The organism is Botrimarina colliarenosi (assembly GCF_007859955.1).
In the GTDB taxonomy this organism is placed as follows: Bacteria; Planctomycetota; Planctomycetia; order Pirellulales; family Lacipirellulaceae; genus Botrimarina; species Botrimarina colliarenosi.
Map to the genome: position 1 here is coordinate 67,670 of NZ_SJPR01000005.1, position 57,671 is coordinate 125,340.

Sequence of the window (57,671 nt, forward strand, 5' to 3'; positions counted from 1 at the left end):
TCTCCCTCGGCAACACGACCGGCCATGACGACGCTCCGCGGTGGGGGGACGGAATCACCCCACTCTACCGACGCCCCCTTCTTCGCGCAAGCTGCTTGGGAACGAATTTCTAACTCAGGACACTAGCCGCGGGTAGCCTCTCAGTACGGTTCCGGTTGGATCCACTCGCCGTACGCCGCCGGCGGTTTGAGGCCCGGCCAGCCGGCGGGCGTTTGGCCCAAGAGCGGAGCGTGCACGAGTCCGTTCATGTCTCCCACCAGCCGGGTGTGAAGGATCTTGTTCTCGGGGTTGGCGTGCACCTCGCTGCGGAAGCGGCCGCCCCAGCCGACGGTCCGTGTGAAAGGTTCTTCGGTCGCCGTGACGAGCGGCTTCGCGGCGGCGAACGCTTGGTGCATCCGCTCGGTGGCGCGGAACGTGCCGCCGGTCGGGCCGACAACCTTCTTGCCTTCGAATGTGATTTCGCGGTCGTCGTAAGCAATGACGATGAGGCGTCGCCCGTCGCCCGGTGCGTCGAGCCACGCCCGTAGTTTGGCGTCGTGCAGCGCCGCGTCGAACGAGTAGTTGGCGTCGAGATAAGCGATCCGGTCGAGCCAGTCGGGCAGAGCGTCGCTGCCTTCGATGACGCCCCACAGAAGACTCCCGCCACCGGAGTGGGCGGCGAGCGTCACCTTCGCGTCGGCGCCGCCAAAACGCTCGCGCCACGCGGCGAGCTTCTCGGCGATGATCGCGTTGGCGCCGTCGTGCGTTGCCCGCCACTGGGGCCAACTCAGGCCGTTCGCTTCCACCACCATGAGCACGATCCGCTCCCCCGGGAGCATCGACCGCAGCATCCGCGTCTGGGCCGCGATGTGCTGGATCTCGTAACGCCAGTGCCGGCCGCCCCCCGGGGCGCAGCCGAGCGTCTGCTCAAGCGTGTTGCCGTTGGGGGTGGCGAAGACGAGCACCCGGGTCGGACGGCCGTCGGCGTTGGTAGGCTCGTTGACGTGGATGCGGATGTCCGGCGCTTCGTCGAAGGTGACCACCCGTTCGGGGAACCACTCCGAGGGGGTCCAAGCGAGCGATTCGTCTTGCGCGGTCGCGCAGTTGGCGAGCGTTAGGCAGACGGCGGCCGCGGCGGCGGATTGGAGAACGGAGCGCATGGCCGCCATCTTAGCAGCGGTCGCGAGGCTTCGGGTGCAGGCGGCCGGGAATCCCTTATCATGGAGCCGCCGGGGCCGAGGACGGCCCGGCTCGCTACCCGCCTTCTGCCCGCTGATTTGCTATGGACGCTGTTGTTAAGCCGTTCGTTCACCTCCACTGCCACAGCCACTACTCGCTGCTCGACGGCGCGAGCCCCGTGAAGAAGCTCGTCGCGCGAGCGAAAGAGCTCGGCATGAACGCCCTGGCGCTCACCGACCACGGCAACCTCTACGGCGCGCTGGAGTTCTACAAGGCGTGCAAGGACGCCGGCATCAACCCGATCGTCGGCTACGAAGCCTACATCGCCCCCGGGAGCCGCTTCGATAAAGAGGGCGCCTCCCGCAGCAAGGAGGCGGCCTATCACCTCACGCTGCTGGCGAAGAACCGCGACGGCTTCCGCAACCTCGTGAAGATGGCGAGCAGCGCCTATCTCGAGGGCTTCTACCACAAGCCGCGGATCGATAAGGAGCTGCTCGAGGCCCATAACGAGGGGATCATCTGCCTGTCGGGCTGCGTCTCGGGCGAGCTCTCGAAGCACCTGCTCAGCGGCGCGAGCGCCGACGAGGCGCTGGCCCGCGGCTCGGAGGTGACCGGGTGGTTCAGCCGCGTGTTCGGCGACCGTTATTTCCTCGAGGTGCAAGACAACGGCGTCGAGATCCAACGCGCCGCCAAGGAGCTGACGGTCGAGCTCGCCAACCGCCAGGGGCTGCCGCTGGTCGCGACGAGCGACGCCCACTACGTCAACCAAGAGGACGCCGAGGCGCAGGACGTCCTGCTCTGTATCAACACGGGGCGTTACCGGACCGACACCAACCGGATGAAGATGGAGGGGGACCAGTTCTACCTCCGCAGCCCCGAGGACATGTACGCGGCGATGCCCGACGTGGCCGACGCCGTCGCCCGCAGCCAGCAGATCGCCGACTCGTGCGAACTCGATCTCGAACTGGGCAAGCGCTACTTCCCGACCTTCACAGCGCCCAATAAGCCGGGGCCCGACATCAAGGCCTCGGAGGCCTACCTCCGCGAGCTCGTGATCGGCGGCCTCAAGGAACGCTACGCCAAAGTCCCCGAGCGCTGGCGGGACGGAGACGTCGCGACCGGCGAGCTGTCCGACGAGGTGATGGCCCGCATCGATCGCGAACTAGGCGTCATCAACAAGCTCGGCTTCCCCGATTACTTCTTGATCGTCTGGGACTTCGTCCGCTTCGCGGTTGAGAAGGGCATCCCCTCCACGGCGCGTGGTTCGGGAGTCGGCTCGATCGTCTGCTACGCGCTGCGGATGAGCCACGTCTGTCCGCTGAAGTACGACCTCCTGTTCGAGCGGTTCCTCGACGAGAGCCGCCTCGAAGCGCCCGATATCGATATCGATTTCTGCAAAGAACGCCGCGGCGAGGTCATCCAGTACGTCAAGGACAAGTACGGCGAGGCGAACGTCGCCCAGATCGGCACGTTTGGGACCCTCGCGGCGCGGGCCGCGATCAAGGACGTCGGCCGGACGATGTCGATGCCGATCTTCCGCGTCGACCAGATCACGGCGATGATCCCCGAGCAGTTGGGCATCTCGCTCGAGAAGGCGCTAGAGACTTCGGAAGAACTGAAGAAGGCGTACGAGGGCGACCCCGAGATCCGCGAGCTGCTCGACCTCGCCATGAAGGTCGAGGGCCTCGCCCGCAACGTCGGCACCCACGCCGCGGCGGTCGTCATCAGCGAGAAGCCGGTCGACGAGTACGTCCCGCTCCAGCGGGTGAAGGGGAAGACCGAGGTCATCACCCAGTGGGCGATGAACGACGTCGAGGCGGCCGGCCTCTTGAAGATGGACTTCCTCGGCCTGCGGAACCTGACGATCCTCGCCAAGAGCATCGAGCTGATCGAGCAATCGACCGGCGAGCGGGTCGATCCCTACGAGTTTCCGCTCGACGATCGCGAATCTTACGCGCTGCTTCAACGGGGCGAGACCAAGGGCATCTTCCAGCTCGAGTCGGGCGGCATCCGCGACCTCTTGCAGCGGATGAAGCCCGACAAGTTCAACGACATCATCGCGACCGCCGCGCTGTACCGACCCGGGCCGCTCGAAGGGGGCATGGTCGATCAGTACATCGAGGTCAAGCACGGCCGCCAGCCGGCCGAGTACCCGCACCCGGTGATGGAGGAGATCCTCGAAGAGACCAACGGCGTCATGGTCTACCAAGAGCAGGTGATGCGGATCCTCAACCTCCTGGGCGGGATCCCGCTCTCCAGCGCGTACAGCTGTATCAAGGCGATCAGCAAGAAAAAGCTGCCGATGATCGCCAAGTTCTGCGAGGAGTTCCTCAAGGGCGCCCAGGAGCAAGGCCTCGACAAGAAGCGGGCCGAAGAGCTCTTCGAGATGATCAAGAAGTTCGCCGGCTACGGCTTCAACAAGAGCCACTCGACGGCGTACGCCCTGATCGCCTACATGACCGCCTACCTCAAGGCGCACTACCCGGTGCAGTTCATGGCGGCCCTCCTGTCGGGCGACATCCCGGGCCGCAACTTCAAGAGCAAGGACGCCCTCGTCGAGCACCTCGAGGACTGCACGCGGATGGGGATCACCGTCGAGCCGCCGACGGTCAACACCAGCGATGTCGACTTCGCGGTCGTCGCCAACGACTCCACCGAGCAGGCCGAAGGCGAGTCGAAGCACAACTTCAAGATTCATTTCGGCCTCTCCGCCATCAAGGCGTGTGGCGGCGGCGCGGCCGACGCGATCGTCGCGGCCCGCAAGAAGGACGGCCCCTTCAAGGACCTCTACGACTTCTGCGAGCGGGTCGACCCGCAGTCGTGCAACCGCTCGACGATCGAGACGCTCATCAAAGCCGGCGCGATGGACGTCTTCGGCGCCAATCGGGCGTCGCTGATGGCCGGCATCGACAAGGCGATGCAGGCGGGCGCCGCGGTGCTGGCCGACCGCCGCAGCGGCCAGAAGGGGCTGTTTGGCGACGAGGTCGAGGCCGACAACGCCCCCGCGCCGCTGCCCCAAGTCCCCGAGATGGACGAGAAGGAGCTGCTCATCCTCGAAAAGGAGGTGCTCGGCTACTACTTGTCGAGCCACCCGCTCGCCGAGCACGAGAAGACGCTCCGCACGTTCTGCTCGCACAGCAGCACGCAGGTCGGCAATCTCGAGCATCGCACCGAGGTCGTGATGGGGGGCATGCTGGCCGCCATCAAGATGTCGCACACCAAGAACCCCAAGCCCGGCATGCCGTCGAAGTACGCCATGTGGGACCTCGAGGATATGGACGGCATCATGCGCTGCATCCTCTGGCCCGAGCAGTTCGCCCAGTTCGGCCAGCTGGTCGTGGGCGACGCGATCGTCGGCGTCCGCGGCGCCATCGACCGCCGCCCCGGCGCCGAGGAAGTGAACCTCATCGTCAACGAGCTGATGCCGATCGAAGAGCTCTCCGAGCGCTACACCAGCGGCGTGGTGATCAGCGTCCGCGAGGCGGACGGTGTCGAGCGCCTCGAATCGCTCCGCGAAATTCTCCGCGGCTACCCGGGCACGAAGACTCTCAAGCTAGCGCTGTCGCTCGACGACGGCGGCCGGGTGCAGCTCGACTGCCCGAAGGGAGTCGAGCTCGGCCAAGAGCTCCGCACCCGCGTCGACGACCTGCTAGGCCCCGGCGCGTTCCGCCTCACCGGCGGCGCGCCACCGGCGAAGGCGCCGCAGGGCAAGAAGTGGGGCAAACGCGAACCGGCCCGGTCGTAAGTTCTTGAGCCGTACGCGCTAGCGTCGGGCGATTACAGGACAAACTCCGCCCCTTCGATCGCCCGACGCTAGCGCGTACGGCTCAAACGGCTCGTGATTATCATAGGGGCATGTCCGACTATGCCGGATTCCTGATCACCTGGACCACGTACGGGACATGGCTTCCTGGCGACGTTCGGGGGTGGCGTGAGCGCAGCCAAGGCGTCCAACCAGCGCGGCCGCAGCTCGAATCGTGGTGTCGCGATCGGCTGGCTCACGATGCGGTGGTGTTACGAACAGGTGATCGTGACACTGTTGAAGATGCTTGCCGAGAGCACTGTCGGTTCCGAGGCTGGGAGTTGTTGGCGGTAAACGCTCGCTCGAACCACGTTCACGTTGTCATCGCCGCCTCGGTTTCGCCGCAGACGGTACGGGATCAACTGAAGGCCAACTGCACACGGCGTCTCCGTACGCAGACCGAACCGCTAGTCGTTGAAAGAACTTGGAGCCGTGGGGGTGATTGCCAAGTCTTGCCGAACGAGGAGGCGTTGGCGGACGCCGTGGCGTACGTCCTCGAAGGACAGGATCGCCAACATTGAGCCGTACGCGCTAGCGTCGGGCGATCGAAGGAGCGGAGTTGGTCCTGGAATCGCCCGACGCTAGCGCGTACGGCTCAAGCAAAGCTACAGCTTCGCGAGCGCCGCCTTCACCGCCGCTAGTTGTGACTCGGCCTCGGCGAGCTTCGTCCGCTCCGCTTCGACCACCGCGGCGGGGGCGCCGCTGACGAACTTTTCGTTCGCGAGCTTGCCCTTCACGCCGCCGATGTACTTGGCGAGGTTCGCTTGCTCCTTGGCGAGGCGGGCCTTCTCGGCCTCGACATCGATGAACGCGGCGACGTCGACGTGGACCTCGATCGGGCCGAGCGGCTTGCTGGCGGCGATGTTGGGCGTCTTGGCGTCGGGGCCGAGTTCGATCGCAGTCGCCCGCGCCATTTGCGTGAAGTAGGGCTGCATCGGCCGCAGCAGCTCGGCGGTCGTCGCGTCGCACTTCACGGTGAACTCGACCGGCTCCTTCGGCGGGATCTGCTGCCCCTGCCGGACTTCACGCACCGCGCCGAGGACCGCCTGGAACTTGGCGAACTGCTCCTCGATCGTCTTGTCGATCGCCGCGGCGTCGCTCTCGGGCCACGGCGCGACGCAAACCGACTCCCCTGCTTGTAGAGGGCCCGCCCCAGCCGCGGCCGGGAGGCCACGGACGGGGGCCACTTCGCCGAGCAAATGCCAAACCTCTTCGGTCAGGAACGGCGTCATCGGGTGCAGCAGCCGCAACAGCACGTCGAGCGCGTGAGCCAGCACCGCCTGGGCGACCTGCTTGTCGGCGCCCTCCTCGGCCCCGTCATTGGGAGAGTCCAGCCGCGTCTTCGTCATCTCGATATAGAAACTGCAGAACTCGTTCCAGGCGAAGTCGTACAGCGTCCGGGCCGCGTCGGCGAAGCGGTACTCGTCGAGGGCGCTGGAGACCTCGGCGGTGACGGTGGACAGGCGGCTGAGGAGCCAGCGGTCTTCGATGCGGAGGTCGTTCGTGGCGCCACCGGTGTCGGTCGCACCGCGACCCGGTGAGCCGTCGGCGCTAGCCGCGGGTGAATAACCCTCCAGGTTCGTCAGCGCAAAACGGCTGGCGTTCCACAACTTGTTACAAAAATTCCGCCCCAACTCAAAGCGCTCGCTGGTGACCGGCCCGCGCGGCAGCGCCAGGTCCTCGGGCTTCTCGGCCCACTGGGTGCGGAACGCCTCGTTGCACTGCGGGCACTCGACGCGGGGCTGGACGCGGTTCTTCTTGGTCTGCGGGACGTTGGTGTCGCAGTTGGGACAGACGAACTCGACCGGCAGCCGCACGTCTTGTGTTTCAGTGGTGAGGTAGGCGATGCCGAACCGCAGGGCGTCCGCACCAAACTGTTCGATCACGTCGAGCGGATCGACGCCATTCCCCTTCGACTTGCTCATCGTCTCGCCGAAGCCGTCGAGGATCTTGGGGTGGATGTAGACCTCGGGGAACGGCACCTCGTCGAGCAGGTACTTGCCCATTAGCACCATGCGGGCGACCCACAGCGTGATGATGTCGCGCGAGGTGACGAGCGTCGAAGTCGGATAGAACGCTTTCAGTAAGTCGGTCTGCTCCGGCCAGCCCATCGTCGAGAAGGGCCAGAGGGCGGAGCTGAACCAGGTGTCGAGGACTTCTTCGTCTTGAGAAAAGCCACAATGATCGGCTTCGAGCGCTTCCTGCACGGATTTCCCATCGCTGTATTCGTGCTGCAGCGATTCATCGTCGGCTGGACAGATTTTGAAGTTCCAACTTTGGCGTGTGTTGAACTCGAAGTCGTTTATGTCCGAGACAGCTGCACCATCTACTTCGGCATAACCCGCAACTCTCCCATTTCCGAGCTGGAGCGCTCGTTTGAACCGGGTTGGTTGCGTACTAGACCCCATCTCACGTACTGAGCCAGTGATAGCGTCCTTTCTAAATTCCCAAACCGGAATCCGATGACCCCACCACAACTGCCGGCCCACGGGCCAGTCACGTTTCTCACTTAGCCAGTCGAGGTAGGTCTTGCTGTAACGCTCGGGGATGATCTTGGTCTTGCCGTCGGTGACGGCGTCCATTGCTGACTGCGCGAGCTCGTCCATCTTCACGAACCACTGGTCCGCCAGGTACGGCTCGATCGGCGTCTTGCTGCGGTCGCTGTGGGCGAGGTCGATGAGGCGGTCCTCGACGTCCTTTTCGGGGTCGTGGCAGCCGGCCGCTTCGAGGTCGGCCAGCACCGCCTTGCGGGCCTGTGGCATGGTCAGGCCGCGGTACGGCTCGGGGACGCTGTCGGTGAGCGTGCCGTCACGCTCCATGATGTTGATCGCGCCGATCTCGGGGTGACGGCCGTAGACGTCGTAGTCGTTCGGGTCGTGCGCCGGGGTGATTTTGACGCAGCCGGAACCGAGTTCGGGCTTGGCCCACTCGTCGGCGATCAGTGGGATCTTCCGGTCACACAGCGGCAGCGTGAGCATCACGCCGCGCGCCGCCATGTCGCGCAGTTGGATCAGCTTCGGCAAGAGCGTCTTGCGGCGCTCGGTGAGGGCTTCGAGTTGCTTCTCGATCGGCGCCTTTTCCTTGGCGGGAGCGGCGGCGAGTTTTTCTTTGAGTTCGGCTTCGACCTTGTCGAGTTGCGCGGCGGGGTCGGGGTGGACGGCGACGGCGGTGTCGCCGAGCATCGTCTCGGGGCGCGTCGTGGCGATCGTGACGTGCGTCGGCTCGCCGGGCTGCGGGTCGATCACCGGGTAGTGGAACGACCAGAAGTTGCCCTTGGTCTCCTCGTGAAAAACCTCGTCGTCGGAGACGGCGGTCTGGAGGAACGTGTCCCAGTTCACGAGCCGCTTGCCGCGATAGACCTTGCCGTCGCTGAACAGCTTGAAGAAGGTTTCACGCACCGCGCGGGCGCACTGGTCGTCGAGCGTGAACCGCTGCCGCGCCCAGTCGCAGCTGGCGCCGAGCTGCTTGAGCTGGCCGGTGATCCGCTCTTCGTACTGCGCCTTCCATTGCCAGATGCGATCGACGAGGCCTTCGCGACCCAGATCGTGGCGGCTCTTGCCTTCCTCGGCCAGGATGCGCCGTTCGACGACCGCCTGGGTGGCGATCCCGGCGTGGTCGGTGCCCGGCATCCAGAGGACCTCGTAGCCCTGCATCCGCTTGCGTCGGCAGAGGATGTCCTGGAGCGTGTTGTTGAGGGCGTGCCCCAGGTGCAGGGCGCCCGTCACGTTCGGCGGCGGGATGACGACCGAGTAGGGCTTTTTCTTGCCCGCTAGCACCGGCGCGGGGTCGGCGTGGAAGTACTGCTTCTCCTCCCAGAACGCGTACCACTTCGCCTGGGCGGCGTGGTGGTCGTAGGCGGAGGGGAGCGACTGGAGGTCGGTTTTCGTCGGCATCGTACGCGGCGGTGAAATCAGACAGGATCGATAGGATCAACAAGGATCGCTGATGAGGCCGAGCGCGACCAGCGGGGCCGCCAAGCGAGCCGGCAGCGAGCCGGGAGACGTGAGTCCCCGGAGTGAGGCGGGTACACGGGTTCCTCCGGGGACTGACGTCTCCCGGCTCGCTGTTAAGCGTCCGGCTTGCGTAGCGCTTGCTTAGATTTCCTCCGCCAGCCGGCCCAGCTCGGCGACCGTCCGCCAGTTGCGGGCCGTCACCTCGACGCCGAGCAGCTTTTCGGCTCGGGCGGCGAGCCGCGAGCGGCCGACCCCGTCGGGGGCGTGCAGGTAAAAGACCCGGCCGGCCAGGTGGTAGCGCTCGCTGGGCGCCGGCAGCCGGCTGAGGCCATCCATGTCGGGCGCCTTCGGCTTGGCGGCGAGGAAGTAGGCGTGGAGCGACTTGGGGTCGTCGACGGCGTCGGGGAACGGGTTGTCGTCGATGGCGTCCGCCCACTGGTCGGCCGAATAGGCCTGCACGGCGGGGCGGAAGCCGTGCCGCTCTTCGAGCTGCTCGCCAATCGCCGCCTGCAAGCGGCCGGCCGAACGCTGGGACGAACGCAGCACGGCGTTACCGCTCTGGATGTAGGTCCGCACCTCTTCGCAGCCGAGCTCGGCGAGGTCGGCGGCCCACGCCTTCATCGGCAATTTCCCCTTGCCGCCGACGTTGACGCCACGCAGCAGGACGATCCAGGTGGGCATCGGCTCGTTCGGTCTCGTGGTGAAGAGAATGAGAGCAGCGAGCCGGGAGACGTCAGTCCCCGGAGTGAAGCGGGTACACGGGTTCCTCCGGGGACTGACGTCTCCCGGCTCCCTAGAAAGAAAGCTACGCCTCGTCCTTGCAGAGCTTGTACTCGATGGAGTCGCAGAGCGCTTCCCAGCTGGCCTGGATAACGTTCTCGTCGACGCCGACGGTGCCCCACGTTTGGCCATCGGCGTCGCGCGACTCGATGACGACGCGGACGCTCGCGGCGGTGGCCGCCTCGCTGTTGATGACGCGGACCTTGTAGTCGACGAGCGACATCTTGGCGAGGTTCGGGTAGTGGTCCTTGAGCGCTTTGCGGAGGGCGCCGTCGAGGGCGTTGATCGGGCCGTCCCCTTCGGCGACGCGGTGCTCGACCTCGCCGGCGACGAGCAGCTTGACCGTCGCTTCGGTCAGCGGCCCTTCGTGGGCGTGGGCGCCGCCGCGGTTCTCGCTGGTGACGTGGTACTTCTCGAGATCGAAATGCGGCGTAAAGGTGCCCGCCAGTCGCCGCACCAACAGCGCGAACGACGCCTCGGCCGCCTCGTACTGGTAGCCGCGGTTCTCGCGGTTGACGACCTCTTCCAAGACCCGGGCCATCAGGTCCTTGTCCTCGGCGAGGCCCATCTTGGTCGTCGTCGCGATGATGTTCGACCGGCCGGAGAGCTCGCTCACCAAGACCCGGCGTTCGTTGCCGACCGACTCGGGCGGGATGTGCTCGTAGCTGTGGGCGACGCGATTGACGGCCGCCACATGCATGCCCCCCTTGTGGGCGAACGCGCTGGGGCCAACGAACGGCTGGTTGTTGCGCCGCAGCAGGTTGCCGATCTCGTAGACATACCCCGACAGCTCGGCCAACCGGGCGATCCGCTCGGGGTCGAGGACCTGGTAGCCAGTCTTCTTGAGGGCCAGATTGGCCGCCGCGGAGATCAGGTCGGCGTTGCCACAGCGCTCGCCGAGCCCGTTGATGGTCCCCTGCACCTGGATCGCGCCGGCGTCGACGGCGGCGAGCGTGTTGGCGATCGCCAGCTCGCTGTCGTTGTGCGTGTGGATCCCCAGCGGGACCGCGACCGCGGCGGCGGCTTCTTTCGTCAGTTGGGCGATCTCTTCGGGCAGCGAGCCGCCGTTGGTGTCGCACATGACGATCCGCATGGCGCCGGCGTCGGCGGCGGCTTGGATAGTCTTCGCGGCGTAGGCGGGGTTCGATTTCCAGCCGTCGAAGAAGTGCTCGCAGTCGTAGATCACCTCGCGGCCGATCGACACAAAGTAGGCGATCGTCTCGGCGATCATGTCGAGGTTCTCTTGCTCGCTGACGCGGAGCACCTCGGCGACGTGGAAGTCGCTGGTCTTGCCGACGATGGTGATGACGGGCGCCTCGCTCGCGACAAGCGACTGCAGGCCCGGATCGTCGGCCGGCTTGACGCCCTTGCGGCGGGTCATGCCGAAGGCGCACGCTTTGGAGTGCTTGAGGGGCTCTTTGGCGAGACGCTGGAAGAACTCGGCGTCTTTCGGGTTGGAGCCCGGGAAGCCCCCTTCGACGAAGTCGAACCCCATGTCGTCCAGGCGCCGGGCGATGGCGATCTTGTCTTCGAGGGAGAAGTTCACCCCCTCGCCCTGGGCGCCGTCGCGGAGCGTCGTGTCGTAGAGTTCGATCTTGGTCATTGGGCCGTCAGCTATCGGCTGTCAGCTGCAGCCGGTTAAAAAGGTCGCCCTACCTACACGGGAAGGCTTCCTGGGGCAGAAGGTTCGACCCCGAGACTCGTTTGGAGCTAGGGATGGCGAAGCGCCACATGCGTTGGAAAGCCTGGCGCCAACCGGGACAGATCGACGACCCCCGATCGGTCGAAGAAAGTCATGTCGCCGGATAGGCCACAGGTCCAGACCTCGGTCGCCCCGCTCTGGAAGTAGAGGTCCTTCTTCTCGTCGATTTCTTGGCGTGTGTTCGACGCAGAGAGCACCTCGACACAGACTTCCGGCGCCTCGGTCATCGGATCGAAGTCAGCTTGGCGGGCGAGTAGCCCTTCGCTCGCCCAAACGACATCGGCGACCTTGGTCCCTAAGGTGGTGGCGATCGGGCACTCGACAAACGCCTCACCTCCCGTCAGATGCTCTTCCAGCAGTCTCTCAATCCGGCTCTGACGGCGGGAGTGGCGTCGCGAGGCGGGGCTCATCACAATTTGGCCGTACTGGTTGGTTTCGATCTTGTACGGCAAGTCGTGCAGCGACGGGTCGGCGAGGATTTCGGACCATTCCATAGCGACGGGACTGCCAAACTTGAAGGGGAAACGGCGGGTCGGCTCATTCTAGCAACTGGGGGCGACACCGGTGAGCCAAACGGCGTGTGGCCCGTAGCGCCCCGTCAACGAAAAAACCCCGGGGCTCGCGGCCCCGGGGCGGTGATTCTAACCGGCTTGGGGGCGTGGGCTTAGCCCGCGTAAATCACAATCGCCCCGCCGTGGACTCGGAAGACCACCGTCGCCGTGAAACCGCAGTCCCAAACCAGGTCGACTTTACCGCGGCCGAGGAGGCCGGTCGTCGGGTTGCAGACCCGCGGCTCGCCGGTGCAGCAGGCGGGGACGCAGAGCGGGACCTCGTAAAGCGTGCTGGTGCAGTCGGCCGGGTTGTCGACGCAGACCGAGACGTTCACACCGGGGCCGTAGCAGCGGTAGGCCCGCTTGGCCGAGAGCGTCGTGCGGTAATCGACGACCTCGATCGGGCAGCAGACCGGCCCGGCTGGCGTCGGGGCGGGGGCGGGGGCGACCGACATCTCGGCGACTTCGGCCGGCTCGGTCACTTCCGCCACGGGTTGGGGCTCGGGCGAAGGCTGCGCCTCGACGGGCGGTTGGGGTTCGGGCGGAACCTCGGCGAGCTCAGGGGTCTGAGCGACCGCGACCATCGTCAAGGCGACAGCGAGGAACGACGGCAGGGCGAAACGGATCAGGGTGGTCATGGCGGACTCCGCGGTTTGCGGTGACTGGGAGGTTCAACCCCAGTATAGCGGACAGTTGCCACCGCGCCGAAATGCCTGAACGCCTGGTCACGTCCCGCTTCGCCGGCCCGCGTCAGGCCGAGTCGGCGAGGCGGTTGCCTTCCGGTTCTTCGTCCTCATCCTCCTCATCCCACTCCTCGGCTTCTTCGTCCTCCGCTTCGTCTTCTTCGGCGCTGTCCTCCTCCTCGGCGTCCTCTTCTTCCTCATCAACCTCTTCTTCCTCATCAACCTCTTCGTATTCCCATTCGCCCTCTTCGTCGTCGGCCTCCTCCTCGTCGCCTTCGGCCTCTTCTTCGTCCTCGTCGACTTCTTCGTAGACCCACTCCTCGTCGTCGGCCAGCTCTTCCTCCTCAGCGTCCTCTTCTTCGGTGTCCTCCTCTTCAGCTTCGTCTTCCTCCCACGGCGCTGCGTCTTCTGAGGGAATGTCGGCGGGGGCGGCGGCGCTGGGCGGGGCTTTGATCGTCGGCGCGGCGGGCGCCTCGGCGTCGCCGGACGACATCGCCTCCCACTCCTCGGTCGAGATCATCACCTCGCGGGCCTGCGAGCCGTTGTACTCGCCGACGATGCCATCCTCCGCCATGAAGTCGATCAGCCGCGCCGCGCGGCCGTAGCCGATGCCGAGGCAACGCTGAAGCAGCGACACACTGCCGCGGCCTTCGCGGACAACGACATCGACGGCGGCCTCGTAGAGGTCGTCGCGGTTCTTGAGCATCCCCGGCGTCCCCGCCTCGACCGCCTCTTGCTCTTCCTTCGTCTTGAGCGTCATCAGCTCGGTCGCAAACCGCTGGTCGTCGGCGCCGACGCCGACAAAGTCCACCACGCGGGTGATCTCGTCGTCCGAAACATAAGTGCCCTGCCCGCGCAGCAGCATGCTCGTGCCGGGCGAGAGGAACAGCATGTCGCCGTTGCCGAGCAGCTTGTCGGCGCCCATCTCGTCGAGCACCACGCGGCTGTCGGTGCGGCTGGCGACCTGGAACGCGATCCGCGCCGGCAGGTTCGACTTGATCAGGCCGGTGATGACGTCGACCGTCGGCTTCTGCGTCGCCAGGATCAGGTGGATGCCAACCGCCCGACTCTTCTGCGCTAAGCGGATGATATGGGTCTCAACTTCTTTGCCGGCCGTCATCATCAGGTCGGCGATCTCGTCGGCGACGATGACGATGAACGGCAGTTGCTTCGGCACCAGGCTCCAGGTCGCCTCGTCCATCCGCTCGCCGTCTGCCGACTCGAGGCGTTCGCGCAGCTCTTCCTCGGTCAGTTGGTTGTAGGTCGAGACGTGCCGCACGCCGGCGCGCGCGAGCAGCGTGTAACGCTCCTCCATCTTGTCGACAGCCCAGCCGAGGATCGCCTCGGCCTTCTTCATATCGGTGACGACCGGGTGCATCAGGTGCGGCAGCTTCCGGTAGCCGGAGAGCTCGACCATCTTCGGGTCGATCATCAGCATGCGGACCTCGTCGGGTCCGCGCGTCATCAGGATCGACGTGATGATCGAGTTCAGACAGACCGATTTACCCGTGCCCGTGCGGCCGGCGATCAACAAGTGCGGCAACGCCGCCATGTCGACCACCATCGGGTTGCCGGCCACGTCCTTGCCCAAGAAGATCGGGATCTTCATCCGCCGGGCCTGGCCGTCGGTCTCCTCGATCACCTCACGCAGACGGACCACCTGCCGGGTGTCGTTTGGCGCCTCGATGCCGACGGTGTTTTTGCCGGGAATCGGCGCGACGATCCGCACGCTCGGCGCGCGGAGCGCGATCGCCAGGTCGTCCGCCAAGCCGGTGATCTTCGACAGCCGCAGGCCGGGCTCGAGCTCGACCTCGTACTGCGAGATGACCGGGCCGGTCTCGACCTCGACGACTTTGACGTTGAGGTTGAAGCTCTGGAACGTCTTCTCAAGGATCTTCGCCTTGCGCCGGACTTCCTTCTCGTGCTGGTCGTACGAGATCTCGTCGGCAGGCAGCAGCAGGTCGAGCGGCGGCAACTCGTAGTCGCTGGCGAACTCGGTCCGCTGGTCGGCCGCGTCGAGCGACTCGAGGATCTCTTCGCGATCGCTCTTCGGTTTCGGCTTCTTAACCGCCACCGCTTCCTTCGGCGCCGGCTCAGCGGGAGCCGCGTCGCTTCCGACCGCGGCCGCCTCACCAGACACCCCCGCCTCCTCCGCCGCCCCCTTACCACGCAGCGCCCCGGCGATCATGCCGCCGACCGCCGCCGCGGCGCCGGCGAGCTTCCCGGCGGGAGTCGTGACGGCCGGTCCTTCTTCCTCGGCTTCGTCCTCTTCCTCTTCGTACTCCCAATCCTCGTCGTCCTCGGCCTCGTCTTCTTCGTCCTCCTCGTACTCGTCCTCTTCGACTTCCTCGTCCGACGCCTCGGCGTCTTCTTCTTCGGCGTCGTCGTCTTCACCCGCCGCGACCGCGTCGAGGTCCGTCCGGCGGCCGAGCCGCTTCGCCGCGAACTCTTGCAGGCCGAGCCGCTCGGTGGCGGCTTGCGTCAGCTTGCCGGCGGCGACCAGCGTCTTGCCCGACGCGTTGGCCGTGTGGGCCGCGGCGCGGAACACGTAGTAGTCGGTCGCCAGCAGCAGCCCGGCGACGAGCATCACGGCGGCGATCAGCAGCGAGCCGGCTGTGGCGAAGTTCGCCCCCAGCCACGCCTGGGCCATCGCGCCGACATAGCCGCCGGCGCCAACCAGCGGCCCCGGGGACCAGCCGCGGAAGAGCAAGGCCGCCGCTGTCGAGACGCCCACCAGCGACAGCGTCCAGCCGAGGGTGCGGACCACCGGCTGATCGATCCGCCGCCGCCCGACCAGCAGCCCCGCGACAACCGCCAGCGACCCGCCCGCGTAGTAGGCGCCCAGGCCGAGCATTTCAATCAGCGAATGGGCGACCCACGCTCCGGCGGCGCCACAAGCGTTGTGAACCTGTTCGGCGGGGGGCCAAACGCTGCCGCCCGGCGGGTCGGCCGGGTCGTAAGTCACGAGCGCGATCGCCACGAGCATCGCCACAGCGGCGAGCGTGAGAGCGACCACGTCGAACTTCGGACTGCGTTCTTCGAACAAGAGGCTAGAAGCGGGAGGCTAAAGGCAAGAGACGAACGCCGCACAAAGCGAGCCGCGTCGTCCCGACGGCGGCGCAGGGGGTCGGCCCCAGCGCACTTCATCCGCATCGCCTAGCATCGGCCTGACGTAGGTCGCTCCACGACGCAATCCGCCGGCGCCGCTAGCAATGTCCCGAAAAGCCCTGACGGCACGACCAGCGCTACCCGTCTGACACTCGCAACCGGCCTCGGCGGGGAATTCGGGATGCCACAAGTAGCGGCGCCTGCTAGAAGGCGCCGCTCAATCCCCCACTGAGATCGCCCGTACGCATGCCCCGCTCTGCCCCGATCGCCGTTTGCGCTGTGATCGCGTCATTCGCTGGAGTGACGCCATCGGTTGGTCAGGACAATCCGGCGGCGTTCCAGCCGTTCTTCAGGATGGGGGCTTCGCCCGACTACCGGTCATCGAATCGTCAGTCGGCCCGTCTTTCCAGTGTTTCGTCGGGGACGAGCTCGACGCTGTACGTCGGCAACTACGGCACTGCGCCTTCGGATAACGTGGGAGCGGTCGGGTCCTACGCCGACGAACAGCTCCGTCAGGCCGACGACCTTGACGGTAACGGCCAGGCGGGCACCTTCCGGGTTCTCTCCGACGTCGATGGCGATGGCGATATCGAACCGGATGAGGTCATCGGCATCATCAACAACTTCGGCGACCTCCACACCTTCAACGTTTTCTACGATCAGCTTGTCGTCGAGTCGCATCGCGACTTCATGAGCTTCGAACTCATGAAGCAGCACCTTCTCTTCGGCGACCCCGGCGCTGATACGGCCGATACGGGGTGGCGTTTCGAGGCGTATCGGAACGAGTGGTCCGCCGCCGCCGGCGACGAGGTGCGCGGGACGTGGGGTCTGGCGCCAGAGCGCCTCGAGTCGATCGACAGGGGGTGGCTCCGCGACATCGCCGAGCAGAGCCGTTTCTCGCTCTACTCAACGGCCGGTCTACGCAGTCTGTTCGTCGACGACCGATTCTTCTTTCAGGGGACGGGGTCGATTCTCGGCCGTAGCGGGGTCGAGCAGACGATCGACCACGCTGTGGTGGGACCGCAGCTTGGTCTCGGCGCCGTTGCGGAGGCGTCGGTGTTCCGCTTCGAGGCGGTCGCCCTCGGGCTGGTTGGCTATGGCCGCGTCGAGAACCGACAGCGGGGCCTCTTCGGCGAGGAGGCGATCCCCGGCGCGCTCAATCGAGCGGCAACCGCCCGAACGTCCGCGTCGAGATACGCCTCCGACGAGGAGCAAGTCGCATGGCATGGCGAGACACGCCTTACGGGGAGCTGCCAGCTAACGCAGCGGCTGCGATTCGATGCGACATGGCGGTGGTTTGTGACCGGGCCCGTCTACGACGCCGCCAGCTCCATCGCGTGGAACGCCCCCGACTTTGGCTTCCAGCCGACCGCCGGCGACGCGGCCTACGGCAACGACTGGTTCCTCGGCCTGACCTACACGCACTGATAACGGATTTCGCCCCACCACTCTGACTGCATGCCCCGTCGCGTTCTCACCGCCGTGCTCCTTGCCTTCGCGCTAGCGACCGGCGCGCGGACGTCATCGGGGGAAGAAACACCCGATCGGCCGTTTCAAAGTTTCTTCCGCGTTGGTGGCGCAGCGTTTGTGCAGGGCGGGGGCAGTCCGTCGTTGTGGTCGTCGTCCACGACCGGCGCCGAGGTGACTAGCTTCGGCGATCTTCATACTTTTAACGTCTTCTTCGACAACGTCGAAGTAGGGACTTCGAGGGGTCCAAGCGGCGTCGAGCTGATGAAACAGCACGTGCTGTTCGCCGACGACACGAACACCTGGCGGTCGGGTTGGCGGGCCGACGGGGCGATCGAGGGCGTTTACGTTTCTGGCGGTGAAGAAGTCGTTGGCGCATGGCAGGTCTCTCCCGAAACCCGTCACGCCGCCGTCAGCGATGCCTTTCGTCACACACTCGAAGACGCCAGGTTCTCGGGATACACGACGGTTGGCGTTCGCTACGCCAAGCTCGAGGACGACTTCTCCTTCTTGGGACTCGGTTCGATCCTAGGTAAGACCAGTGTCGCCACCGAGATCGATCACAACCTCGTTGGCCCGCAGTTCGGCTTGGGGGCGGTTGCCGAGTCGGGCATGTGGCGGTTCGAAGGCGTGCTGTTGGCGCTGCTCGGTTACCAGCGGGTCGAGTACCAGCAGTACGGCCTATTCGGGGAAGAGGCGATTCCCGGCGCGCTTAATCGGTCGGCGGTTGCTAGGACGACCCGATCGAAGCAAGAGTATGGCGAGGAGAATTTCGCCCGGAATGGCGAAGTCCGCCTCACCGCGAGCTGCCAAGTTACGTCGAACGTACGCGTCGACGCGGGATGGCGCGGCGTTACCGCTAGCGAACTCCACAACGCGGCATCAGCGACGGCCTGGACCGCTCCCAGTTTCGGCATCAATCCGCAGGACGGGAAGTCGGAGACTTTCGACTACTGGACGTTTGGGCTGACGTACGTTTACTGACGTCACAAGTTGAAGGCTGCTCAGAGGGAGCAAAAAGAACCTTGTGGGAGGGGTTTCCCACCCCGATAACGCGCACCATGCCGCTGAGGCAAGGAGGCCGTCATCGGGGTCGGAGACCCCTCCCACAAGAAAGCGAAGACTCCTCCCACAGAAAGTGCAGTCCGGGGGAACCCCTGCCAACTCACTTAAAAACATGCGTCGGTTGCAGGCGGCCGTTCTTGCGGGGCTTGAGCAGGGCGATCAGCCGGCCGCTGACGTCGAACGCCGCCAGCTCGTCGCCGGGGGGCGCCTTGGGGCGGTCGAGGAAGCGGCCGTTGTGCAGTTCGCCGACCTCGTTGTAGCCGACCTCGATCCGCGGCAGGTCCGTGACCGCTAGGCCCGCAGGAAGGAGCAGGTCGACGACGGTCGCCTCGTCGATCGCGTCCATACTGACCGCGTCCTCGACCCGGAAGCCGCCGCTCTCGGTTCGCTCGAGCGCCGACATGACCGCTCCGCTCTCCAGCGACTGGGCCAGGTCCCGGCCGATCGCCCGGACGTAGGTGCCGCTGCCGCAGCGGATGTCGAGCACCAACTCGGGGTAGGTGTAACTCACCACTTCGATGCCGTAGATGCTCACCTCGCGTGCCTTCATCTCGGGCGCCTTGCCGGCACGGGCCAGGTCGTACGCCTTCTCGCCGCCGATCTTGATCGCCGAGTAGGCGGGCGGGACCTGCTCGATGTCGCCGACGAACGCCGGCAGCGCCGCCTCGATCTGCGCGAGCGTCGGCACGGGCGCGTCGGGCAGTTCGGTCGCCGGCAGCTCGGTGTCGTCGCTCGGGCTGGTGCGTCCCAAGAGGAACGCGCCCCGGTAGCGTTTCGGCTGCCGCTGCACGTGCTCCAGCAGCCGCGTCGCGGGGCCGACGCACAGCACCAGCACGCCGGTGGCGATCGGGTCGAGCGTCCCGGCGTGGCCGACCTTGGCCGCCTTCGACCCGTCGGCGCTCGCGATCTGCTTGAGCAGCCACTGCACGCGGTTCACCACGTCGCGCGACGTTTTGCCGGCGGGCTTGTTGACATTGAGCAGACCGAAGGGAGTCACCACAGAGCGAAACAAAGAGTAAATGGTAAGCGGAACGGCGCTAGCCGCCGGTGGAGCGTTCGGTTGACTACCGGCGGCTAGCGCCGTGCCGCTCACGCCGCTAAAGAACCACTGCCAGCGCCATCCCGTCGTGGCCCTTCTCGCCGACGGTTTGCAAGACGGTCGCACAGACACGCGACTCGTTCTCAAGCAGCTCGACGAGGCGGCGACAGCCGAGGACCGCGTCGTCGCGGCTCTCGGAGTCGGCGAGCTTGCCCTTGCGGACGACGTTGTCGACGACGATCAGGCTCCCCGGCCGGGTGAGCTTGAGGGCCCACCTAAAGTAGTCGGGGATCGACGGCTTATCGGCGTCGATGAAAACAAAGTCGAACGGCCCGGCGCCCTCTTGCTCGAGCACCGGCAACGACTCGATCGCCTTGCCGACGCGGAGATCGACCCGGTCGGCGACGCCGGCGTTCTCGAGGTTCTGCTGGGCCACCTGGGCGTGGTGCGGATCGGCCTCGAGCGTCACGACGCGGCCCCCCTCCGCCACCGATCGGGCGAGCCAGATGGTGCTGTACCCGCCGAGGGTGCCGATCTCAAGGACGTGCTTGGCGGCGACCGTCTTGGCCAGCACCTGCAGGAGTTTGCCCTGGACCGGCGTGACGGCGATCTCGGGCAGCCCCGCCGCGACGCTGGCCGCCCGGGCGGCTTCGAGCGCCCCGTCTTGCTTCACCAGGCGGGGGGCGAGGTAGTCGTCAACCGAGGTCCAGACGTCGTTGGCCATGCTTTCAGCGAAGAGTCAGTGGTGGGGGGCGAGTGTACGAGCGGGCGGAGATAAAGGATAACGGAAGCGAGCCGGGATGCGTCAGCTCCCGGGGGGGCCGGGTGCGTGCTTCGCTCCGGGAGCTGACGCTTCCCGGCTCGCTGACATTTATTCTGCACGACGACGTGAGATTCGATTGACGACTCCTGAAGAACCAACCGCCGACACGCCCGCCGACGGGCCGCTTTCCGACGGGCCGCTGGCCGACGCGCCGCTCGCCGAGGTGGCCGCCAGCTGTGGGCTTGAGCTTACGCCGGCGCAGGTGACGCGACTCGACGCCTACCGCAAGCTGCTCTGGTCGTGGAACGAGAAGCTGAATCTCACCCGTCACACAACGATGGAGAAGTTCGTCACCCGCGACCTTTTCGACACGATCCAGCTCTCGGCGCTGATCCCCGAGGGGGAGACGGTGCTCGATGTCGGCTCCGGCGGCGGCGTCCCCGGCATCCCGCTGGCGATCCTGCGGCCCGACCTGACGGTCCGGCTCTGCGAGTCGGTCAACAAGAAGGCGAATGTGCTGTTCGACATTGTCGAGCAACTCGGGCTCAACGTCACGGTCTACGCGGCCCGGGTTGAGGCGGTGGTCGAGCGTGGCTCGCAGGCTCCGCGGTTCGACACGCTAATTGCGCGGGGCGTGGCGCCGCTGTGGAAGTTCATGTTCTGGCTCCGCCCGCACCACGAACGGTGGGGACGGCTGCTCTTGATAAAAGGGCCGAGCTGGGTCGATGAACGCGCCGAGGCGCGGCATCGGGGACTCATGAAAGGTTTCGAACTCCGCCGTCTGGCCGAATACGAAGGCCCGCGCAACGCGGCGATCACCACTTTATTAACTGTCACTCGCGCCGAGGCGCCAGCCGCCGGCAAACGGGGCAAAAAGCGTTAATCGGATTGATTGTGACGGTTGTGTAGGCGCGCTCGAGGCAAGTCAAATCGGTTGCTGGTCAAGGCGTTGCGGCAGGGGTAAGCTTGCTCATGCTTTCTAAGTCGCGGCCGGCGTCGGCCGACCAATCACGACTCCATTCACGACTCGATTAGTAGCGAAGGAGACCCCCATGGCCGACAAGCCTGAGAACCCCGAAGTGAAGCCCGCCGCCGCCCCGCAAGGCGAAGCGCCAGCCCGCCAGCGCGTCGAGGTCGAAGACAAGGACGCGGTTTGCCTGTACGCGAACTTCTGTCGGGTTACCGGAACGCCCGAAGAGCTGATCCTCGACTTCGGCCTGAACTCGCAGCCGTACGGCGTGCCGACCGAGCCGGTGCAGGTCAAGCAGCGGATCGTCACGAACTACTACACCGCCAAGCGGATGCTGCAGGCGTTGCACATGTCGGTGCAGCGGCACGAGCAGGCCTTCGGCGTCCTCGAGACCGACGTGCAGAAGCGCGTCGTCAAGCAGCCCGGCTGATCGCCACGGGCGGCGCCGGCTGGAGCGGTCGTGCGGATAACACCGCCCCGCCGAGGGCCCAGAGTGACCTACGTTTTAAGCGGCCCGGGAGCATCGGTTCCTGGGCCGCTTTTTTCGTTCGTTGGCTGGACCCTCCCCGTGCGCTCGATCTACCTCGACTACAACGCAACGACGCCCCTCGCGCCGGCCGCCCAAGAGGCGATGCTGCCGTACCTGGCGGACCGCTTCGCCGACCCGCTCGGCGAGCATGTCGCTGGCCGCGCGGTCGCCGAAGCGATCGAAGACGCGCGGACGCGACTGGCGACGGCGATCGGCGCCGCGCCGGACGAAATCGTCTGGACCTCTGGCGCCACCGAGGCGTCGAACCTCGCGCTGCGAGGGCTGATCGAGCCGGCCGTCCGCGCGGGCGAGCGGCCGCACCTGGTGGTCTCCGCCGTCGATCACGCTGCGGTCCAAGGACCGGCCCGTTTCTTGGCGCGGCTCGGCGCCGAACTGACCATCGTGCCGGTTGACCGCCAAGGGCTCGTTGACCCCGACGCTGTCACCGCGGCGTTGCGGCCCACGACGCGGCTGGTGAGCGTCGTCCACGCCAACGAAGAGATTGGAGCGGTGCAACCGATCGCCGAGATCGCCGCCGTCTGCCGCCGGGAGGGGGTTCGCTTCCACACCGACGCGGCGCAGTCGCTGACGAAGCTGCCGATCGACGTCCGCCAGCTCGATGTCGATCTGCTCAGCCTCTCCGCCCACAAGGCGTACGGGCCCAAAGGGGTCGGCGCTCTTTATGTGCGGCGTGGCGTGGGGCTCGAGCCCCAACTGCTCGGCGACGCCCACGAAGCGGGCCAACGCGCCGGCATGCCGAACATCGCGGGGCTGGTCGGTTTCGGCGCCGTCGCCGTGGTCGGGCAGCAGTGCCTCGACGATTCCACTCAGCGTGTGGCCGCGCTCCGCGACCGCTTGCAGCAGCAACTGACGTGTGGCGCCGAAGGCGCCGTTACCTACGGCCCGAGCGATCAGCGCCGGCTCGCGAACACCCTCTGTATCGCCCTGCCCGGGGTCGTTGCGACCGAGTTGTTAGCGGCGGTCCCCGAGCTGTGCGCGATGCCTTGTGCGGGGGGCGGCACGGCCGACTCCGGCGACGTCTCGCTGAGCCCGACGCTGCGGGCTATTGGCGCCGATCCCGCTGAGGCGGTCGGCGCGATCCGGCTCTCGCTTGGGTGGTACAGCGACGAAGAAGAAATCGACGCCGTGGCCAATGCGCTGCTAGCGGCATGGGAACAGCTTCGCTGAGACTTTCGGTCTGAGCCGGGGGCGCAAGCCCTCGGAGTAGCGAACCGTTTTCCACTCCGAGGGCTTGCGCCCCCGGCTCAGGATTGCTTGCTCAGTTGGGTTCGCTTGCTCAGTTGGGTTCGCTTGGATGCTGGCTCGGCGTGCGGGCTTCGATTTGCTGCTCAACCGCCCGCTTCTATCGTCCGGCTGGTCGCCATCGCCTCTTCGGCCAGGGCGATGTAGCTCGTGTCGCCCGTGCCGGCGTAGGCCCGCTGGAACGTTACGCTGAGCGCCGTGTAGCTGAAGGCGTCGTTCGGCTCGAGCTCGCAGACCCGCTTGGCGTGCTCTATCGCCTTGTCGTGGGCGCCGAGCTTCTGCTGGACGACCGCCAGCGCCGAGTGGGCGAGGGCGTAGGTCTCGTCGGCGGCGATCGCCTCTTCAAACTTGGCGGCGGCGCCGTCGAGGTCGCCGGCGGCTTTGAGCTTGTCGGCTTCGTCGTAGAGGGCGACGGGGTCGGCCATGGGGGGCTGCGGGGTTGGCGGGGGTGCTAGCGGAGAGAATTCGCGTCCCGGCGGGCGACCGATCTGGACCGGGCCGGGCCATTGATTGTAGGAGAACCCCAACGAGGAGGCAGGGGCCCCGCCGGTCGGTCGCAGAATCATTGCGATCCGCCCGTTCCGGCTCACACGGCGTCACCGCACCGGCCGATACCAACGGCTGGCGACGTCGAGTGGGAGTCGGGTTGGCCCCTCCGCCAAGAGCCGTCGCGGCTCTCTAAGCAAGCACGCCAGCAAGCGGGAAACCCCGTGAATATTCACCCCAGCGCGATTGTTGACCCCGCCGCCCAGCTTGGCTGCGACGTCGAGGTCGGTCCTTTCGCGATCGTCGAGGCAGGCGCCCAGGTGGGCGACCGCTGCAAGATCGGCGCCCGCGCGTCCGTCAAGTCGGGCGTCACGATGGGGAGCGACAACACGCTCTTCGAAGGGGTGGTGATCGGCGGCCTGCCGCAACTAATCGCCCCTCCCGGGCCTCCGGGACGCGTCATCGTCGGCGATCGGAACCTGTTCCGTGAGAACGCCACGATCCACCGCGCCATGACCGAAGCGGGCGTCACCCGCCTGGGGAGCGACTGCCTGTTTATGGTCGCCGCCCACGTCGCCCACGATTGCGACGTCGCCGACCGCGTCGTGCTCACGAACAACGTCATGCTCGCCGGCCACGTCACCGTGGGCGAACGGGCCTTCCTCGGCGGCGGCAGCGCCGTGCACCAGCACTGCCACGTCGGCCGCATCGCGATGATCGGCGGCATGGCCCGCGTCACGCAGGACGTGCTCCCGTTCGTCATGATCGACGGCGACTCGGGCGACGTCGTCGGACTCAACCGCGTCGGCCTCCGCCGGGCCGGGTTGAGCCGCGAAGAGATCGCTGAAGTCAAAGAGGCTTACCGGATCATCTACCGCAGCGGCGAGTCGTTCGCGCAACGGCTGACGATGCTCGGCGATCGGTTCCAGGAGGGGCCCGCCGCAGAGTTCGAGCCCTTTCTTAGCAACACGTCGCGTGGCTTTGTTCGCGAACGCCGCACCCCGCCCGGCAGCACGCTCCGCGTGATCGAGGGCGCCCTGGAAAGCTCGTCCGAGCGTCTCAGCGACGCCGCCTCGCGCCGAGCTGGTTGAAGCCCGCCAAGTTTCACAACGGGGTCGGGTTCAGCCGTCGAGCAGCGAACGCAACCGCTCGCGCTCGGTGATCTGCTGCGCCTCGGCTTGCCGGAGTTTCTCTAGCTGCTGCGCCGCGATGTCATCGCCGCGGAGCGTCGCCTCGATCTGGTCGGCAAGCTGCTTGCCCGTCGCGGGGTCAAAGCCTTCCTGCGCCACCTGCACGCGGCCGTCGCTGCCGACGAGCACGATCAGCGGGATCGCGCTGACATCGTACGCTTCGGCGACCTCGGCCGACTCGTCGAGCAGCGCTGTGGGGGTAAGCCCACGGGCTTCAAGGAACGCGGCCACATCGTCCGCCGGCTCGCCGACATTGACGGCGTAGTAGTCGAGGCCCTGGTCGGCGTACTGCTGGTGCAGCTTCTCGAGGGCGGGCATCGCCTGGACACAGATCGGGCACGTCGTGGACCAGAACTCGAGCAGCACGGCGCCTTCGCCGGCGGGCTCGCCCAGGCTGACGCTATTACCGTCTGGCGTCGGCAATTCAAATGCCGGCGCGGCTTGGCCGAGCAACGCATGGGCGCCGCGCTCGGGCGCCTGGTAGAGCGAGTCCATCAGCAGCGAGTTCGCCGGCTCGGTGACCGGCAGGTCGTCCGCCGCGAGGCCCGCCTCGGTGTTCCAGTCGGTGAAGTCGAAGGTCAGCTGGTAGTCGAACTCGTTGTACTGGGCGCCCATCTGCTGGATCGCCGGCGTGTCAATCACGTTCGGCCTCACCCGCCGGACGAGCGGCGCGCCATCGGCCCGGTACCAGACGTCCGTGGTCAAGTCGCCGCTTACGGTGTAGCGGGCGTGCAGCAGTTGCTCGCCATCGACCTCTTCTTCGCCGATGAACTCGCTGCTGGTCACGTTGGCGGCGAGCTCATCGGCCGCCTGGGGATCGACAAACGCTAGCGCCAAACCCCCCAGCCCGCTGCCGATGCCGCTTGCTCCCGGTGAACGGACAAATGACGCGAAGCCGTCGGCGTCCGATTCGAGCATATGACGGCGGCGGCTGAGCAACGCGGTCAGCACCACCTTGCCATTGCCGGCGACATGATAGCCGCTCTTCGAAGGCGCGCCCTCCTCGTCGACCGAGTGGAAATCAAAACGGCCATCGGGCGCCGTGAGGTAGACGAAGTTGGCCGACAGATCATCTTGCTTGTCGTCGCGCACCAGGAGCGTCCCGACACGGATATCGACCGACGCCGACTCGGCCGACGCGACGGCGGCGGCCGAGTCGGCGAGCAGTTGCATCGGATCGGGGTCGGCGGCGCAGGCCGGGACTAACGTCGCGGCGAACAGCGAGGCGACAACCGGGGCGACTCGCAAAGCGGGAGCATGCATGACAGCAAGTTTCCAAAGGAAGGGAGCGAGGACACCAGTTTACTAGCAGCCGGGCCCCCTGAAAGTTCGGTCGCCGGCGGGAATCCGCGAAACCGGCGGTCGCGTTGGTGAATCGCCTCACACTTGCTGGAAGGCGAGGGCCACGAAGCGGCACAAAAAACACGCGAAAAAAAGACTTGGCGCTCTCTCTGGACGAGGCCCCGAACCCCCCGGGCTTTTTGTGTCTTTTTGTGCCGCTTCGTGGCGAAAGAAAAAAGCCCGCCCCGCGGGGGCGGGACGGGCTTCTGGATAATTCAAATTTTGCTAGCGACTCACTCGGCGATCAGGCGTTCGCCAACGCCGCCTGAGCGGCCGCGAGCCGGGCGATGGGCACCCGGAACGGGCTGCAGCTGACGTAGTTCAGCCCCACGTTGTGGCAGAACCGGATCGAGGCGGGGTCGCCGCCGTGCTCGCCGCAGATGCCAAGCTTGATCTTCTTGTTGACCGACTGGCCCTTCTCGACGGCGGTCGCCACCAGCTGGCCAACGCCCGAGACATCGATCGACTGGAACGGGTCCTTCGTCAAAATCTCTTGTCCGAGGTAGTCCGGCAAGAACGTGTTCACGTCGTCACGCGAGTAACCAAAGGTCATCTGCGTGAGGTCGTTGGTGCCGAAGCTGAAGAAGTCGGCGTGGCCGGCGATCTCGTCGGCCGTGAGGGCGGCGCGGGGGATCTCGATCATCGTCCCGATGAGGATGTCGAGCTTGCCCTTGAAGTTCTTCGCCTCGACGACCTTGGCGATCGTCTCCTCGGTCAGCTCGCGGAGAATCGAGAGCTCCTTCACCGTGCCGACCAGCGGGATCATGATCTCCGGCTTGGCGTCGATCTTCTTGCCGAGGCAGTTGATCGCCGCCTCGGTGATCGCCGTGACCTGCATCACGAGGATCTCGGGGTAGGTGATCGACAGCCGACAACCGCGGTGGCCGAGCATCGGGTTCGCTTCGTGCAGCTGCGAGACGCGGGCGGCGATCTCCTTGACCGGGACGCCGATCGCCTTGGAGAGCTCGCCTTGGCTCTTGGCGTCGTGCGGGACGAACTCGTGCAGCGGCGGGTCCAGCAGGCGGACCGTCACGGGCAGGCCGGCCATCGCCTTGAAGATCCCCTCGAAGTCCTTCCGTTGGAACGGGAGGAGCTTCTTCAGGGCCTTCTCACGGTCGGCGATCTTGTCGGCGAGGATCATCTCACGCATCGCGAGGATGCGGTCCCCCTCGAAGAACATGTGCTCGGTGCGGCAGAGGCCGATGCCCTCGGCGCCGAACTCGCGTGCCCGCTTCGAGTCCTCGGGCGAGTCGGCGTTGGTGCGGACGCCGAGCGTGCGGTACTTGTCGGCCCAGCCCATGACCGTGGCGAAGTCGCCCGACAGCTTCGGCGAGATGGTCGGCATCTCGCCGGCAAAGACCTCGCCCGTGGCGCCGTCGATCGAGAGGACGTCCTTCACGCCGTACGACTTGCCGCCGACGGTGATCTTCTTCGCCTTCTCGTCGATGTGGATCGAGCCGGCGCCGGCGACGCAGCACTTGCCCCAACCGCGGGCGACGACCGCCGCGTGGCTGGTCATGCCGCCGGTGCTGGTGAGGATGCCGGCGGCCGAGTGCATGCCGTCAACGTCTTCGGGGCTCGTTTCCTTGCGGACGAGCAAGACCTTTTCGCCGTTGTGGGCCCGCTCGACCGCTTCCTCGGCGGTGAACGCCAGCTTGCCGAACGCGGCGCCCGGCGAGGCGGGCAGGCCGATCGTCAGGGCCGACGCCTTCTTCTTCGCCGCCGGGTCGAACGACGGCAGCAGCAGCTGCGTCAGGTCGCCGGCCGGGATCCGCATGACGGCGGCCTTTTCGGTGATCAGCTTCTCCTTGACCATGTCGCAGGCGATCTTCACCGCCGCCATGCCGGTCCGCTTGCCGTTGCGGGTCTGCAGCATGTAGAGCTTGCCACGCTCGATCGTGAACTCGATGTCCTGCACGTCCTTGTAGTGCTTCTCGAGCTTGGTCTTGATCGCCATCAGCTCGGCGTGGACCTTCTTGCCGATCGTCTTGTCGGCCTCGCACTTCCACTTCGGCATGTCCGCCACCGGCTGCGGCGTGCGGATGCCGGCCACCACGTCCTCGCCCTGGGCGTTGATGAGGAACTCGCCGTAAAACTTGTTCTCGCCGTTCGACGGGTTGCGCGTGAACGCGACGCCCGTGCCCGAGTCGTCGCCCATGTTGCCGAACACCATCGACTGGACGTTGACCGCGGTGCCGGCCAGGCCGGTGATGCCCTCGATGCGGCGGTAGCTGATCGCCTTGTCGGACATCCAGCTCTTGAAGACCGCCTCGATCGCCAGGGCGAGCTGCTCGATCGGGTCCTGCGGGAAGTCGGCCTTCGTGTGCTTCTTGTAGACCTTCTTGTAGGCGTCGACGAGCTCGATCAGGCCGGCGGTCGGCACGTCGTTGTCGTCCTTGGCGCCGTACTTCGACTTGATCTTGGCGAAGGCCTCCTCGAAGTACTCGTGGTGGACCTCCATGACGACGTCGCCGTACATGTTGATCAAGCGGCGGTAGGCGTCGTAGGCGAACCGCTCGTTGCCGGTCGCGTTCGACAGGCCGGCGACCGACTCGTCGTTGAGACCCAGGTTGAGGATCGTGTTCATCATGCCCGGCATGCTGATCTTCGCGCCGGATCGGACCGACACGAGCAGCGGGTCCTTCGAGTCGCCGAACTTCTTGCCGCTCTCCTTCTCGAGCGTCTTCACGGCGGCGTGGACCTCGTCCATCATTCCCTTGGGGAACTTGCCGCCGGCCTTGTTGTAGGCGCCGCAGCACTCGGTCGTGATCGTGAAGCCGGCCGGCACCGGCAGGCCGATCGAGGTCATGTCCGCTAGGTTGGCGCCTTTGCCGCCCAACGACTCCTTCATCGAGGTGTCGCCTTCGGTCTTGGTCTTGCCGAAGTAGTAAACCATCTTGCCGGCCTTGCCAGCGGAGGTCTTGGTGGGCTGCTTCTTAGCCATGACGGCCTGTTTCCTGTCTACTGGAGCTGGTTCGGTGGGGTGGCGGTCGCCATCGATCCGCCGGGGCTCGCGATCGCGGCGCGGCCGGCCTCTTGGGTCGGCGCGCAGAGAGATCAGGCCCGGTTAGTCCCGGTAAAATGAGTCGGAAGCGTAGCGGGTGCCGCCCAAGGCAGTCAACCGGCCGATTCCGCGGCTACAATCCCCGCCTGAGCGGTACCCAATCCCTGCCTGAGCGGAACCCAGCCCCTTAATCTCCAACCGGTCCGTATGAATCGCCGACTCGCCACCATCCCAGGCGCCGCGTGCCCAGGCGCCGCGTGCTTCGCCGTGGGGCTCGCGCTGTTGACGCTCGCCGGAGCGGTCGCCGCCGAGCCGAGCCCGCCCGGCCTCGCCCAATCGGTCGCCGACCTGCGGGACGAGGTGCGAGCGCTGCGGGATTCGGTCGCCGAGCTCCGGCAGGGGATCGAGGCACAGCGTAAGGGTCGCGGTGATCTCCAGCCGGTCACCATGCAGATCGTTTCCGCCGATGAGAGGGCTATCGGGTCGAGCTGGAATCGCTTCAGAACGGCGGCCCCCGAATCCTTGCAACCGGCGTTTCTGACGACCACGGTATCGCCATCGACGCGCGGCGACTCCCGTACGGGGACTACCGGGTTTTGATCAACGAGCCGTCGGGCTGGAGAGCTTCGCTGCGGCGGGTGACGATCGAGTTTGGACAGCCTCTCGAGATGAGGATCCCGGCCCCCGACCCGACTCTCACCGGGAGTATCCGCCTCCGGTGTGAGCTGTCCGCCGAACGGCTCCGCGGCCTCCCTTTTGGGCTGCCCCAGCAACGGGCGGGCAGCGGGTACTTCGTCGCGTACGCCCCCGAGCCGTCCGAGCGGTTGGATCGTGGCGACCTTCCGACCATCGACCACGGCCTAACGGTTGCAGCCGCCACGGCTCGGGTCTATGCGGAGCGGTCTTTCAAACTCCCCGACGACAGTCGGATTGAATGGACGTGGCTGACTCCGCTCCCCGACTACCGCGTAACAACCGCAGCCACCGTGACGTCGCGTCCGACAAGCCACGACGAGAGATGGGCCCCGCCCCGCCCCAACGGCGCCTACTACGGATCGAGTGAAGCCAACGAGTATGTTCGCGTCCTCGTCGAGAACCGGCGCGTCGCCCCGACGGCAGAGGTCAATCTTGGAACCGGTACCGTCGAACTAGCCGTCCCAGCCGGCCAGGTGGGGGTGACACTCCGCCAACTTGAGGCGATGGCCGATGAGGGCGTCGTCGCTGCTTTCGGCATGCCAGCAAGGCGCTCCGTTTGGCTTCTTGCCTCTTTCCGGCCCGACTCGGAGTGGCCGGAGTATATTTTCGACCTCCGCGGCTGGGAGCCGAGTGCGAACTCGAACACCTACGCGGTGAAGAAGGTCTCGGTCGACCCTGGGGAGACTGTTGAGGTGGTAATCCGGTCGCCGCAGGGCGAGTAGTCCACCCTTCAGAACGGCAGCCGCAGCGCCCCGCACAGGAAGTCGACGTACCCCTTCGATCTGCGGAAGGCGTCGGCGACTCGGTCCACCAAGTCGGGGGTGAACAGTTCATCGTGCTCAAGCGGCGCGCCGGCGATGTGGTCCTTCCGCTTCAGGTCCTCGATCAGCGGGTGGTTGGCGTCATAGCCCCGCGGGGGCCGCTTCAGCGACTCGCCGGCCGGGTCCCACGCCTCACTGAACCGCTTGTTGTCGCGGACCCGCTTCCACTTGGCCGGCTCCTCGACGATCCGCTCGCGAATCGCGGCGAGTGACGGCGCGTCGGGCCGCCAGACACCGGCGCCCAGAAAGCACTCGTCGGGGGCGATATGGACATAGAACCCCGGCGCGTGAACGTCCTTGCCCACTTCGTGGCGGAACTGGATGCCGACGTTCGTCTTGTAGGGTGTCTTGTCGTGGCCGAATCGCACGTCGCGGTGGATCCGCATCAGCGAGCCGCCCACTTTCTTCGGCGCGGCCACAAAGTGCGGCGAGACCTTCCGCAGCGGCTTCTCCATGGCGGCGATGAACGCGAGCGCCGGCTCACGGACCTCGGTCTCGTAGCGAGCCTTGTTGGCGTCGAACCACGGCTTGTTGTTATGGGTCGAGAGCTCCTCGAAGAAATGGAGCAGCCCGAGTGGGAAGCCGCGAAAGGGTTCGGGCATGGGATCGCGGGGGTAACGTGAGGGGAGGGCCGGCTTGCCGTCCCCAAACTACCCACGAACCCAGCGAGCCGGGAAGCGTCAGCTCCCGGAGGGCGCCGAGCGCCAACGTCACTCCGGGAACGGACGTTTCCCGGCTCCTTAATCGGGCGCGTTGGCGTGCTTGGGCGGGCTCTGCCCGCGGCTAGCGTCGGCTCAAGCTAGCGCCGTTGCTCAAGTGAGGTGTGCGATGCCCCCCGTCACCAAAAAGCAAAAGCGGCCCGGTTCACTTTGAACCGGACCGCCTTGGGTTTTGACCAGCCCTATTTTGTCTTCGGGGTCTCGCCCTTACGGGAGGCGATTATCCTTCAGAAGTAGGCGTCTTTGTCGTTACCTTCGCGATCAGCCGTTGCAACCGCAGCCAGCGGCGGCCGGGGCCGTCGAGGCCTCGGCACAGGCCGGGTTGGTGCACAGCACCTTGCAGGGGATCTGCTCGCAAACAACTCGCGGCACGCACTTGGTCACCGTGTAGGGGACCTGACGCGGGACGCACTTGTAGCAGGTCACCGTCCGCTGAGCACACACCGGCACGCAGACCTTGTAGCAGCAGGTCTTGGTGCGGCACTCGGGGACCATCTTGCAGACCTTGTAGCAGCAGGTCTTGCACTCGGGGACCATCTTGCAGACCTTGTAGCAGCAGGTCTTGGTGTGGCACTCGGGGACCATCTTGCAGACCTTGTAAGTGCAGGTCTTGCATTCGGGGACCATCGTGCAGACCTTGTAGCAGCAGGTCTTCGTGACGGGCTCACAGACGTACTTCGTGCAGCAGATTTCCTTCGTCTCGCAGCTCGGGACCCAAACCTTCTTGCAGCAGGTGGTCGGGGCCGAGGTGCACTCGATCTTGCAGCACGTGCCGGGCTGGTAGCAGCAGCTGCACGTGCAGGGGTTGTAGACCCACTTGCCGGCCGAACGGACGGTGCGGTAGGAGGTCTTGCCCGGGATCGTGTAGCTCTGGGTCTGCCAGCTGCCGCCGTTCACCGTGATCGTCTTGGTGTAGGGGACGGCCTTGCGGACGTAGCTCGTAACTTCGCGGGTCCGCGTTTCCCAAACCGGCTTATTGACGGTGTAGGTGCGGGTCTTGGTCTCCCACACCGGCTTCATGACGGTGTAGTTGATGTCGCGGGTCCGCGTCTCCCAAACCGGCTTATTGACGGTGTAGGTGCGGGTCTTGGTCTCGTAGGTCGGGACCATGACCGTGTAGTTGATCTGCTTCTGACGCGTTTCCCAAACCGGCTTGTTGACGGTGTAGGTGCGAGTCTTGGTCTCGTACACCGGCTTCATGACGGTGTAGTTGATGTCGCGGGTCCGCGTTTCCCAAACCGGCTTGTTGACGGTGTAGGTGCGGGTCTTGGTCTCGTAGGTCGGGACCATGACCGTGTAGTTGACCTGCTTCTGGCGGGTCTCGGTCACGTGCTTCGTGTAGTTCACAACCTTCTCTTCCGCAACGCGGTCGTAGACCGTCCGGAAGCGTGTTTCTTCGACGCGATCCATCACCGTCGACCGCTTGGTGCGGTAGATCGTGTGATAGTGGGGCGCTTCGCAGACGCCGCCGTCGGCGGCAGTTGCTTCGCCTTCACAGCCATAACGGGCCGCGCAGTTGCACGAGGCGTTCGCTTGCGATCCGGCAAGCGAGACGAGTGCAGCTAGCAGCGGCAAGCCAAACAGACGTTTCATCTTCTGGGTCGCCTCCTTCAAAAGACAGCTAGGGAAAGATGGGGTAACTGGTCAAGACAGAGAGATTCCGTCCGTAGTAAGGTCGGGATAGTCAGCCCCCCCGCCTTAGCTGTTTTGCGTAGATTCCCTTTTCGGTCTTGACGCCCCTCGCAGAGCCTTCCCCCTAGTTGAAGTCTTTGCCTGTAGACGACTTAGGTCGCCCAGCCCGCAAGGAGGCCGGCGCCGCTGGCGCCGACTGTACCGGTGGCGCCGTGTACGCAATTCGTCTGCCCTTCGGCATTTTCAGGACCGGGCCGAAATTGCGTGTCACCGCCGGGTCCCGTAGAGTTGCAGCAGCGACGGCGCCGACGCCGTCCTCCCGAGTTGCCCGCCGCGGGCACGCCCAACCGCCCGCCGCACATGTCCGACGAACTTTCCAGCGACCAGAATCACTCCGCCAAGGGGCCACCGCCGCGATCGGACGAGGCCAAAGTGGCCCCCAAGGCGGTCGTTAATCGGCTGAGCCTCTACCTGCGTGAACTGCAACGCATCGAGCAGTCGGGGAAAGAGACCGTCAGCTCCAGCCAGCTCGGCAAGCTACTCGGCTTCACCGACGCCCAGGTCCGCAAGGACCTCGCCTACTTCGGGCAATTCGGCCATCCGGGCGTCGGCTACCGCTGTGCGGAGCTGGTGGCGGCGATCCGGCGGATCCTCGGCACCGACCGCGAGTGGGTCGTCGCGATCGTCGGCGTGGGCAACCTGGGCCGGGCGCTGCTCGGCTATAAAGGCTTTCGCCCGCAGGGGTTCCGCGTCGCGGCGGCGTTCGACAGCGACCCCTCGAAGGTCGGCATGAGCTTTGGCGGCGTCGCGGTCGAGCCGACAACTGCCCTCGAAACCACGGTTCGCGAACGGGGCGTCACGCTCGGCCTGATCGCTACCGCCGCCGAGGCGGCCCAGGAGACGGCCGACCGGCTCGTTTCGGCGGGGGTGGTCGGCATCCTGAACTTTGCGCCGATGACGTTGTCCTTACCCCCGGGGGTGAGCTTGGTTGGCGTCGACCTAGCGACCGAGCTCGAGCAGCTCAGTTTCTCGGTCGCCAACAGCCAAGCAGCCGTGGCGACCGAACAATCCGATCCGGGGCCCGGCGTGGCCCGTTAACGGACGCCCTCGATTGAGGTAGAGTACGAGCTTGGTCGATAAGGCCTGAGAAGCGTGACGCCGATCCAAGAGGCGGCACGACGCCTGCGGAACCCCGTAGTGTAATGGTAACACCAGGGATTTTGATTCCCTTATTCCAGGTTCGAGTCCTGGCGGGGTTGTTTGGCGGCCATGGGCCGCGGCTGCCAGCTGTCAGCGATCAGCGGTCGGCGTTTCGACGGATCGCTGCAGGCTGACCGCGGACTTTCCTCCCATGTTTAAGACTCCCGAAGCCAAGTTCGCGATTGATGCGGTCCGTGAGGCCGCCGCCCTGGCCCGCCGCGTGCAGGCGGAGATGGTGACCGACGCTCTCACCAAGGGCGACAAGTCGCCCGTCACGGTGGGGGACTTCGCCGCCCAAGCCGTCGTGGGGAAGCGGCTCGCCGAAGCGTCGGCCGCTCACGGCATCTGCGGCGTTCTTGTGGGCGAAGAGTCCGCTGACGACCTCCGCAAGGTTGACGCCGAAAAGACGCTTGAGCAGGTCACACATTTCGTTCGGACCATCGCCCCGGATGCGACCCCCGAAGAGGTGTGTGACTGGATCGACGTCGGCGCCGCCAATCCGGGCGACGCGTACTGGACGCTCGACCCGATCGACGGCACCAAAGGTTTTTTACGCGGTGACCAGTACGCGGTCGCCTTAGCGCTGGTCGAGAACGGGCGCGTGACGCTCGGCGTGCTCGGTTGCCCCTGCCTCGAGCAGCCGAGCTCGGCCGCCCAAGGCGAGAGCGGCTCGCTATTGATCGCCAAGCGTGGCGAGGGCGCCTTTTGGCAGTTGTTGTCGATGGCTAACGACGACTGGCATCCCCTTCGTGTGGCCGACCAAACCGATCCGGCCGGGACGCGGATGCTGCGGTCGGTTGAGAAGGGGCACACGAACCTCGGCGCCATCGACCACTTGGCGACCGCCATGGGCGTAGCGGCCGAGCCGGTCGGCATGGACAGCCAAGCGAAGTACGCCGTCCTCGCCGCCGGCGGGGGCGAGATGCTTGTGCGTCTGCTGTCGGAAGACCGGCCCGACTACCGCGAAAAGGTCTGGGACCAGGCGGCCGGCTCGATCGTCATCGAAGAGGCGGGCGGCCGCGTCACCGACCTCGACGGCAAGCCGCTCGATTTCTCGCAGGGCCGCACCCTCGCCAATAACCGCGGCGTCGTGGCGACCAACGGCGCGCTGCACGAGGCCGCGCTGGCGGCGCTGAAGTCGATCGGCGCCTGATCCCCGCTTGAGGGCGCGCCGGATTGTAGGAGGCGTCTCCGACGCCGATTTCGCGCACCATTCCGCGCTCGTCTAGCAGACCGTAATCGGCGTCGGAGACGCCTCCCACAGGAGGGGTGGGGCGACGCCCGTTGAACCGTTTGAGAAAGCCTGCGTAGAAAGCGGCGTCAATTGTTTGTTCCAACAAATATTTGGGAGCGTACGATGATCCGCCACCGCCAAGCGTCCGACCGCGGCCACGCCGACCATGGCTGGCTCGACAGCCATCACACCTTCTCGTTCGCCGGCTACCACGACCCGGAGCACATGGGGTTCCGCGCGCTGCGCGTTGTGAATGACGACCGCGTCGCGGCGGGGCAGGGCTTTGGTTCGCACCCGCACCGTGACATGGAGATCCTTTCGTACGTGTTGGAAGGTCAGTTGGAGCACCGCGACAACCTCGGCAATGGCGCCGTCATCGGCCCCGGCGAGTTCCAACGGATCACCGCCGGCGCCGGCGTCGTCCATAGCGAGTTCAACCCGGCGGCGGACGCACCGGTCCATTTCTATCAGGTGTGGATCAAGCCGCGCGCCCACGGGCTGCCGGCCGGTTACGAAGAACTGCGCAGTGTGCCCGACCCGCGGGACCGCTTGGTGCTGGTCGCCTCGCCCGACGGGCGGGACGGTTCGTTGACGATCCAGCAAGACGCCGAGGTTTGGCTCGGTCGACTCGATGCGGGCGTCGAAGTTGTCCACCCCATCGAGCCGGGGCGGGGCGTCTGGGTGCAGGTGCTCAGCGGCGCCGCAACGGTTGGCGGGATCGACGCGGCGGAGGGGGATGGTTTTGCCGTCGAGGACGAAACCTCGCTAGCGATTCACACGGCAGGGGAGGGCGCCCAGGTGCTGTTGTTTGATCTCCCGTGACGTCACTCCCGGCGCTGGCGCTTAGGGCTCCCGCCCCCGCTTTCGTGTGAACCATCGGAGGGGCGGGAGCCCTAAGCGCCAGCGCCGGGAGTTGTCGCGCAATCGCTCCGTCATTTTTTGACAAGTCCACCACATTCCGCCAAACTCACCCGCGGAACAGACCTGGGCAGGCGAGCCGGCGGCTTCGAAGCCGACCGTGACTCGTCCGCCCCTACCCCGCGGAGGCTGAGATGTCACAGAAGTGGTGGCTATCGGGCGTCTTGTTGGTGGCGGTGGGACTCGTGGGCGTGCTGGCGGAGCGATCGCGCTCCCAGGAAGCAGCGGAGAACGACGCCCCTCGTGGAGAATTAAGAGGGGAGTTCGGCGGCGGCTTTGGCGGTGGTGGAGGTGAGTACGGCGGCGGAGGTTTTGGCGGCCGAGGTGGCGGGTTCGCCGAAGGAGGGGGGCGTGGCGGTTACGGCGGCGAGCTCGGGGGACGCGGAGGGCGAGAGGAGGCGAAGCCGGCCGCTGCCGAGCCGCCGGCGAATCCTCGCCTCTGGGTGAACGAAGACCCCGAGGGGACCGAGCGGCTGTGCCAACTGCTGCGGAACGAGGTCGTCTCGTCGCTGGTTTTCCCCGACGGCACGCCGCTCGAAGAGATTCTGACGTACCTGAGCGACGAACACGACGTGACGATCCAGATCGATCACGTCGCGTTCGACGAAATGGGTATGGGCCCCGATGAACCGGTCTCGATCAACGTCAGCAACGTCCGGCTCAGTCAGGCGATGCGGCTGATGCTCGAGCCGCTCGAATTGACGTGCCTTGTTGATAACGGTTTGCTGCTCGTCACAACGGAGGAGGCCGCATTAGCCAAGCTGCCGATCGCCATCTATGACGTCCGCGACCTCTTGTTGCGGGGAGACTACGACGGGCTCATCGAGCCGATTACCGCGACGGTCGCTAGCGATACATGGGCCGAGAATGGTGGTGGCGAGGCGGAAATTCGCCCCTACCCGCAACGAGGCTCACTCGTCGTCGCGCAGTCGATGGCGGTGCACGCCGAGTTGTTTGCCCTGCTTGCCTCGATGCGATCGATCCCCGTCGATCCGGCCGCGAAGCCCTTGCCAAAAACCCCCCACGCACCCGGTGGCGGGGGGGGCTGCTACGGCGGCGAGCACGAGGCGCGAAACGAGCCGACGCCTGCGGACTCGCAGGAATCGGCGCGAGAGGTTCGGGGCGGTCGTGTTGGAGGCCGTGCGGTTCGATCGGACCCAGTTGACGACCCATTTGCTGGTGGCTCGACTCAGGCGGATGAACCCTTTGGCAACTTCTGACCGTATGGCCAACGGAGCGGCAGTTGTCGTCGACGCCAACGCCGAGGCCTTCGCCGCTCGGTACGCGCGACTCCTCATCACCGCGGCGGACGAGCACTGGCTCGCCGCCGCGGTGACTTCGTTGTGTGGTTATGGGGCGAGCGTGATCGGCTGTGATTGTGAGATCGCGGTCGAGCGTTCGCTTGCTGCGGACGAAACTCCCGATGGCCGGCCTGGCGCGGCGGTGCTCGCCTTTGGCTTTCGCGCCGAAGCGCTCGGCAAGGCGGTCGCCAACCGGGCGGGGCAGACGCTGCTGACCTGTCCGACGGCCGCGGTCTTCGACGGATTGCCGGAAGCAAAGGATCGGGCGCCATTCGGTAACTACCTGCGTTACTTCGGCGACGGCTACGAGCGCCGCGATGGGAACACATGGACGCTGCCCGTGATGGAGGGGGAGGTTTCCTTTCCCGCCACGGTCGGCGTCGGCCACGGCGTGGCCGGCGGCGTGCTGCTATTGTGTGGTCGCGACCAAGCCGAAGCCCTCGCCGCCGCGCGGCGCGCGGCCGACGCGGTGCGCGACCTGCCGGGCGTCATCACGCCGTTCCCCGGCGGCGTCTGCCGGAGCGGCAGCAAGGTCGGCTCGCGCTACAAACGGCTCGTCGCTTCGACGAACGAGGCGTACTGCCCGACGCTCAAGGACGAGGTCGAAACCCAACTCCCCGCCGGGACCGGCTGCGTCTACGAGATCGTCGTAGACGGCGTCGACGAGGCGGCGGTCCGCGCCGCGATGCGGGCCGCCCTCCAGGCCGCGATGGCGGGCGACCTGCTGGCGATCACCGCCCCGAGTTACGGCGGCAAGCTCGGCAAGGTGGCCATCGCCCTCTCGGAGCTTCTCTAGCGAAAGGCGATGGTCACCGCAAAAATCCCCACCCGCCTCGTGGGGAGGCCACTTGCCCGGATAAGTGGGGGGAGGGGGAATAGGCGGCCGAGTCGCCGTGCGAATGTCATCACGACCCAGCGCCGCGGTGTGAGCCCCAACTCTCCGTGGCCGACTCCCCCGTGGCCGAAGACCGGAGGATGGACTAGCATCCGAAGCTCCGCCGACGCTTGCCGCCCCGATTGCTGCCGATGGATTCGCCACGAGGAGCCGCCGACCCCGCCGCCGAGCGGCGCCGCGCGCTTGAGACATTGCTGCGGACCGAGATCCCGCTTTCGGCGCAGATGGATGTCGCCGTCGATTCGATTACCGACGCCGGGCTGTGGCTCTCGATGCCGCTAGCCCCGAACCGCAACCCGCACCAGACCGCCTTCGCCGGCAGCCTGAACGCCCTCTGCACCCTAGCGGGATGGGCGATGACGCACCTGTTGCTCGAGCAAGTCGGCGAGGCGGGGTCGATTGTGATCCGCCGCAGCTCGATCAAGTACCACCTGCCTGTCGAGAGTCCACGGGTGGCGGCGTGCTGCCTCCCGCCGCGCGAGGCCGACTGGGACCACTTCGTCGAAATGCTCCCCGAGAAGGGGCAAGCCAAGCTCGACCTGGTCGTCGAAATCGCGGGCGACGCGGACGATCGTCCCGCCGTGCTCTTCGCCGGAAACTACGTGGTTACTGGCAAGAAATGACCGGCGCCTGCCGATTTGGCGTTTGGTTGGGCGGGCTTGGTCAATGGGGGTTGGCTTGCCGGGCGCCATTTTGGCGCCATCTTCTTTGAGTCGGCTGCGGCAGGATCGGCGTAAGTCGAATTATTGCAAGTGGTTGTGTCGCTCATGCGGCGATTGGCGCCAGTCTTGCATTTCTATTGATCGCCCCGCAAACGACCGTTGCGCGGCCCCAACGCTGCATGTCCCGATGCCAAATGAGAGTCGTCTCCGGCCGGAGATTTCGTTGTTCGCCGCTCGACGTGAGCGGCAGCCCTTAACCACCGTTGTCGACGATCCCGAAACGGGCGCTTTCGACCCCGAAACCGTCGTTGACGACACCGAAAAGGAAGAACCCCGCCATGACCAAGAACTCCCCCACCAACCGCTTGAACCAACTCCTTCCCGGCTCGCTCGCCGAGGTCGATTCGATGCTGAATCACCTTTTCACGGGGCCCGTCACATCGGCGGTCACTCGCGCGGCGTGGACCGCCCCCGCGTCGCTCTGGGAAGCGGATAATCGCCTCCACGTCGAACTCGACGTGCCGGGCGTGGCCCAGGACGCGGTCGAAGTGACCGTCGAGAACGGCCAGCTCGCCATCGTCGTGGAACGGACCCCCAGCGCCGAGCCGCCGACCTATCTCTACAACGAGCGTCGGTTCGGCAAGGTGACCCGCTCGCTCGATCTGCCCGACACGGTCGACCCCGAGTCGGTCGAGGCCGAGCTGAAGAACGGCGTGCTGCACGTCTCGATCGCCAAGCGTCCCGAGACCCAGCCGCGGAAGATCGAGGTCCGCGTTAGCTAGGAGCGGCGAGAGACACTGTTGACGGTTCAACGACAAGCCGCGTCGGGCGCCTGCCCGACGCGGCTTGTGTCGTTTCGTGGAGCGGATGTTAAGGCAAGTTGAAGATCGCGTGAATCTGTGCGGTCTTAACTCCTCCTTAACCCGCTCCTCGGTAGGGGGTTGGCATACTCGTCGGCTCAATACTGGGCCGCCTGCCGCGGTCCGACCTATCTTGAGCGGCCCGCCCCGGCGTGCCGCTGTCACTTTGGAGCGAGTCTAATGAGAAGCACCTTTGCGATTTCTTGCGCCGTTCTGGCGCTTACCGCCGCCACGTCGCACGGCGCCTTCGAACTGAAGGTTTCCGAGATCTGGATGGGCAATGAGCCCGGCAGCAACCTGACCGAGGACTGGATCGAAGTCACCAACTACGGCGACATGGCGTGGAACCTCGCCGACGGCGAACTGTACTACGACGACGACTCGGCCGACCCCGACGCCGCCGACTTGATGGCGGGCATCTCGACGATTGCCGCTGGCGAATCGGTCATCTTCGTCAATGGCAGCGCGACTGTTGGCGAAACGAATGTGACGGATTTCATGGCCGCTTGGGGCGCCGCCGCGACGGGTCTTCAGATTGGCACGTTCGATGGATCGGGCTTGGGGCAGGGGGGCGACGGCGCCACGCTGTTCGTCTCGAACGGTCAGCCGCTCCTCGACTTCACCAACGTCATCTCGGTCGACCTCCAGCTCTACCCGGACGCCAACGCCTTTGGCGGCCAGTCGTGGGACGTGGCGCTCCAGGCCTTCAGCACAGTCGGCAACGCCGCCGGCGCCGTCTCGTCAGCGCTGGCCAACGATGTCAACCAATTCGGCGTCGCCTCGCTTGGCAGCGTTGTCCCCGAGCCGACGGCGTTGGTTCTGGGCGCCTTTGCGTTGATCGCAGCGGCTTCGACTCGCCGCGCCGGTGCGTGAGCACAACGCCGGCCGCGCCCTGTTGTGGCGCGGCCGGCGTTTTCTTCTTCTGCCGACTCCGCTCCGAATCACAGCGAAAACTCGATGTCCCGCTCCTTGATTGCCGCTGTCATGTTGTCGCTTGCTGTCGCGGCCGAAGCCGCCAGCTTCCGCTTCGAGTCGACCGCCGACCCCGCCAACGGCCTGACGGCCGCGACGAAGTCGGACGGCGGGCTCGCCATGAGCTTCCAGGCCGCGCCGGCTGGCGCGGTCTTCGACGTGCGTACCAGCGGCCTCGGCCTCAACTCACGCGCCATCGCCGGCGTGTCGGACGGCGAGATCGACAAGTTCAACCGGCTGGGTGGTTCACTCGCTGGCCAATCCGAGACGCTGACGTTCTCGTTCGATAAGCCGGGCTTCATCACGTCGCTCGACTTCGACGGGGTCAAAGACGAGAGCTTTGAGTACTTTCGGCTCGAGACCCCGGGCGGCGAAGTCCTCTCGATCTTCGACTCGCAGATCGGTCTGCGTCTGGTTGATCTCTCGCTCATCACCGAGCCGAACGTCACGCTGCTGACCGAAGAAGGATCGCCCGACGACGACTTGTTCGACATCGCGATCCCGTTCGGCGCGGGCGAGGTCTTTACCCTCACGTACCGTGAGTACACACCCGACCCCACGAATTACCAGCCCGGCTTTTCGCCGCTGGTCCCGAATGGGGCGCGGTTCCAAGGCCTGACGGCGATCCTGGCGCCCGAGCCGGCGAGCGCCTTGTCGTGCCTGTTCGCCGGTGTCGCCATTGGGTCGATCAAGAGCCGCGGCCGCCGCTAAGGCGTCCGTCAAGAGCCGCGGCCGCCGCTAAGGCGTCCGTAACGCGGACCAAATCGAGTCACGGGTCAATCGGCGCCTTCGCCGAAGCGCCGGATGTCGTCGGTCGTCAGCGCGATGTCGATGACGTTCTCTTGCCCGGCGGCGACCGTCTGTTGGCGGGGAAACTGCACCCGGCTCGCGCCGCGAAGTTGCTGCTTGGCGGCGTCGGAACCGGTGCTCAGGATGGTCACCCAGTGGTTGGCGACGACCGCGCCGTCGTTCGACCCGTAGGTGCTGACAACGTAGGTCCCATCGGCGCCCACATCGGCGAATCCCGGCTTACCCGCCTTGACGCCACCGCCTGAGACGGGCGCGAACATCAGCCGGCCGCCCGAGAGGGGCTGGCCATCCACGGTGACGGCGCCGCGGACCGGCGCCATCTCGTAGTCGTGGCCGGGGCCGCACGCGCAGACCCCGAGGGCGACGGAGCCGACCAGCGCCATCCGCAAATGCCTAAAGCTCACTAAAGATCTCTCCGTCACGACGGTCGCCGAGGAGCTGAAACACTCTCAGGTCGAGGTCCTCGGTGAGAAAATGGACCGAGCCGTCGACGAAACCGAATTGGGCGCCGCCGGGGTGCCAGCTGTAAGAGCAGTCGTCCGAACCCGAACCACCGGGGAGCTGACTGATTACTTCCTCGGAGAGCGGGAACTGCAAGGAACTGCTGAGCCGGCAATTGATGACGTCGCGCGTCTTGAAGAGCACGGCGCCGTCCTCATAGAAAGCGCCGGCCCAGGTCGGGAAGCTCGAAACATCGACAAAATAGGCCGACTCGCCGGTGGCGATCGTCTTGCTCGTGCCGTCGGTCACGTCGGTGAGGCGGATCCGACTGGTCGATCGCTTCTCAATCCGGTCATTCAGCTGGCCATCGCCGTTGTAGTCGGCTGTCAGGCATTCATTCGTACTGAGCATCTCCTCGACGCGGAGGAAGATGCCGTTGTCGCAGTACCCGCGCGAACCCTTGTAGTGGATCGTGCCGGCGTTGTAACGAGGGTCTTTGCCGGCGGCGCCAGGGGCGAAGTACGAGGTCTCAGGCATCCGCTCGGGCAGGCTGACCGAGGGGCAGAGGAACCCCGGCACGATGGTGTCGGTGCCCGGGATTGTCTCGACGCCGGCGAGCGCCGCTTGAACATAAATGCCGGGCTTCCAGGGGTCGCCGTCGTGCGACGTGATGCCGTTGTTCACGAGTTGGTCGTAGGAAGCCTGTTCCTCCATCGAGGGGAGGATCTTCGTCGGCCACGCGAGGCCGTCTTCGGGATGCTCCTCGGGGTTGCTCGCATTCGCGGCCCCGTAAAGACCGCGTGGGAACTCGCCAATGGTGTCGTGCGTGTTGAGCAACGCGAGGCCGAGCTGCTTGACGTTGTTCGCGCACTGGGTCCGCCGCGCCGCTTCCCGCGCCGCCTGCACCGCCGGGAGCAGCAAGGCGACGAGGATCCCGATGATGGCGATCACCACCAGGAGTTCAACGAGGGTAAAGCCTCGGCGGATCGCGGTTGATTGTCGCATCGTGCAGGGCTCGAGGACCGGTGAATCATCAACGTGTCGGATGACGGACCGCCGAGCGTAGGCGACGCGCTAGGGGTAGCCAACCGCTTTCGCCAACTCTTAACCAAGGCTTAACGAAAAACACCCCGAACCCTCACACAGCCTCCCTACGCTCTCGGATCTCGATGGTCGGCCGGACGGAAAGTTAGGCGGCGACCCGCACGAATTGACACAGCATCACCGAAGCGACGGACTAAAAATGGGCGGATTTGCGGCTGTTCGCGGGCTGATTGCCGGCTTTGTTCTCTCGGCGGCGACCCCCGTGGTCGCGGAGCTGTACATCAACGAGATTTTCTACGGAATCGGCAACAACGGCTTCGAAGCCCGCGATGAGTTCATCGAGCTGCGCGGGGCGCCGGGGATGCCGCTCGACAATTATTTCTTGTTGTTTATCGAGAGCGAAGACAACGCGACACACACTGGCGGCGCGGGCAAGATCGACAACATCTTCGATTTGACCGGCGTCACGATGGGCAGCAATGGCTTCCTTGCGATCCGCCAGGGGGGCGACGGTATTGGCTCGGGCCCGAGCCAATACAGCGTCGTGCCTGGGGCGACCGACCTGATCAACACCGGGACCGGCCCGGGCTATGGCTCCGGCGCGACGAGCACGATCGGCGCCGAAGACGACTTCAATGAAGGCGTGATCGAAAACGGCGGTTTTACCGCGATGCTGATCCGCAACCTGGGCGATCCCGTCACAAACCGGCCGACCATCGCGTTCGACCTTGACGTAGGTAACGACGGTCTGGACGTCCCCACGGGCCGTGAGGGTTGGGAGATCCTCGACGCCATCGGGATCCACTCCGAGCCGCGTGAGGCGGTCTTCGGAAGGACCTACGCTCCGATTACCTTCGGCTTCGAAGCGATCGGCGATCGGGTCGTCATCCCGGGCGCGGGGCTTGCGACGGCGAACCCAGGCCTCGAGCCGGGCGGCGAGTACGTCGGCCTGAAGTATGAGATTGAGTACATCGCCCGTTGGGGCAACTCCACCGGGCAGACGGCCGCCGACTGGCACATCTCGAACCTGACCGACAACCCGGGCTCGGGATCCGAAGGGGCGCCGCTCGACTGGCGGCAGTCGTTCACCGGCGAGCACGGCGACCTCGCCAGCAACGACGACAGCGTCCCCCCGTCGCAGCCGACAACGGCTCAAGGGAAGCTCGAATCGAACCAGTCCGTTCCCTATGGCACGAAACTGCTCACGAACATCGGCGGGCCCAACTACCTGACCGGCGACTACAACCACGACGGCTATGTCGATGCGGCCGACTACACCGTTTGGCGTGACACGTCCGGGGAAACCGGTACGGAGTCGGCTCACCCCGACGCCGACCACAACCACGACTTCATGGTGAACGGCGACGACTACACGATCTGGTCCGGCGCCTACGGCGCGCCGAACGGCTCGGCCCCGGCGCCGACGGCCGCGGTCCCTGAACCCGCTGCGCTCGCCCTATTGGCAGCGGGTTGGCTTGGCGGGGTTGCCCGCAAGCGTGGCTAATCACCACGGCGGCCCTTCTTTCTGGCTCCCTTAGCCGATGGGCCACCACTGACGCGACAGCGCTAGCCCGGCGGCGGCCGCCACCAGGCCGAGCGTCACATTGAGCCCCACGTTCGCGACCGCCAGGAGCGGCTCGCCCGCGTCGAGGTGGCGGATGGTCTGGTAGCCGAACGTCGAGAACGTCGTCAGCCCGCCGAGCAGGCCGACGGTCGCTGCGGCGTGCCAGGCGCCTCCCCCGCGAGAGATCGGCGCCCACGCGTCGTGCATGAGCAGGCCCAGCACGAAGCAGCCGGTGACATTCACCAGCAGGGTGGCGACGCCAAACTTGTCGCCCCACAGGCCGGCGCAGACGACGCCTACGCCGTACCGCATCGTGGCGCCCAACGCGCCGCCGGCGGCGATCGCCGCGAGTCGGATCCAAGATTCGCTCATCGGCGGGTTCCCGTTTCTTGGCGCCTAGGCAGGAAAGTGGATCTCCCCTCAGGGGGGTCGCTTTGTTGGGATCGACCGGCTGGCGCCGCGTAGTCCGATTGATCCGTTCACCCCGGGTATTTTACCGGTTCGGTTTCCCTTCGCCCCCTCATCCATGCAGTGCAAGCTACCGAAACTACCCAGGGAGCGTGTTTTGCGCAAGGCGTTCCTTCGCATGAGGTGCGCGGAGTTGACGTGGAAACGACGGACGAGCCGCCCCACACCGGGCGGTGGTTAGCTGCAGGAGGCAGCGGCGATGGAAAATCGGCGATTAGAAACGGCGCCCGTATGGCTGGTCGCATTAGCGGCTGCGGCTCTGGGCATGAGCTGGGCAGTGACACGCCAGTGGTCCGCGCCCCAGGAACGCGCCGAGGCCGACCAGCCGAGCCGAACCACGGCGCCGTTGCGCTGGCCACTCGCCGAGTTGCGGCCGCTCCGCAGGGCGGAGCTCTCCGCGATTCAGACCACCACGGCGCCGACGCTGCTGGGTGAAGCGCCTGTCGTGCGGGTCGATCCCCCCACGTTCGAACCGCTGTTCGGGTACGACCTCGTCCGCTCGGTCTCGGCGGCGCCGCTCGCGACGGCTCCCCTCGGCTTGCAGGCAGCCGAGGCGTTGACCCCGACAGCCGAGACCGCCCCGGCCGGTTACGCCAACCGCGTCATCGTGCTGGTCCCGGCGGCGCCGCAGTGGCGTGCCGGCGATGGCGGGCGCTATGTGGTGGGCGTGGGCGTCCGTCGTGACTGGTCGCTTGGATCGCTCGACACGATCGCCGCAGCGCGTTCGCTGGGCCGCGCCATCGCCCGGCCGGTCGAGGCGGCACAGCCGCTCTTCCGGGTCGCCCAGGCCCGGCTCTTCGGCGAGCCGCTCCGCGGACCGCTGGTGGCGGACCGGATCAAGCCGAAGCCGACGATCGCGGCCGTGGCGCCGCGCCTCGCCGGGCCGCTCCGTCCTCCGGTGACGCGCCCCGTCGCCGTAACGCCGCGTACGGTCGCCGCCGCGCCAACGATCGTGTCGTACCTTGATCGTGCGGACTTGGGTGGCGCGTTCCCCGTGCCGATGTCGCTGGGCGACCAGCTCGACCGTGTCGCCGCCGAGCCGGGCCACGCCCCCTGGTCGTGGGCGGTCGCCTACCGGCTGCGGACGTTGGCGGGCGCCCGGGTCGACGACCTCTCGGCCCACCGCACGCTGCGGACCCTCTCCGAAGCGGCCGACGAAGCGTTCGCGCTCGCCGAGCAGTCGGGCGACGCCCCCGAGGCGACCGAGTTGCGTCGCGCCGGCTACGCGCTGACACGCCGGTTGGCGATGTGGCGGGCCGAGCAGGCGCAAACGATCGCCGCGATGCAGCGGCCGGGGGGGATCGACCCCTTGGCCGGCGCGCGGTGGGCGATGTCACAGCGCGGGCTGGGGCTCGCCCCCGGGATGATGCTGGCCGATATCGAGCGGGTTGAGGCCCAGCCCGTTCGCTTGCGGGTCGCCCGTCGGATCGAGCAGTACGAGCAGGCGCCGAGCACGCGGCTCGCTCAACTGCTGGCGACCGACGCCGCGCGACTCGGCGCCGAAGCCGACGCCGAGAGCCGCGCCGTTGGCCAGGCGCTCGATGGCGCCTACCGCAACGCGAACGTCCGTGTCGCTATCGCCGCCGAGTTGGTCGAGCGGATGGTGCCGCAGCCCGAGCCGGTGACCTCGCCCATCCGCGACCGCATCGCCGGCACGCCGATCACGGGCCGCTCGACTACCGAGACCGCTCTGAGCGTGCAGTTGGTCGAGGACCCGTCGGCGTGGCGGATCGGCCTGGAGGCGCGGGGCATGGTGGTGTCGCAGACCTACTCGCACGGCGGGCCGGCGACGCTGGGCGCCCGCGGCGCGACGTCGTTCCTAGCCAAGAAGCTCGTTGTGTTGACGCCCGAGGGTTTGCAGGCGGCCCCGTCGGTCGCCGACGTTCACACCGAATCGCAGCGGCTGGTGAGCCTGTCGACCGACTACGACCGCGTCCCGCTGGTCGGCAACTACGTCCGCTCAGCGGCCCGCACCGAGTACGGCCGCGTCCGGCGTCGCGCCCAAGCCGAGACCCAGGTGAAGGTCGAGCGACAAGTCATCAAGACGCTCGACGAGCGGGTGACGCCGCGGCTGGTCGACGCCGAGCTGCGGTTTGCCGACGAGGTCGTTGGCCGGGCAAGCAGCCTGGGGCTTACGATCGAGCCGCTCGAGCTCCGCACAACCGACCGCCGGTTGATCTCGCGGCTTCGGGTCGCCAACGGCGCCCAACTGGCGGCCCACACGCCCCGGATGCGCGCCCCGTCCGACAGCTGGTTGAGCGTGCAGCTGCATGAGTCGACGTTCAACAACGCGTTGGAAGGCCTCGGCCTCGCCGGCGAGACGATGACGCCGGCCGAACTGCGTGAGCGGATCGTGACGCGGCTCCGCCTGCCCGAGCGGCAAGCCGAGCCGGCCGAGGACGCCGTCCTCCGCTTCGCGGCCACCGACCCGGTGCGGATCGAATTCGCGGATGGACGCGCTCACCTGACGCTCTCGTTCGCCGAGATCGCGGTCCGCGGCCGCCGTCACGCCGACTTCAAGGTGCACGCCTTCTACCGGCCCGAGGTGCATGGCCTCACCGCCGAGTTGGTGCAGGACGGCGCCCCGCACATCGAGGGACGGATGCGGAACGCTTCGCGGATGCACCTGCACGGCGTCATGGGCAAGGTGCTCGGCGAGAACCGTCGGCTCGCGGTGGTGCGACTCACCGCCGACTCCCCCGAGCGGCTCAGCGCCGCGCTGGTCGGCCTCGCCACTAACCAGCTGGTGATCGAAGACGGCTGGCTCGGCCTGGCGATTGGTCCCGAGCGGGTGACGAATCGCGTGGCGGTGCAGGTCGGCGGCTACGTGCGGTAGAAGAGAGAAGAGAGAAGAGAGAAGAGAGAAGAGAGAAGAGAGGAGTATGTCCCCCTCCCTCGCAGGGAGGGGCTAGGGGAGGGTGAAACGTCTCGGCACAGGAAAGTCCTCCTGTGCTGAACACGCCGACCCTCCCCTGACCCCTCCCTGAAAGGGAGGGGGAGAAAGACGCGTTTACCCGACGGCCGAGTCGTCTCAACCGAGACAGTCCCTACCCAAGTAAGGCAAGTCCCCCGGTTCCGCCGCCGAGAGGTCGCCGATCACCCGAGCCAGCGCGTCGACGACCGCTTCGAAGCAGCGAACGCCTTTCTCCGCGGTCGCTTTCGACGGATCACCGCTCCCGGTGTCGGGATGGCAGAGCGACCAGGGACGCGGCGTCCACACTCCGGGCTGGCCGAGACCCTCGATAGCGAACGGAAGCCGGGCGCCCTCCCCTGCCTCGTCGAGTTCGACCAACTCGGGGTGCGTGTGCAGCAGCAGGCTGGTCTCGCTTTCGTCGGCATGGTCGCCGGCGACTTCAAAGACTTCGTCACGCACGGCTGGCGCCATAGCGAACGTATCCGCGACGACGATCAGGACGCCAAACTCGGGCTGGAGATCGCGGACCAGGGGTTTGAACTGGTTTCCCCCGTGAGCGTTGACGATCACCAGCCGGTCAATCGCTTGAACGGCGAGAGAGCGGACGACGTCACGCAGCAGCGCTAGCGCCGTGGTGGTCGTGAGACTGATCGTGCAAACCTGATCGAGTTGCTGCTCGTCGTTGCCGTACGGGATCGTCGGCAGCACCACCGCCGCGGCGCCCGCGGCGACCGCGCGCTCGGTCGCCGCCTCGGCGAACCCGGTAGCGAGCAGCACGTCGGTCCCGTATGGCAGGTGGAGGTTGTGCGCCTCGGTAGCCCCCCAGGGTAAAACCGCCACCCGCGGCGGCCGCTCCCGCAGCCGGCGGTAGTTGGTTTCGAGGAGCACGTGCTCACGGATCGGCATGGCGAATCGGGGGATGGAACCGCAGAGGCGCGGGCGGAAAGACAACCGCCTCGAGGCGCCGGAAGGGCCAAGAGATGATTTTCGCACCGCGGGTTGACGAAAATAGCCAGGATGATGAAACTCCAGCATCCACCATGATACAAGGTCTCAATAACAAGTGGCGCCAAGTGTTGAAATCCCCGCAAACCGTCGTTGGCAGGCTTTGTAAGTCCAGCAGGAGAAAGGGTTTCACGCTCGTTGAGCTGCTGGTGGTGATCGCCATTATTGGCATCCTGGTCGCCCTGCTCCTGCCGGCCGTCCAAGCCGCCCGCGAGGCCGCCCGCCGGGTCCAGTGCCAAAACCAGATGCGACAGCTCGGTCTGGCGATGCTCAATTACGAGACCGCCATCGGCCGCTTCCCGCCGCTGATCGATACCCGCGTCGAACAGTTCCGTTGGTCGGCGCCCGCCCGGATCCTTCCCTACCTGGAAGAGGGCGCCATCTACGACGCGATCGACTTCGAGGCGTCGTACGAAACGCTGCCGTTCAACGGCGGCCTGCTGCAGGCCACCAAGATCGACGCCCTGCTCTGCCCCAGCGAGGTCCGCAACGAGCAGCGTCTCGCGTCGGACGGCACACCGGAACATTACCCCCTCAACTACGGCGTCAACGGCGGCGTCTGGAAGGTCTTCGACCCCAGTGACCTCAGCGACGGCGGCGGCGCCTTTGTCCCCGGCGTCGGGTTCACATCCGCCAAGTACGTTGACGGGATGAGCAAGACGCTGATGCTCGCCGAGGTGAAGGCCTACACCCCCTACAAGCGCGACGGCGGCGAGGACTTGCCGACGGTCCCCGACCCCAACGACCCCGCGGCCATTTGCGGCTTCAGCGGCGATGAGAAAGCCGACTCGGGTCACACCGAGTGGGTCGACGGCCGCGTTCACCAATCAGGGTTCACCGCCACGTTCGCGCCGAACACCGAGGTGAAGTGCTCGATTGCTGGCAATGAAGTCGACTCGGATTTCAATAGCTACCGAGTTCGTACACCGGTCGATCCCGCCGCCGCGACGACGTACGCCGCCGTGACGGCGCGTAGCTATCACTCGGGCAGCGTCGTTAACGCCGCCCTCATGGACGGCTCCGTCCAGACGGTGTCCTCCGACATCGCGATCGAACTGTGGCGCGCCCAGGCGACCCGCAACGGCGAGGAAGTCGTCGCCGAGTAGCGCCCGCGGAAAAAACGGCGTGGCGCCGTTCCCTACGCTGCTCCGACGCCACGCCGTAAACTGCCGGCATGGAAAAGCTGGACCTCAAAGCGTCGCGCGTCGAATTCACCGCCCACCGCGACGCGGCTGGCGTGCCGCAGGCCGAGTGTGGGTCGTGGCTCGAGGCCGTCTACGCCCTCGGCTACCTGCACGCGCTCGACCGGCCGACGCAGATGCACTTCGCCCGCACCGTGGCGGCGGGCCGTGCGACCGAGCGGATCGCCAACCGGCCCGAACTGCTGGAGATGGACCGGCTGATCCGGCGGTCGGGCGTCCACCGGCGGTTGGCGGCCGAGGTCGGGATGCTGCCGCCGCGGATCCTCGATCAGCTCGAGTGGTACTGCCGCGGCGTGAACGACGGCCTCAGCGAGGTCGGCCGCACGCTGCCGATGTGGGCCGTCGGGTTCCAGCCCGAGCCGTGGGACCCCGAGGCGGTGATGCTGATCGGCAACCTGCTGTCGTTCGCCGGACTCGCCGTTGGCGAGCAGGAGGCCGAGCGGGTGATCCTCGAGTTGATCCAGCTCGGGATCGACGACGACCGCCTCCGCGAGTTGTTCCACCCCTACCTCGATGGCGTCGACTTCGCGCCGCTCCGCGACGTGCAGTTCGGCAAGCAGATGTCGGACGACGCGCTCGAGGTGCTCGCCGACTTGCCGCGTCTGGCCGGCAGCAACGCCTGGGCGGTCGCTCCCAGCCGCAGCGCCACCGGCGGCGCGATGTTGGCGTCGGACCCGCACTTAGAAGTGAACCGGCTCCCCGCCATCTGGTACGAGGCGGTCCTCCGCTGGCGCGACGCCGACGGGCGGCACGAGTACGCGATGGGCGCGACGCTCCCCGGCTGCCCGCTGATGGCCGTCGGCCGCACGTCGCGGCTGGCGTGGGGCGTCACCTACATGCACGCCAACACCAGCGACTACTTCATCGAGGACATCCGGCCCAAGCCGCAAGCCGACGGCGCGTGGCAGTACCGCCGCGGCGATGCGTGGGTCGACTACCACCCCCGCGTCGAATCGATCGAACGCCGTGGCGCCAAGCCGGTCGAGCAACTCGTCTACGAGAACGAGGTTGGCGTCCTCACCGAACCGCCGACCGAGGCGGGCAAGCACTTGTCGGTCGCGTGGATCGGGACGCATCCGGGCGGCGGCAAGGCGATCGGCGCCTGGCTCGACGTTATCGCGGCGCCCTCGACCAAGGACGCGATGGACGCGGTGCGGCATTCGGCCCACCCGTCGCTGGTGTGGGTCTTCGCCGACTGGCTCGGCCACATCGGCAAGCAGGCGAGCGGCTGGCTCCCCGTCCGCCAGCGCGCCTCCGGCCTGGTGCCGGTTCCCGCTTGGGAGGAATCCAACCACTGGCTCGGCGTCGTCGAGGCCCAGCGGCTGCCACGCGAGTACGACCCGGCCCGCGGCTTCGTCGCCTCGGCCAACGAGGAGCTCTACCTGGCCGACGGCACGCCGCTCCATTCACACGGGCTGCACGACTACCGCCGCCGCCGCATCGACGAGCGGCTCACCGAGCTGCCGCACGCCACGGTCGACGACATGCAGGCCCTGCAGTACGACGTCGTGAGTCTCCACGCCCACGGCCTGTTGCCGGTGCTGCTCACGCACTTGGCGGACAACCACCCGCTCAAAGAGCGGCTGCATAACTGGGACTGCCGGTTCGATCCCAACAGCGCCGAGGCGGCCCTCTTCATGGCGTTCTACCGGCACGTGTTGCTCGAGGTCTTCGGCCACAACACCGGCATCGGCCTGCGGCGGATGATCTACCTGGCGACCCGCATCGGCTACTCGGCGATGGTGCTCACCGCCTGCGACCGGACCCTGCCGAAGGTGACAAGCAGTTGGTGGCGGAGCCGCGACAAGCAAGGCATGATCCGCCGCGCCGCCGACCGGGCGATGGCCGAGCCTCCCCAACGCTGGCGGGACGTCAACGCGTTCCACTTCACCGACCGTTTCTTTGGCGGCTCGCTCGGCCGGACGACGACGGGCCGGCTGCTCGGTTTCCAATCGGGCCTGACGCCGATGCCCGGCTGCCACGCCACGCCGTTCCAGGGGCATCTTAAGGTGACCGCGACGCGCGAGAGCACGTTCGCCCCGAGCTACCACTTCATCGCCGACCTTTCGACGAGCGAAGCATGGACCAATCTCCCGGGCGGACCGAGCGAGAACCGCTTCAGCCGTTGGTACAAAACCGACGTGCCGCGCTGGACGACGGGCGAATACAAGCGGCTGCTCGGTTCGCCCCCCGCCGGGCCCGACGGCGTCTGACGTGCGGCGGCCAGTTTCAGCGAGCTATTTTTTGGAACCGATCCCTGAACGGGGAGCGTGGTCGTTCCAACAATTCGGGTTCGCGCACGTGGCCAAATCGTTGGTGGACAGGGCCCACGTGGGGAACCCCCGTGGGGAACGAGTCGCTTAACGGGGCCGCTTGGATACGTGCGATTTGATCGCGTAAGCGAAGTCGCTTCGGCTTTTTCACGCCGAGACAGCTCCGAACTCCAGTGCAACTCGCCGCGGTGATGTCCACCGAAGCGAGTTGGCAGAGCCGCTATCTGCGGTAGGCCGATGCAACCTCGCCCAGTTTGAGCGGTGGCGAGCAGAACGAGGTTGAGCTGACCGACGCGGAGTCGGCAGGTCGCTTAGTTCCGGGTGTTGATCCAATCTACGCGGCGTGGACCAGCGAATCAGGGCTTTACCTTACGAACGGGGACCGGCTGAGGCGGGGCGACAAGGCAAGACTGCCGCCATCGTGAGCACCAGGAGGGACATTCCAGTTGATTCGGGAACGTAACGAATCTTTGCGACTAGCCCGTCGGACTGGCCTGATGCTTGAAATGCATTCAAAGCCACATACGCGTTGCCCCAATTATCAAGTGACACCGAACGCGCAGAGCGGATCCCACCGCCTAACCCGATAGAGTCTCGTAGTTCTCCATGAGTGTCAAACACGGCAAGAAAGGGCTCGAATCTCGAACTCGTAAAGCCCCCAGCGATTCCGATCACGACCGCGTTGCCCCAAGCATCGACTTCGATAGACGTCGCCCAGCTTCCGTCGCTGCCGAAATTACGGGTCCATTGCAATTCCCCATCGGGGGTCAACTTCGAAAGAAACGCACCATTGGTTCCGCCAGTGTCAAGACTTCCCTCGTTATCGAAACCAACGGCATAGACATTTCCAAACAGATCGACCGCGGCATCGCCTGCATAATCGCAGGAAGTCGTTCCTCGTTCAAAGTCCCATTCAATACCGCCGCTACTGCCGACTTTCGCGACGTAAGCGTTGCCGCGCGGGTCGCTCGTGCCAGTGAGATACATCGATCCCTTGCTATCAAGCGCACCGATCGAGGGAATCTGTACGTCAATCGCCAACGGTTCGGTCCATTCGATCTCTCCCGAGCTTGCCGTCCGAGAGGTCACGTATCCAGATTCGCCGTAGCCGACAACCGCCAGTGAACCGAATTGATCGAACCCCGCTGATACGATCGCTCGATCCGTCTTGAGCTCCGATCTGCTGACAATCTGGCCCGCGTGATCTATTCGTACCAGGTTCGGAGTCTTGGAACGATCTTTCGCCACTTCTTGCGTGAGCATCGTGAACACGACCGCGTTTCCCACAGAGTCCGACGTGATCGCCCATATCTGATCCTCCAATTCGCCACCGAACACAGTGGTAGCCAGCGGTTCGCCAGCGGGCGAGAATCGGGAGACGAATGCGTCGTGCAATAAGGGGTTCAGCCCCGGCGGTGCGACATCGGTTGTCCCCGCGAGCAGTACATCGCCGTCTCTGCTCACGTGAATGTCGTTGGCGAAACGGCTGTTGGCAACGGTGCGAACCCACTCAATTGTGGCTGCATGTCCTTGTGAAATGACAGTCGCGAGAACCGCCACAGTAGCAGCAGCGATCGGTCGGCGAGACTCGGGCATTGGTTCTCTTGGCTAGGGACTACTGGTCAGCTTAAGTCGGATCATGAGTCGATGACTTGTGGCTAGGGGAAAGCAGATAACCCTCCTAACACTGTTCTACTAGGCCGAAAGGGTGGCCGCCATGTCACACGCCATCTCTGCGGCCTTGCGGATTGCCGTTGACCCGCTCTTTCACCCGAACGATTTCCCAATCTGCCGAAGTGCATCTCCCCTCGACTAGGCTATGCGTTGGCCGTCAGACTCGGTTGCATCAACTTCGCCCTGCCGTTGCTACCTCGAACTCGCGTCGGTGCCCGTCACTTCGGCAGGTCGCTAACTCGCGACGGCGCCGCTCACCTCAGTGAGTTTCGAGTACTGGCGATTACGGCGGCTTAGTCGTTTGACACGGTGGGAAACGAAGAATAAGGCTCCTCTCCGGGTCGCACTGGCGGAGCCAGCGGCACACGCCGACGGGGTTCCAATCTCTCGTTCCACCGCGGTGGTCGTCATCCCCGCTCCGCGGTAGTCAACGAGCGACACTAACGCCGCCCGCGTTTCAGCCAACGGGATCGTGCGTCGACAAGCCGCCGTGGGTCGATTCCTTCCCTCGGATACCAAGTCGAACAGGGCCGGGTGGCGGTGGGCTTGGAGGCCGTACCTGCCGACGAACTCGAGTTCCCAGCCGAGGACGCGGCCCATCGCGACGCGGGCGTCGGCCTCGCCGTGCGTTCGGGTCGACGATTGCCGCGGCGGTCATCACGCCCGACAGGTGACTAAGTCAACCCGTGGACCGTGACCCAACCTCCCCGGACGCGGCGCCACGTCTTGAGAACTAAGGCAGTCAGTCGTGATCGAGTGATCGCCCACCGTCGCTTTGGAACGGTATCTGCACCGGGGTACGGGACGACCCCGGCGACGTCGCGGGGGCAATCACTTATCCGATGAACCAGGAGCTCCCCCATGACAATGCGTACTTTCACAGCGACAGCACTCGCTGTTGCTCTCACCACAGGACTAGGCGTCGCGACGGCGCAGGACGTCGGCAAGGCGGATGTTTCGCCCCAGGAAGACATGTCGTTCGATACGCGGGTGGGCAACGAGCCCGAGTCGTTCAACGAAGGCCAGCGCGGCGCGACACGTCCCGCCAACCGGGCTCAGTACCAACCGGCTGGGCAGCAACCGGCTGGGCAACTCGGCGCGCAGGGTGAGCGTTACGAAGCCCGCCGCGTCGTGAATGCTGGCGCCACTCAGCAGGGCGTCACCATTCAAGAAGCCCTCGTCAAGAAATTGACCAAGGCGAATGACGCCGAGATCGAGCTCGCGAAGATGGCGCAAGAGAAGACCGACAACGACGAGGTCCGCAAGCTCACCAAGACGATCATCGAGGACCACAAGGCGCTGAACGAGTCGCTGCAGCAAGTTAGCAAGCAGCAAGGCAACGACCGCAACTCGCCCAACTCGAACTCGAATGACCGGGGCCAGACCAACCAGAACGCCAATCAGGCGAACCGGCCTCAACTCGGTCAGAACCAGGGTCGTCCGATGACCGCCAATGGCCAGCCGTCGGAGACCATACCGCAGCAATTCTGCGACATTGGAGAAAAGGCGTGCGATAACGCCCTCAAGATGACCAAGGACATGCTGAAGGACTACGACGGTCAAGACTTCAACATGGCGTACCTCGGTCAGCAGTGCGTCGCCCACACGATGATGCTCGCCGAACTCAAGGCGATCCAGAGCGAGGGGCCTCAGGAGCTGAAGTCGGTTGCCGAGAAGGCGATCACCAAGGTCGAGAAGCACCTCAAGACGGTCAAGCAGCTCGCAAAGGACCTTGAGGACGACCGGGAAGGTTCGAAGAACAGCTAATCCTTACCCTCTCGGATGAGGCAATCGAACGACGGCCCGGCTCTACCAAGAGCCGGGCCGCTTTTTTTGGTTTCAGCCCCGAGGGCGACTGGCCAGCCGTTCCGTCGATCAGCCGCAGGGCGCTAGCCCCGGTTCTGTCGCGAGGTGGAAACACCGAATGAACCGGGGCTAGCGCCCTGCGGCTGATTGCTGGTTCCGTAGCCTCCGATTCACCACGGCGTCTATCGAGTGGCGTTGGTTGTCGGCAAGTCGGATCTACAATACGGCCGTTGCCGCTACTTGCCACTCTCGATCGTGTCGCTGATGCGGAAGTAATTGAAGTCGGCGGCGCCGCCCGCTTGTTCGGACGCCAGGTTGAAAAAGGCGAATCGGTAGCCCATGAAGTGCGGGAGCGTGTACCGCATCTTCAGGGGGGCGCCGAGCGGTATCCAATCGGCCTGCTCATCGAGACGGTAGGCAAAGTAAGCCTGGTCCTCGCCGCGTGGGCTAAAGTCACACTCGACGCGTAGTTCGACAACGTCTTGCGAGAGCGGCAGCCGGGCTTCTTCAACCGGCTCGTCGCCGTTGGCGGTGGTCAAGACGAGCGACTTGCCGTGGGCGTCGATCCGTACGCCGACGACGCCGTAGTGCCGCTGCAACACGCCGAGGCCGGCGTAGTCGCCCGGTTTCATGCCCGACGTGTCGAGCCGCGTGGTCGCCGCCGACTCGGGGCCGAAGGTTCGCTGGGTGAGCGTGTTGCGGGTTTGGAGGAAGTCGTCGTCGGTTCGACCGGTCGTCAGGCGCAGCCAACCCGGGCGTGCGTTGAGTGACCAGAGTGCGGCCACGGGGTTGTGGTTCCATTGCCACGCCAGCGGCAACGGCCGGTCCCCCGGGGCGCGGTCGAACTCGTCCGATCCGACGAGGGTCTCCAAGCCATCGGGGTCGGCCGGCAGGTCGAGCGTCGTGGGCGCCTTGCCGTCGACGCCGAAGACGGGCCAACCCGCCTCCCAATGGACCGGGACCAAGAACGGCGTGCGGCCGACCGCGCTGTAGTCTTGGAACAGCAAGGCGTACCAATCCCCTTCGGGGGTGTCGACGATGGTCCCCTGGGCGACGCCTTGGTCGCTGAGGACGACGCGTCCCTCGTAGGGGCCGGTGATCTTTTCGGCGCGATGAACGATCTGAGTGCGGACGCCCCCCCGCGGCCACGTGATGTTAAACAGATAGTACTTGCCGTCGTGCTTGATGAGTTGAGACCCTTCGGCCCGTAGCATGATCCGGTCGCCCGCCACGCGGCTGGCGTCCGTAACAATCACCTGGTCGACGCCGCCCGGCTTGACGCCCGACACGTCGGCGGTCAGCTCAACAAGCCGCAAATCGCCGCCGCCGTAGACCATGTAGACGCGCCCGTCGTCGTCGAAGAAGAGCGAACTGTCGTGAAGCGAGGGCTTGAACGCGTTCGCCCGCCACGGTCCCTTCTCCGGGTCGCGGGTCGTATAGACGTGGGTCTTGCCGGTCGTCGAAGAAAAGGTCGTGACGTAAAACTGTCCGCCGTGGTGGCGGAGGCTGCTCGCCCAAGAGCCCCGCCCGTAGGCGTTGGCGCCGTTCGCTAGATTCAGAGCGTCGTTGTCATCAAGGGTGTCGTAGGCGTAAGCGATCAGGTCCCAATCAACGAGGTCGTGCGACTTCATGATGGGCACGCCCGGCGCCATATGCATCGTCGTGCTGCTCATGTAGTAGGTGTCCCCCACGCGGATGACGGCCAC

44 protein-coding genes and 1 tRNA gene (1 of these 45 cut by a window edge) are annotated in these 57,671 nt (G+C 66.0%); 25 read left to right on the top strand and 20 right to left on the bottom strand.

Going from position 1 to position 57,671, the window contains the following annotated elements:
• Positions 1–140 precede the first annotated feature (140 nt).
• The gene (locus Pla108_RS16510) at positions 141–1,139 is read right to left on the bottom strand and encodes a hypothetical protein (protein ID WP_146446078.1); all 999 of its coding nucleotides are present in this window, start codon (positions 1,137–1,139) and stop codon (positions 141–143) included.
• Between the two features lie 122 nt (positions 1,140–1,261).
• Here Pla108_RS16510 and dnaE point away from each other — a divergent pair, with 122 nt between their 5' ends.
• Together dnaE and Pla108_RS21660 are read left to right on the top strand one after the other, a co-directional pair.
• Positions 1,262–4,903, top strand: coding sequence for a DNA polymerase III subunit alpha (gene dnaE, locus Pla108_RS16515; RefSeq protein WP_146446079.1), 3,642 nt, complete (start codon positions 1,262–1,264; stop codon positions 4,901–4,903).
• A 110-nt stretch (positions 4,904–5,013) separates the two neighbouring features.
• Positions 5,014–5,481 carry a transposase gene (locus Pla108_RS21660; protein WP_146446080.1) on the top strand — a complete coding sequence of 156 codons (468 nt, stop codon included), beginning with the start codon at positions 5,014–5,016 and terminating at the stop codon, positions 5,479–5,481.
• An 84-nt stretch (positions 5,482–5,565) separates the two neighbouring features.
• Here the strand turns inward: Pla108_RS21660 and Pla108_RS16525 are convergent, their stop codons facing one another.
• From Pla108_RS16525 to Pla108_RS16550, 6 genes are all read right to left on the bottom strand, one after another.
• A complete protein-coding gene (locus tag Pla108_RS16525; RefSeq protein ID WP_146446081.1) occupies positions 5,566–8,853 on the bottom strand; it encodes a valine--tRNA ligase in 3,288 nt (1,095 codons plus the stop codon).
• A 201-nt stretch (positions 8,854–9,054) separates the two neighbouring features.
• Positions 9,055–9,594 (bottom strand): DUF1697 domain-containing protein, encoded by a 540-nt coding sequence (locus tag Pla108_RS16530; protein ID WP_146446082.1) that lies wholly within the window; start codon positions 9,592–9,594, stop codon positions 9,055–9,057.
• Between the two features lie 124 nt (positions 9,595–9,718).
• Complete coding sequence (cimA, locus tag Pla108_RS16535) at positions 9,719–11,296, bottom strand: citramalate synthase (RefSeq protein WP_146446083.1); 1,578 nt, start codon at positions 11,294–11,296, stop codon at positions 9,719–9,721.
• A gap of 107 nt (positions 11,297–11,403) precedes the next feature.
• Positions 11,404–11,889 carry a Uma2 family endonuclease gene (locus Pla108_RS16540; protein ID WP_146446084.1) on the bottom strand — a complete coding sequence of 162 codons (486 nt, stop codon included), beginning with the start codon at positions 11,887–11,889 and terminating at the stop codon, positions 11,404–11,406.
• A gap of 170 nt (positions 11,890–12,059) precedes the next feature.
• Positions 12,060–12,584 carry a hypothetical protein gene (locus tag Pla108_RS16545; protein WP_146446085.1) on the bottom strand — a complete coding sequence of 175 codons (525 nt, stop codon included), beginning with the start codon at positions 12,582–12,584 and terminating at the stop codon, positions 12,060–12,062.
• A gap of 112 nt (positions 12,585–12,696) precedes the next feature.
• Complete coding sequence (locus tag Pla108_RS16550; protein WP_146446086.1) at positions 12,697–15,675, bottom strand: DNA translocase FtsK; 2,979 nt, start codon at positions 15,673–15,675, stop codon at positions 12,697–12,699.
• A gap of 308 nt (positions 15,676–15,983) precedes the next feature.
• Here Pla108_RS16550 and Pla108_RS16555 point away from each other — a divergent pair, with 308 nt between their 5' ends.
• Together Pla108_RS16555 and Pla108_RS16560 are read left to right on the top strand one after the other, a co-directional pair.
• Positions 15,984–17,165, top strand: a complete 1,182-nt coding sequence (locus tag Pla108_RS16555; protein WP_146446087.1) for a hypothetical protein — start codon at positions 15,984–15,986, stop codon at positions 17,163–17,165.
• 30 nt (positions 17,166–17,195) lie between these two features.
• On the top strand, positions 17,196–18,188 hold the full coding sequence (locus Pla108_RS16560) for a hypothetical protein (RefSeq protein WP_146446088.1): 993 nt from the start codon (positions 17,196–17,198) through the stop codon (positions 18,186–18,188).
• A gap of 181 nt (positions 18,189–18,369) precedes the next feature.
• On the opposite strand, the gene truB is transcribed toward Pla108_RS16560, so the two are convergent.
• Both truB and Pla108_RS16570 read right to left on the bottom strand, forming a co-directional pair.
• Positions 18,370–19,281 carry a tRNA pseudouridine(55) synthase TruB gene (truB, locus tag Pla108_RS16565; protein ID WP_197526636.1) on the bottom strand — a complete coding sequence of 304 codons (912 nt, stop codon included), beginning with the start codon at positions 19,279–19,281 and terminating at the stop codon, positions 18,370–18,372.
• A gap of 85 nt (positions 19,282–19,366) precedes the next feature.
• Complete coding sequence (locus tag Pla108_RS16570; protein WP_146446090.1) at positions 19,367–20,032, bottom strand: O-methyltransferase; 666 nt, start codon at positions 20,030–20,032, stop codon at positions 19,367–19,369.
• 175 nt (positions 20,033–20,207) lie between these two features.
• Between Pla108_RS16570 and rsmG the strand changes: the two genes are divergently transcribed.
• The 3 genes from rsmG (at position 20,208) to Pla108_RS16585 (ending at position 22,758) form a co-directional block, all read left to right on the top strand.
• Positions 20,208–20,954: a 16S rRNA (guanine(527)-N(7))-methyltransferase RsmG gene (gene rsmG / locus Pla108_RS16575; protein ID WP_197526637.1), complete on the top strand. Its 747-nt coding sequence runs from the start codon at positions 20,208–20,210 to the stop codon at positions 20,952–20,954.
• 169 nt (positions 20,955–21,123) lie between these two features.
• Entirely contained in the window at positions 21,124–21,471 is a 348-nt protein-coding gene (locus Pla108_RS16580; RefSeq protein WP_146446092.1) for a DUF3467 domain-containing protein, read from the top strand.
• Positions 21,472–21,609: 138 nt separating this feature from the next.
• A complete protein-coding gene (locus Pla108_RS16585; protein WP_197526638.1) occupies positions 21,610–22,758 on the top strand; it encodes a cysteine desulfurase family protein in 1,149 nt (382 codons plus the stop codon).
• Positions 22,759–22,919: 161 nt separating this feature from the next.
• Here the strand turns inward: Pla108_RS16585 and Pla108_RS16590 are convergent, their stop codons facing one another.
• The gene (locus Pla108_RS16590; protein WP_146446094.1) at positions 22,920–23,258 is read right to left on the bottom strand and encodes a tetratricopeptide repeat protein; all 339 of its coding nucleotides are present in this window, start codon (positions 23,256–23,258) and stop codon (positions 22,920–22,922) included.
• Between the two features lie 285 nt (positions 23,259–23,543).
• Between Pla108_RS16590 and lpxA the strand changes: the two genes are divergently transcribed.
• Complete coding sequence (gene lpxA / locus Pla108_RS16595) at positions 23,544–24,410, top strand: acyl-ACP--UDP-N-acetylglucosamine O-acyltransferase (protein ID WP_197526639.1); 867 nt, start codon at positions 23,544–23,546, stop codon at positions 24,408–24,410.
• Positions 24,411–24,440: 30 nt separating this feature from the next.
• Here the strand turns inward: lpxA and Pla108_RS16600 are convergent, their stop codons facing one another.
• Complete coding sequence (locus tag Pla108_RS16600; RefSeq protein WP_146446096.1) at positions 24,441–25,772, bottom strand: TlpA family protein disulfide reductase; 1,332 nt, start codon at positions 25,770–25,772, stop codon at positions 24,441–24,443.
• Between the two features lie 322 nt (positions 25,773–26,094).
• Positions 26,095–28,794 carry a pyruvate, phosphate dikinase gene (gene ppdK / locus Pla108_RS16605; RefSeq protein ID WP_146446097.1) on the bottom strand — a complete coding sequence of 900 codons (2,700 nt, stop codon included), beginning with the start codon at positions 28,792–28,794 and terminating at the stop codon, positions 26,095–26,097.
• A gap of 267 nt (positions 28,795–29,061) precedes the next feature.
• On the opposite strand from ppdK, the gene Pla108_RS16610 reads away from it, so the two are divergent.
• Together Pla108_RS16610 and Pla108_RS16615 are read left to right on the top strand one after the other, a co-directional pair.
• Positions 29,062–29,454 (top strand): hypothetical protein, encoded by a 393-nt coding sequence (locus tag Pla108_RS16610; protein ID WP_146446098.1) that lies wholly within the window; start codon positions 29,062–29,064, stop codon positions 29,452–29,454.
• Between the two features lie 68 nt (positions 29,455–29,522).
• Positions 29,523–30,272, top strand: a complete 750-nt coding sequence (locus tag Pla108_RS16615) for a hypothetical protein (protein ID WP_146446099.1) — start codon at positions 29,523–29,525, stop codon at positions 30,270–30,272.
• An 8-nt stretch (positions 30,273–30,280) separates the two neighbouring features.
• Here the strand turns inward: Pla108_RS16615 and Pla108_RS16620 are convergent, their stop codons facing one another.
• Together Pla108_RS16620 and Pla108_RS16625 are read right to left on the bottom strand one after the other, a co-directional pair.
• Positions 30,281–30,973, bottom strand: coding sequence for a DUF2461 domain-containing protein (locus Pla108_RS16620; protein ID WP_146446100.1), 693 nt, complete (start codon positions 30,971–30,973; stop codon positions 30,281–30,283).
• 378 nt (positions 30,974–31,351) lie between these two features.
• Positions 31,352–32,683 (bottom strand): hypothetical protein, encoded by a 1,332-nt coding sequence (locus Pla108_RS16625; RefSeq protein WP_146446101.1) that lies wholly within the window; start codon positions 32,681–32,683, stop codon positions 31,352–31,354.
• A 399-nt stretch (positions 32,684–33,082) separates the two neighbouring features.
• Between Pla108_RS16625 and Pla108_RS16630 the strand changes: the two genes are divergently transcribed.
• The 10 genes from Pla108_RS16630 (at position 33,083) to Pla108_RS16675 (ending at position 41,475) form a co-directional block, all read left to right on the top strand.
• Positions 33,083–33,820 (top strand): redox-sensing transcriptional repressor Rex, encoded by a 738-nt coding sequence (locus Pla108_RS16630; RefSeq protein WP_146446102.1) that lies wholly within the window; start codon positions 33,083–33,085, stop codon positions 33,818–33,820.
• A gap of 90 nt (positions 33,821–33,910) precedes the next feature.
• Positions 33,911–33,981: transfer RNA gene (locus tag Pla108_RS16635), tRNA-Gln, on the top strand.
• Between the two features lie 92 nt (positions 33,982–34,073).
• Positions 34,074–35,075: a 3'(2'),5'-bisphosphate nucleotidase gene (locus Pla108_RS16640; RefSeq protein WP_146446103.1), complete on the top strand. Its 1,002-nt coding sequence runs from the start codon at positions 34,074–34,076 to the stop codon at positions 35,073–35,075.
• Positions 35,076–35,279: 204 nt separating this feature from the next.
• Positions 35,280–35,978 carry a pirin family protein gene (locus Pla108_RS16645; RefSeq protein ID WP_146446104.1) on the top strand — a complete coding sequence of 233 codons (699 nt, stop codon included), beginning with the start codon at positions 35,280–35,282 and terminating at the stop codon, positions 35,976–35,978.
• 230 nt (positions 35,979–36,208) lie between these two features.
• Positions 36,209–37,294, top strand: coding sequence for a hypothetical protein (locus Pla108_RS21045; protein WP_197526640.1), 1,086 nt, complete (start codon positions 36,209–36,211; stop codon positions 37,292–37,294).
• Complete coding sequence (gene fhcD, locus Pla108_RS16655) at positions 37,281–38,171, top strand: formylmethanofuran--tetrahydromethanopterin N-formyltransferase (protein WP_231934538.1); 891 nt, start codon at positions 37,281–37,283, stop codon at positions 38,169–38,171. The genes Pla108_RS21045 and fhcD overlap by 14 nt, the downstream gene beginning before the upstream one ends.
• 230 nt (positions 38,172–38,401) lie before the next feature.
• On the top strand, positions 38,402–38,893 hold the full coding sequence (locus tag Pla108_RS16660) for a YiiD C-terminal domain-containing protein (RefSeq protein WP_146446105.1): 492 nt from the start codon (positions 38,402–38,404) through the stop codon (positions 38,891–38,893).
• A gap of 377 nt (positions 38,894–39,270) precedes the next feature.
• Positions 39,271–39,714: an Hsp20/alpha crystallin family protein gene (locus Pla108_RS16665; RefSeq protein WP_146446106.1), complete on the top strand. Its 444-nt coding sequence runs from the start codon at positions 39,271–39,273 to the stop codon at positions 39,712–39,714.
• 258 nt (positions 39,715–39,972) lie between these two features.
• Positions 39,973–40,665: a hypothetical protein gene (locus Pla108_RS16670; protein ID WP_146446107.1), complete on the top strand. Its 693-nt coding sequence runs from the start codon at positions 39,973–39,975 to the stop codon at positions 40,663–40,665.
• 84 nt (positions 40,666–40,749) lie between these two features.
• Positions 40,750–41,475 carry a hypothetical protein gene (locus tag Pla108_RS16675; RefSeq protein ID WP_146446108.1) on the top strand — a complete coding sequence of 242 codons (726 nt, stop codon included), beginning with the start codon at positions 40,750–40,752 and terminating at the stop codon, positions 41,473–41,475.
• 65 nt (positions 41,476–41,540) lie between these two features.
• On the opposite strand, the gene Pla108_RS16680 is transcribed toward Pla108_RS16675, so the two are convergent.
• A complete protein-coding gene (locus Pla108_RS16680; protein ID WP_146446109.1) occupies positions 41,541–41,978 on the bottom strand; it encodes a hypothetical protein in 438 nt (145 codons plus the stop codon).
• Positions 41,968–43,020, bottom strand: coding sequence for a DUF1559 domain-containing protein (locus Pla108_RS16685; RefSeq protein WP_146446110.1), 1,053 nt, complete (start codon positions 43,018–43,020; stop codon positions 41,968–41,970). The genes Pla108_RS16680 and Pla108_RS16685 overlap by 11 nt, the downstream gene beginning before the upstream one ends.
• A 238-nt stretch (positions 43,021–43,258) precedes the next feature.
• Here Pla108_RS16685 and Pla108_RS16690 point away from each other — a divergent pair, with 238 nt between their 5' ends.
• A complete protein-coding gene (locus Pla108_RS16690; RefSeq protein ID WP_146446111.1) occupies positions 43,259–44,563 on the top strand; it encodes a hypothetical protein in 1,305 nt (434 codons plus the stop codon).
• Between the two features lie 30 nt (positions 44,564–44,593).
• On the opposite strand, the gene Pla108_RS16695 is transcribed toward Pla108_RS16690, so the two are convergent.
• A complete protein-coding gene (locus Pla108_RS16695; RefSeq protein WP_146446112.1) occupies positions 44,594–44,995 on the bottom strand; it encodes a fluoride efflux transporter FluC in 402 nt (133 codons plus the stop codon).
• Positions 44,996–45,290: 295 nt separating this feature from the next.
• Between Pla108_RS16695 and Pla108_RS16700 the strand changes: the two genes are divergently transcribed.
• Complete coding sequence (locus Pla108_RS16700; protein ID WP_146446113.1) at positions 45,291–47,927, top strand: hypothetical protein; 2,637 nt, start codon at positions 45,291–45,293, stop codon at positions 47,925–47,927.
• A gap of 195 nt (positions 47,928–48,122) precedes the next feature.
• Here Pla108_RS16700 and Pla108_RS16705 read toward each other — a convergent pair whose 3' ends face one another.
• Positions 48,123–48,911 (bottom strand): creatininase family protein, encoded by a 789-nt coding sequence (locus tag Pla108_RS16705; RefSeq protein WP_197526641.1) that lies wholly within the window; start codon positions 48,909–48,911, stop codon positions 48,123–48,125.
• Between the two features lie 170 nt (positions 48,912–49,081).
• On the opposite strand from Pla108_RS16705, the gene Pla108_RS16710 reads away from it, so the two are divergent.
• Together Pla108_RS16710 and Pla108_RS16715 are read left to right on the top strand one after the other, a co-directional pair.
• Complete coding sequence (locus tag Pla108_RS16710; RefSeq protein WP_231934539.1) at positions 49,082–50,116, top strand: DUF1559 domain-containing protein; 1,035 nt, start codon at positions 49,082–49,084, stop codon at positions 50,114–50,116.
• 68 nt (positions 50,117–50,184) lie between these two features.
• Positions 50,185–52,425, top strand: a complete 2,241-nt coding sequence (locus tag Pla108_RS16715) for a penicillin acylase family protein (protein WP_146446116.1) — start codon at positions 50,185–50,187, stop codon at positions 52,423–52,425.
• Positions 52,426–52,854: 429 nt separating this feature from the next.
• On the opposite strand, the gene Pla108_RS16720 is transcribed toward Pla108_RS16715, so the two are convergent.
• A complete protein-coding gene (locus tag Pla108_RS16720; RefSeq protein WP_146446117.1) occupies positions 52,855–54,081 on the bottom strand; it encodes a hypothetical protein in 1,227 nt (408 codons plus the stop codon).
• Between the two features lie 939 nt (positions 54,082–55,020).
• Here Pla108_RS16720 and Pla108_RS16725 point away from each other — a divergent pair.
• Positions 55,021–55,926: a DUF4142 domain-containing protein gene (locus Pla108_RS16725; protein WP_231934540.1), complete on the top strand. Its 906-nt coding sequence runs from the start codon at positions 55,021–55,023 to the stop codon at positions 55,924–55,926.
• Positions 55,927–56,201: 275 nt separating this feature from the next.
• Here the strand turns inward: Pla108_RS16725 and Pla108_RS16730 are convergent, their stop codons facing one another.
• A protein-coding gene (locus Pla108_RS16730; protein ID WP_231934541.1) for a glycoside hydrolase family 43 protein crosses the window boundary here: on the bottom strand, positions 56,202–57,671 show its 3' portion. Its footprint extends 126 nt past the window's final position; 1,470 of the gene's 1,596 nt are visible here — the last part of the coding sequence; its start codon lies off the right edge, out of view — the gene reads right to left on this strand; its stop codon occupies positions 56,202–56,204.

Coding starts and splice junctions, on each gene's coding strand:
- Pla108_RS16510 (WP_146446078.1), bottom strand. CDS start 1,139: ATGCGCTCCGTTCTCCAATCCGCCGCCGCGGCCGCCGTCTGCCTAACG.
- dnaE (WP_146446079.1), top strand. CDS start 1,262: ATGGACGCTGTTGTTAAGCCGTTCGTTCACCTCCACTGCCACAGCCAC.
- Pla108_RS21660 (WP_146446080.1), top strand. CDS start 5,014: ATGTCCGACTATGCCGGATTCCTGATCACCTGGACCACGTACGGGACA.
- Pla108_RS16525 (WP_146446081.1), bottom strand. CDS start 8,853: ATGCCGACGAAAACCGACCTCCAGTCGCTCCCCTCCGCCTACGACCAC.
- Pla108_RS16530 (WP_146446082.1), bottom strand. CDS start 9,594: ATGCCCACCTGGATCGTCCTGCTGCGTGGCGTCAACGTCGGCGGCAAG.
- cimA (WP_146446083.1), bottom strand. CDS start 11,296: ATGACCAAGATCGAACTCTACGACACGACGCTCCGCGACGGCGCCCAG.
- Pla108_RS16540 (WP_146446084.1), bottom strand. CDS start 11,889: ATGGAATGGTCCGAAATCCTCGCCGACCCGTCGCTGCACGACTTGCCG.
- Pla108_RS16545 (WP_146446085.1), bottom strand. CDS start 12,584: ATGACCACCCTGATCCGTTTCGCCCTGCCGTCGTTCCTCGCTGTCGCC.
- Pla108_RS16555 (WP_146446087.1), top strand. CDS start 15,984: ATGCCCCGCTCTGCCCCGATCGCCGTTTGCGCTGTGATCGCGTCATTC.
- Pla108_RS16560 (WP_146446088.1), top strand. CDS start 17,196: ATGCCCCGTCGCGTTCTCACCGCCGTGCTCCTTGCCTTCGCGCTAGCG.
- Pla108_RS16570 (WP_146446090.1), bottom strand. CDS start 20,032: ATGGCCAACGACGTCTGGACCTCGGTTGACGACTACCTCGCCCCCCGC.
- Pla108_RS16580 (WP_146446092.1), top strand. CDS start 21,124: ATGGCCGACAAGCCTGAGAACCCCGAAGTGAAGCCCGCCGCCGCCCCG.
- Pla108_RS16590 (WP_146446094.1), bottom strand. CDS start 23,258: ATGGCCGACCCCGTCGCCCTCTACGACGAAGCCGACAAGCTCAAAGCC.
- Pla108_RS16600 (WP_146446096.1), bottom strand. CDS start 25,772: ATGCATGCTCCCGCTTTGCGAGTCGCCCCGGTTGTCGCCTCGCTGTTC.
- ppdK (WP_146446097.1), bottom strand. CDS start 28,794: ATGGCTAAGAAGCAGCCCACCAAGACCTCCGCTGGCAAGGCCGGCAAG.
- Pla108_RS16610 (WP_146446098.1), top strand. CDS start 29,062: ATGAATCGCCGACTCGCCACCATCCCAGGCGCCGCGTGCCCAGGCGCC.
- Pla108_RS16615 (WP_146446099.1), top strand. CDS start 29,523: ATGAGGATCCCGGCCCCCGACCCGACTCTCACCGGGAGTATCCGCCTC.
- Pla108_RS16620 (WP_146446100.1), bottom strand. CDS start 30,973: ATGCCCGAACCCTTTCGCGGCTTCCCACTCGGGCTGCTCCATTTCTTC.
- Pla108_RS16625 (WP_146446101.1), bottom strand. CDS start 32,683: ATGAAACGTCTGTTTGGCTTGCCGCTGCTAGCTGCACTCGTCTCGCTT.
- Pla108_RS16630 (WP_146446102.1), top strand. CDS start 33,083: ATGTCCGACGAACTTTCCAGCGACCAGAATCACTCCGCCAAGGGGCCA.
- Pla108_RS16640 (WP_146446103.1), top strand. CDS start 34,074: ATGTTTAAGACTCCCGAAGCCAAGTTCGCGATTGATGCGGTCCGTGAG.
- Pla108_RS16645 (WP_146446104.1), top strand. CDS start 35,280: ATGATCCGCCACCGCCAAGCGTCCGACCGCGGCCACGCCGACCATGGC.
- Pla108_RS21045 (WP_197526640.1), top strand. CDS start 36,209: ATGTCACAGAAGTGGTGGCTATCGGGCGTCTTGTTGGTGGCGGTGGGA.
- Pla108_RS16660 (WP_146446105.1), top strand. CDS start 38,402: ATGGATTCGCCACGAGGAGCCGCCGACCCCGCCGCCGAGCGGCGCCGC.
- Pla108_RS16665 (WP_146446106.1), top strand. CDS start 39,271: ATGACCAAGAACTCCCCCACCAACCGCTTGAACCAACTCCTTCCCGGC.
- Pla108_RS16670 (WP_146446107.1), top strand. CDS start 39,973: ATGAGAAGCACCTTTGCGATTTCTTGCGCCGTTCTGGCGCTTACCGCC.
- Pla108_RS16675 (WP_146446108.1), top strand. CDS start 40,750: ATGTCCCGCTCCTTGATTGCCGCTGTCATGTTGTCGCTTGCTGTCGCG.
- Pla108_RS16685 (WP_146446110.1), bottom strand. CDS start 43,020: ATGCGACAATCAACCGCGATCCGCCGAGGCTTTACCCTCGTTGAACTC.
- Pla108_RS16690 (WP_146446111.1), top strand. CDS start 43,259: ATGGGCGGATTTGCGGCTGTTCGCGGGCTGATTGCCGGCTTTGTTCTC.
- Pla108_RS16695 (WP_146446112.1), bottom strand. CDS start 44,995: ATGAGCGAATCTTGGATCCGACTCGCGGCGATCGCCGCCGGCGGCGCG.
- Pla108_RS16700 (WP_146446113.1), top strand. CDS start 45,291: ATGGAAAATCGGCGATTAGAAACGGCGCCCGTATGGCTGGTCGCATTA.
- Pla108_RS16705 (WP_197526641.1), bottom strand. CDS start 48,911: ATGCCGATCCGTGAGCACGTGCTCCTCGAAACCAACTACCGCCGGCTG.
- Pla108_RS16715 (WP_146446116.1), top strand. CDS start 50,185: ATGGAAAAGCTGGACCTCAAAGCGTCGCGCGTCGAATTCACCGCCCAC.
- Pla108_RS16720 (WP_146446117.1), bottom strand. CDS start 54,081: ATGCCCGAGTCTCGCCGACCGATCGCTGCTGCTACTGTGGCGGTTCTC.
- Pla108_RS16725 (WP_231934540.1), top strand. CDS start 55,021: ATGACAATGCGTACTTTCACAGCGACAGCACTCGCTGTTGCTCTCACC.